Origin of the sequence: Solimonas fluminis (assembly GCF_002930645.1) — a bacterium.
GTDB lineage: Bacteria > Pseudomonadota > Gammaproteobacteria > Nevskiales > Nevskiaceae > Solimonas_A > Solimonas_A fluminis.
Genome location: NZ_PSNW01000005.1, coordinates 1 through 53,710, shown reverse-complemented (window position 1 = coordinate 53,710; position 53,710 = coordinate 1). Strand labels below are relative to the sequence as shown.

The following is a 53,710-nucleotide window of genomic DNA, read 5'->3' as shown; positions in this document are numbered from 1 at the left end:
CGCATCCGGGACGCCCTGCGTTCCTGAGGAAGCTCAGACGGCGCGCTTGGCCCTCAGCAGCTCCCGCGCCGCCGTCGCGGTATTGCGGATCCAGCTGGCGCCGCGCAGCAGCTGCAGCTTCAGGGGCGGCGATTCCGGCAGCGTCAGCCATAGCCGCAGCAGGTGGCGGCGCTGGTCCGGGTCGGGCCAGTCCTCGAAGCCGGTGCGGGCGTGCAGGATCGTGTGGTTGGAGATCAGCTGGATGTCGCCCGGCTGCAGGTCCATGTCCAGGCAGAACTCCGGGTCGGAGGCGATCTCGTCGTAGGTATCCAGCAGCTCGTGCTCGGCCGCGCTCAGCCTGGGCACGTGGGGCAGGTGCCCCACGCTGCGGTAGTAGTCGCTCTGCCAGAAGCTGCGCAGCTCGCCGCCGGCATAGCGGCAGGGCGCGATGGGGTAGGCGGGGATGCCGCCCTCGCCCTTGGTGTCGAACCACATCGGCTCGAACAGCCGCGGCACCAGCTGCGGCTTGCGGCGCAGCAGCTCGTTGTAGACCGCCACGGAGCTGGCGATGCGCGACAGGCCGCCGCTCTTCGCCGTCTTCAGGCACAGCAGGCCGACCACGTCGGCGGTGTCGCAATGCGGCGCCAGGGCCTTGTTGGTGCGGTAGTAGCGGATGTCGCCGCCGGTGCGCTGGTCGCGCACGTGGCCCAGCAGGTCGCCCTGCGGGTTCTGCGCGCCGGGGATGCCCAAGTGATGGCCGAAGCCCCAGTAGAACAGCGCGCTCTGCGCCTCGGTCCACTGCGCCACCGGCAGGCCGCGCAGCAGCACGAAGCCGCGGCCGTGGCGGATGTCGTGGCGCCAGATGTCGATGCGCGCCGCCAGGCCCGGCAGCGGGAAGTCCTCCCGGGTCATCTCGGCCATCGGCTTGCCGCCGGCCTCGGCGTGGCGGACGGCGGCGCGGCATTCCTCGACGTCGGCCGGGTCCAGGCGGTACTGCCAGTCGCTGCGCTCGCGCAGGGTGGCGCCGCGCCAGCCCGCCGGTGAATCCACCGGGCCGTCCGGCATGCCCTCGTGCGGACGGGCGAAGTAGTGGAGGGTCTGGGCTCTGAGCGACTTGTACATCCGACGTCCTTGCCTGGTTGGTGCGCGGATTATGGCCCGCCGGGGCCAGCGCCGGTCAGGGAAATCCATACCCTACCCCCGCTTTCGCCCGGTTCGGCCATGGACAAGGCCCTGTCTGCCGCGTATACCCGTCAGCGGATATTCACAAGCAGAACGGCCGCCCCCCGGGCCGAGCCGTCCCTCTGAGGAGAGGACTCATATGAAAGCGATGCGAGGAGCCCTGGTTGGGGCGGCGATCCTGTTCCTGTCGGCCTGCGGGTCCAGCGACGAGGTGGCCGGCAGCGGCGGCGGCGGCGGACTGACGACGAACCCGGTGGTCGAGAGCCGTGCCGGCGAGGTCTACCGCCAGGAGGTCCCGGTGGAGAAGACCGGCGACACCATGGTGATCCAGGTGATGGAGCCGACGCAGCTGGAGAAGGGCAGGACCTACCCCCTGGTGCTGCAGGGACATGGCTATGGCGGCAGCCGCAACATCGAGCCCAGCGGCTTCCAGCAGCGCCTGCGCGACGCCGGCTACTACGTCATCTCCATCGACGAGCGCGGCAACGGCGAGTCCAGCGGCAAGGTGCGCGTGATGTCGCCCGACTTCGAGGGGCAGGACCTGGTCGGCATCCTCGACTGGGCCGAGGACCTCGAGGGCCTGCGCCGCCATGGCGATGGCCGCATGGTGGTGGGCAGCTACGGCGGCTCCTACGGCGGCATGTACCAGTTCCTGCTGGCCGGCACCGATCCGGAGCAGCGCCTGCGCGTGATCGCCCCGGACATCACGCCGCATGACCTGGTCTACTCGCTGAATCCCAACAACGTGGTGAAGTCGGGCTGGGGCCTGCTGCTGACCTCCGCGCCGGAGCTGCCCTTGCTGGGCACGCTGCTGGGTGGCGGCGCGCCGGACCCGCTGGTCCTGCTCAACAGCCTGCTCGACATCCTGGAGCGCGGCGGCACCCGCCAGGACAATGCCATCTTCGAGATCCTGACCGGCGCGGTGGTCAGCAACAGCTTCTCCGAGAGCGGCAACAACTTCTTCAAGTACCACAGCGTGTCCTACTTCTGCGACGGCCAGCCGGCCGGCCCGCAGAGCTTCATGCTGGCCCAGCCCGATCCGCTGGAAGTGGCGCCGCGTCCCTTCGCCAAGATCGACGCGCTGATCACCCAGGGCTTCCGCGACACGCTGTTCAACTTCAACAACGGCCTGGAAAACTACGAGTGCCTGAAGGCACGCGGCGGCGACGTACGCCTGCTCACCCATGAGAGCGGCCACATCCTGCCGCTGAGCGTGTCTACCGTGCCGCTTCCCCCGGGCAGCAACCTGGAGGCGGCGCTGGATCCGTTCTATGCCGCGCTGACGCTGCCGGGCTTCCAGGATGCCGGCGGCGCCCGCAGTTGCGGCTCGCTGGCGCTGGACGACATGCAGTTCGCCTGGTTCGAGGAGAAGCTGCAGGGCAAGCGCGGCGCGGTGGACGCGGCGATGCCGATCGGCAAGGACATCTGCCTGAGCCTGGCCGCGGACGATGCCATCACCGTGCGCAAGGTGCGCCGCGGCGGCACGAGCTTCGAGATCGACGATTCCATCCCGCAGTTCAACTCGGCGCTGGGCGTGGTCGGCGCGGTGCTCGGCAATGGTGCCCGCGAGGCCCTGCTGGCGACGCAGCCGCTGTATACCGCGCCGGCAGGCGGCGCCGTGCTGGCCGGCATCCCGACGATGTCGCTGAACCTTGCAGCGCCCGGCGGCCTGGGCCTGGACGAGTGCACGCTGCCCCTGGGCATCGGCGCCTGCGACCCGATCCTGTTCCTGGGCATCGGCCACCGCAAGGCCGGCAGCACGCGCTGGGACCTGGTGGACGACCAGCTCACGCCGGTGCGCGGCTTCGGCGAGCATGCGGGCGAGATGACCGGCATCGCCGAGCGCCTGGGCGAAGGCGACGAACTGGCGCTGCTGATCTACGGCTTCCACATGCAGTTCCCGGTGACCTGGTCGCGCGACCTGCTGGTGCCGGCGCTGACGGTGGGCGGCTCGGTACAGCTGCCGCTGCTGGATCCGTCCGAAATCACGCGCCAGGGTCTCTGAATTCCCGTTGACCGTCACTGCGAAAAGGGCGGCCTGCGTGCCGCCCTTTTCGCATCCATCCCCTTCCTCCGGAGCTTCCTTCATGACCCGCACGATCGACCCCAGCGGCGCCGACATCAAGCGCATCGCCACCGGCATCCCGATGGACACGCCGGTGACGATGCTGAACCTGCTGCGCTTCCGCGAGCAGGCGGCCTACCCGCAAGGCTCTGGCCATGCACCCTGCAGCGGGCGCGAGGCCTACGGCCGCTACTCGCTGCTGGCGGAGAAGCGCGTGCGCGCCGTCGGCGGCCAACCGGTGTTCCTGGCCGAGGCCATCGGCCGCTTCATCGGGCCGGAGGACGAACGCTGGGACGAGGTACTGCTGGTGCGCTATCCGTCGATGCAGGCCTTCCTGCAGATGGTGGCCAATCCCGACTACCGGGCGGAGACGGTGCATCGCTCGGCGGCGCTGGAGGATTCGCGGCTGGTGGTGATGCGGACGCCGAAGGATGAGGTGGGAATCTGACCGGATTCACCAGCCGAACCGTTCATGCCGAGTAGCCTCGTGAGCGTAGCGAGCGTGCGTATCGAGGCACGTTCAGAACGGTGGGTCGATGTTCCTGAAGCTCTTTCTCGCGGCGACCTGCAATCCCGACAGGTCTCCACGAACCAGGGCTTCCTTCTTCGCACGGCTCCAGCGCTTGACTTGCATTTCCGCAGCCAGTGCGTCATTTCGGCTCGAAAAATCCTGGCTGTAGACTAGCTTCACAGGCTTGCGCGTCTCGGTGTAGCCCTTGAACGTTCCGTCGTCATGCTGGGCGATGCGCAGCTCAAGGTTGTCCGTGTGGCCGGTGTAGTACGAGCCGTCGGCGCAGTGAAGGATGTAGAGCCAGAAGGGCATTGCCGGATCGTATCAGGGTTCGGGCAGGCCCCTCGATACGCACGCTCGCTGCGCTCACGAGGCTACTCGGGGTGAGCGGGCCGTGGAAGGGTCGAATCCAACGAGAATGGCGGTGCGTTAGCACCGCCATTCTTCACCCCTTCACGCACATCACCTGCTTCAGCGTGTGCACCACTTCCACCAGGTCCGTCTGGTTGGCCATCACCTGGTCGATGTCCTTGTACGCCGCCGGAATCTCGTCGACCACGCCGACGTCCTTGCGGCAGACCACGCCCTCGGTCTGCTGTACGAGGTCCGAGGTGCTGTACTGCTTCTGCGCCTGCGTGCGGCTCATGCGGCGGCCGGCGCCGTGCGAGCAGGATTCGAAGCTCTCGGGGTTGCCCTTGCCGCGCACGATGTAGCTCTTGGCGCCCATGCTGCCCGGGATGATGCCCAGCTGGCCACGGCCGGCGCGGATCGCGCCCTTGCGGGTCACCCAGACATCGGCTTCGTAGTGATGCTCGCGCGAGACGTAGTTGTGGTGGCAGTTCACCGCCTCGGCCACGGCCTGGAAGGGGCGCAGGTGGCGGCGCATCGCCGCCAGCACCAGGCCCAGCATCACTTCGCGGTTCATGCGCGCGTAGTCCTGCGCCCAGCCCACGGCTTCGACGTAGTCCTCGAAGTCCGGCGAACCCTCGTCGAGCCAGGCCAGGTCCAGGTCCGGCAGCTGGCGGTCCATGCGCAGTGCCTTCTCGCGGGCCCGTTCGATGAAGTAGGTGCCGATGCGGTTGCCGACGCCGCGGCTGCCCGAGTGCAGCATCACCCACACGCGGCCGGCCTCGTCCAGGCAGATCTCGATGAAGTGGTTGCCGCCGCCGAGGCTGCCCAGCTGGCAGACCCAGCCGTTCGGGTCCTTGCGGGACTCGAGCTTCGGATGCTTCTCCAGGATCGCCCGCAGCCCGGGTCCGAAGGACGCGGCCGCCTCGGCTGGCGCGCGGTCCGCGCGGTGCTGGTCACGGCCCACCGGCACGTCGCGGCCGATCTGGCGGAAGACGTTGTCGAGGCGCTTCCCGTCCAGGTCCTCGGCGGTCAGCGTGGTGCGGACCGCGGCCATGCCGCAGCCGATGTCCACGCCGACGGCCGCCGGCACGATGGCCTGGCGCGTGGCGATCACCGAGCCCACCGTCGCCCCGATCCCCAGGTGCACGTCGGGCATCGCGGCCACGTGGTGATGCACGAAGGGCAGGCCGGCGATGTTGGCCAGCTGCTGGCGGGACGCCTCGTCGATGTCTTCGGTCCAGATCTTCACCGGCACGTGGCCGGTGGTGATTTCCTGCTTGATGCTCATGGTGTTCCTGCGACCCTGCACGGAGCGTCGCATCCTCCTCGTTCCGGAAAAGCAGGGCCACTCGCCCCTGCAGGCGGCGCCTTCCCGCCGCGTTTATCGATCACGGTCGCGATAGAAGCGCCGCAGGCCGCGCTGCAGCGCCTTGTCCGCCTGCTTCGACTCCCGCTTCTGCAATGCGTTCTGCTGCGCGTGCGCCAGCTCGCGCTCCAGCTTATGGTAGTTGTCCAGGCGTTCCTCCTCGACCTGGCCGCGCACCGCACACCCCGGCTCGCCGCCATGGCGGCAGTCCCGGTAGCGGCAGTGCTCCGCCAGCCGCACGATATCCTCGAAGGCGCCGTCGCCCAGCGTTTCGTCGCCCGACAGGCGCAGTTCGCGCAGGCCCGGCGTGTCGATGATGCAGGCGCCGTCGGGCAGGGACAGCAGGCGCCGCGCCGTCGTGGTGTGACGGCCGCGGTCGCCCTCCGCGCTGACCGCGCCGGTCGCCTGCGCGGACTCGCCCAGCAGCGTGTTGCAGAGCGTGGACTTGCCCACGCCCGAGGAACCCAGCAGCACCAGCGTCTGGCCCTCGCCGCACCAGGGCCCCAGCGCTTCGCGCAATTGCGGGTCGCGCGCATCGCCGTGCAGCACCGCGGTGACATCGCCGCACAGGCGCCGCACCTGGGCGATGCGTGCCTCGGCCTCGCCGCAGAGGTCGGCCTTGGTCAGCACCACGACAGGCGTGGTCTCGGAGGCACGCGCCAGCAGCAGGAAGCGTTCCAGGCGGTTGGGCCTGTAGTTGCCGTCCAGGCCCATGACCAGCAGGGCGGTATCGATATTGGCGACCAGCGGCTGGGACTCCCCGTCGGCACGGCCGCGGCGGATCAGGTTGAGGCGCGGCAGCAGCGAGACGATGCGGCGCTCGCCGCCGCACGCGCTCCAGAGCGCCCAGTCACCCGCCAGGGGGTCTTCCCCGGGACTGAAGAGGGCGTCGAAGACCCGGCTGCCGTCGTGCAGTTCGCAGCGGTCGCGATGGCGTGCGATCACGCGCGCGGGCAGGGTGCTGCCGTCGCCGGGCAGCAGCGGGATGTAGCGGATGGGAAAGCCGATGCGGCGCAGCGCGCCGTAGAGCATGGGAGATGACATGGAATCCTGACCTGTATGGGGCTGCACCGGGCAGCCGCAAGAAGTCCGGCATGCGTGATGCCGGGTGGAGAGCGCATTCCGCCGCGAGGGCGGAGCAGGTCAGGCAAGGTCGGTCATATTCCGGCAGGGAGTATACGCCGGCTTGCCGCCCCTTGACCCGAACCATCCGGGAGCTGCGCTACTCTCATCAGCAAGCTTGCTGAAGAAGGTCCGCATGAAGGACATCAAGACCCTCGGTGTATTGACCAGCGGCGGCGACTGCGCCGGCCTCAACGCGGTGATCCGTGCCGTGACCTATCACGCCAACCGGGTCTGCGGCTGGCGCGTGCTGGGCGTCCTCGACGGCTCCCTGGGCCTGATGGAGAAACCGCCGCGCTACCGCGAGCTGCACGCGGATTCGTTCGACGAAGGCCTGCTGCGCGAGGGCGGCACCTTCCTGGGCACCACCAACAAGGGCGATCCCTTCCGCTTCCCGCAGCCGGACGGCAGCTTCCGCGACCGCTCCGGGGACTTTGCGGCCGGGGTGCGCGAACTGGGGCTGGATGCGCTGGTGGTCATCGGCGGCGACGGTTCCATGCGCATCCTCAGCCGGCTCTGCGAGCAGGCCGGCATCGGCATGGTCGGCGTGCCCAAGACCATCGACAACGATGTGCATGGCACCGAGTACGCCGTGGGCTTCGCTTCCGCGATCAACGTCGTCACCGATGCGCTGGACCGCCTGCAGCCCACTGCAGCCAGCCACCACCGGGTGATGATCCTGGAAACCATGGGGCGGGATGCCGGCCACATCGCACTCAACGGCGGCATCGCCGGCGGGGCCGACGTGATCCTGGTGCCCGAGTTGCCCTATACCCTCGACGGCCTGGTGGCGCACCTGCGCCGCGTGCTGTCGCAGGGGCGCTCGCATGCCTTGCTGGTGGTGGCCGAGGGCGTGAAGACCGAGGAAGGCAAGCCGGTGTCGATCAGCCTGCCGGGCGAGCAGCTGCGCTATGGCGGTGTCGGCTACTACCTGGAGCGCGAGATCAGCCGCCGCCTGGGCGCGGAGACCCGCGTCACCGTGCTCGGGCACCTGCAGCGCGGCGGCACGCCTTCGCCGCGCGACCGCCTGCTGGCCTCGGCCTTCGGCGTGCATGCGGTGAGGCTGGTCGCCGAGCGGCGCTTCTCGCGCATGGTGGCCTGGCAGGATCGCGGGGTGGTGGACGTGCCGCTGTCGGCCGTCACCGTGGGTTCGCGGCTGCTGCAGCCGGACGATCCGCTGATCGCCACGGCGCGCGGCGTTGGAACCTATATCGGCGATGTTTGATTTTATATTAAATTGCATATAACTATTCATAAATAAAAATAAACCCGGCAATGCGCTAGCCTAGGCGCATCCAACGAAGGGGAGACCATGCTGACCATCACACCGCTCTACGCCGGCGCGCTGGCGATCCTGTTCCTGGCGCTCAGCTATCGGGTCGTGCAGCAGCGCGGCCATGGCGTGAGCCTGGGCGACGGCGGCGACCAGGAACTGCTGCGCCGCATCCGCGGGCACGGCAACTTCGCCGAGTACGTGCCGCTGATCCTGCTGCTGCTGGCGATGCTGGAAACCGGCGGCGCCACGCCGCCCTGGCTGCTGCACCTGCTCGGCGCCACGCTGCTGCTGGCGCGCCTGCTGCACGGCATCGCGCTGTCCTACACGCAGAAGTGGAAGTTCGGCCGCTTCTGGGGCACGGCGCTGACCTTCCTGCTGCTGCTGGTCACGGGCCTGCTGTGCCTGTGGCGCGGCATCGCCGCGCTGCTGGTGTAGGAGGACCTGCCAGTGCCGCTGCGGCCGCGGTGGGACCGGCAGGTCCCATGAACAAACCCTACTCCGCCTCCTGCGAGCGCAACCGCGAGCCGATCCTCGCGGTGCTGCGCGAGCATTTCGGCGACCGCCGCCGCGTGCTGGAGATCGGCAGCGGTACCGGGCAGCACGCCGTGCATTTCGCCGCCGCGCTGCCGCTGGTCTGGCAGAGCGCGGACCGCGAGGAGAACCTGCACGGCATCCGCCTGTGGCTGGAGGATGCGGCGCTGCCCAACACGCCGCCGCCGCTGGTGCTGGACGTCAACCAGGCCGACTGGCCAGGGCGGGAATACGACGCCGTGTTCAGTGCCAACACCCTGCACATCATGGGCTGGGAGGAGGTGCGCGAGATGTTCCGCCGCCTGCCGGAGGTGATGGTGCCGGGTGCGAAGCTGGCGATCTACGGCCCCTTCAACTACGGCGGCCGCTTCACCAGCCCGAGCAACGCCGACTTCGACACGGCCTTGAAGCACGCCGACCCGCGGCGCGGCATCCGCGATGCCGAGGCGGTGGATGAGCTGGCGGCGCAGGGCGGGCTGAGACTGCTGCAGGATCACGCCATGCCGGCCAACAACCGCTGCCGGGTCTGGCAGCTCAGTTGAGCCGGCGCTCCGCGGCGGGCGGCAGGTCCGGCTGTGCGGCGGCGGGTGCGGCGATGCCCCAGTCCGCCTGCTTCACGCCCTCGGTCAGCAACCGCGCCAGCGCGTGCATGATCCTCTCGGGCAGGCGTACCTCCAGGCCCGGGCCCTCCTGCGGCGAGAACACCAGCAGGTAGTGCTCCTCGCCGTCGCGCCGCATCTGCACCTTGTGCACCAGCAGCGGCGCCATGCCCTGCGCCAGTTCCTCGGCGTCGAAGCGCTGGCGGAAATCGGTGCCCTGCAGCGCGGTCTGGTGCTGGAACTCCAGCACGGCCTTCTGCAGCTCCGGGTCGCCCTGGCGGCGCACGGCCTCGTTGTGTCCCAGCACCTCGAACAGCGCCGGCCACCACAGCGCCGTGAAGCGCCGCGTCAGCCACAGGCGGTATTCCTGCCGGTCGCGCGTGCTGACGCGCAGCAGCAGGCGGTCCTGCGCCATGTCGTACTGGATGTTGATCTGGTGGAGCTGCATGCTCAGGTCGTGGCCTTGCAGCGGGGTGCGGTTTCCTGCACCTGCACCTGCACCTGCTCCGGTCCGTCGCGGCGGCTGTTCCGCCGCAGCCATGCGGCGTGTTCCCCCGGCGGCATCCGTCCTTCGGCCAGTGCGAGGACCGACAGGTACTTCTCTTCGGCCGAGGCGATCAGCTCCACGCCGTTGAGCGCCAGGAAAACGCGGGAGACGATATAGGCTGTCCGCCTGTTGCCATCCACGAAGGGGTGATTGCGCGCCATGGCATAGGCCAGCGTCGCCGCAAGGTCGGCGAGATCGGGGGGCGGATCGCCAGAGTGATGCAGCTGCTGCGAGCCGGCGAGGGCGCAGGCCAGAAGGTTTTCGTCGCGCACGCCGGGCACGCCCCCATGCTCGGCGAGTTGGCGGTCATGGATCGCCAAGGCCAGCGCGCGTTCGATCCAGGCGATCATCAGCTGTCCGCCAGGCGCCGCAGCAGGTCGCGGTCCTCCCGCATGATGCGTTCCGCCACATCCATCTGTGCCGCAAACGCGGGATCATAGGCCTGCAGCTTCACGCCATCCGGCAGTTCGGTGACGTAGAGCGTGTCGCCCTTGTCCAGGCGCAGCCGGGCCAGCAATTCCTTGGGCAGGACGACGCCGGCGGAATTGCCCACGGTGGTGATCTTCAGTTTCATGATGAACCTCCGGGCCTGATTATAACGAACGTATGTACGTTCTCAGGCCAGGGAACGGATCGCCGCGCCGCGGACTCCAAAAGGCAGTGTCGGTGCCAGGAAGGCGCCGGGAATCAAGGAGTTCAAGGATGGACCCGCAATGGCTCGAGGCTGCCGTCTACGGCGGCACCCCCAAGGATTGGCTGGTCGCGCTGGGCCTGTCGGCGGCCGTGGCCCTGACGGTCTATCTGGTGAAGCCGATCCTGCTTCGCCGGCTGGAAGCCCAGGCGCTGCGCTCGCGCACGCAAATCGACGACGCCATGGTCGCGGCGCTGCGCGCTACCCGGCTCTGGCTGGTGGTGATCTTCGCGCTGTCCATCGGCAGCCATTACCTGACGCTGCCGGACCGGCACGGCGGTGTGCTGAAGATGGTCACGGCGGCGGCCTTCTTCCTGCAGCTGGGGTTCTGGGCCGGGGCGGCACTCCGCTTCTGGATGGACCGCTCGCGCGCCAAGGCCCTGGCCTCCAATGCCAGCGCCGCCACCAGCCTTTCCGCGATCGGCTTCCTGGCGCAGATGGTGCTGTGGACGGTGATCCTGCTGCTGGTGCTGGACAACTTCGGCATCAACATCACGGCCCTGGTCGCGGGCCTGGGCATCGGCGGCGTAGCCGTGGCACTGGCCGTCCAGAACATCCTGGGCGATCTCTTCGCGTCGCTGTCCATCGTCGTCGACAAGCCTTTCGTGATCGGCGACTTCATCATCGTGGACAACTACATGGGCACGGTGGAAAACGTGGGCCTGAAGACCACGCGCATCCGCAGCCTGGATGGCGAGCAGATCGTCTTCTCCAACAGCGATCTGCTCAAGACCCGCCTGCGCAACTACAAGCGCATGGTGGAGCGCCGCGTGGTCTTCAGCTTCGGGGTGTCCTACGACACGTCCCCGGAGCAGATCGAGCGGATTCCGCCGACGATCCGCCGCATCATCGAGGGGCAGCCCAAGGTCCGCTTCGAGCGGGCCCATTTCCAGAAGTTCGGCGAATACTCGCTGGTATTCGAAACGGTCTACTGGGTCACGGATCCGGACTACAACCTGTACATGGACATCCAGCAGGCGGTGAACCTGGAGATCATGCGCGCGCTGAAGAGCGCGGAGGTCGTCTTCGGCCTGCCGCGCCAGTCGCTGGTCATGGAGCGGCCCCTGCGCTTCGAGGCCGAGGGAGCACCGCTGGGCGCCGGCAACGGGACCAAGGCGGGCAGCGCGCACTGAGATGCAGGGGAGGGAGCGGTGCAGCACAATCCGCAGATGACCCGACCTGTCTCCAACCAGGCCGCGGGGCCGACCTGCCCCTGCGGCTCCGGCGCGGCCTACGCCGCCTGCTGCGAGCCCTTCCACCTGGGAGCGTCCCTGCCGCCCACGGCGGAAGCCCTGATGCGCTCGCGCTACAGCGCCTATTTCTCCGGCCTGGAGGGCTACCTGCTCGATACCTGGCACCCCTCCACCCGGCCGCAGGCCCTGGACCTGGGCCCGGAGCAGCCGCGTACCGCCTGGCTGGGGCTCAAGGTGCTGCGTCACCTGCCGCAGGATGCCGACCATGCCGAGGTGGAGTTCGTGGCCCGCTACCGCATCGGCGGCGGCAGCGCACAGCGCCTGCGGGAGCTGAGCCGCTTCGAGCGCGTGGGCGGCCGCTGGCTATACCTGGATGGCAGCTTCCCCGAGCCGGAAGCCACGGCGGCCCCGGGCGGAAAGGGGCGGAAAGGCTGATTTCCTTAGAGCTTTTCTGCCCATAAGAGGCCTGGGATAGACAAAAGCCTTAGAATTGGCGCCCCGTTTCGGGGTTTCCCAGCCGTCCGCAAGGAAAGTTTCGTGTCGATCGCAGAAGCCGTACCCACCCCCGCCAACAGCGCCGGCCTCAGCGCCGAGCGGATCGCCGCGCTGAACGAGAAGTACGCGCCGCTGGATTTCGAGCACCGCCTGCGCGAGCTGTACCGCGACTTCCCGGAGGACAAGGTGCTGGTCACCTCCTCCTTCGCCGCCACCTCGGCGCACTTCCTGCACATCATCTCGCGCATCCGTCCGAGCCAGAAGGTGGCCTTCATCGACACCGGGTTCCACTTCCCGGAGACCCTGGCCTACAAGGACTTCCTGATCGCCGAGTTCGGCCTGGAGGTCTTCGACCTGAAGGCCGAGGACTGGAAGCACCAGTTCACCGTGAGCGAGAAGACCTGGTCGCGAGACCCGGACTTCTGCTGCTCGGTCAACAAGGTGGAGCCGCTGGAAAGCGCAAAGCCCGCGTACCATATCTGGGTGTCCAGCCTGATGCGCTGGCAGACCGACCACCGCGCGACGCTGCCGGTGTTCGAGGAGCGCCGCGGCATCGTCAAGTTCAACCCGATGATCGACGTCACCCGCGAGCAGCGCGACGAATACATCCGCGAGCATGCCCTGCAGCTGCACCCGCTGGTGGACAAGGGCTATTCCTCCATCGGCTGCTCGCACTGCACCGTGCCGGGCGAAGGCCGCGCCGGCCGCTGGCAGGGCAAGCCCAAGACCGAGTGCGGCCTGCACCTCTGAGCCCGCCCGCATGAGCCTGCGCGTCGAGATCATCCCGGTCACCGCCTTCGAGCAGAACTGCTCGCTGATCTGGGACACCGAAACCATGAAGGGTGCCCTGGTGGATGCCGGCGGCGACATCGAGCATCTGCTGGCCCGTGCTGCCCATCACGGCGTCACGCTGGAAAAGCTGCTGGTCACCCACGGCCACCTGGACCATGCCAGCGGCGTGCAGGACCTGGCCGACCGCCTGGGCCTGCCGATCGAAGGCCCGCAGCGCGAGGACGATTTCTGGATCCAGCGCCTGCCCCAGGACGCCGCCGCCTACGGGTTCCCGCCGGCCCGGGCCTTCACGCCGACCCGCTGGCTGGAGCAGGGCGATACCGTCACCCTGGGCAGCCTGAGCCTGGACGTGCTGCACTGCCCGGGTCATACCCCCGGGCACGTGGTGTTCCACCATGCTCCCTCGAAGCTGGCCTTCGTCGGCGACGTGCTGTTCCAGGGCTCCATCGGCCGCACCGACTTCCCCCGCGGCAACCATGCCGACCTGATCCGCGCGATCCGCGAGCGGCTGTTCCCGCTGGGCGACGACACCCGCTTCGTGCCGGGCCACGGACCCATGTCGAGCTTCGGTGCCGAGCGGCGCTCCAACCCCTACGTGTCGGACCGCACAGTCGGCTGAACTCCACCGGGGGCGGCTGGTCTGCTTCTTGCGAAGTGAATATTGCCTCGGGAGCCATTGGTGACTCCTGCAGGCTCGCAGGAGTCGACATGAGCAGGAAGAAGCCTTCGGTGCGCAGGCACCGCACGCTGTGGATTTCCGACGTCCATCTGGGCTCGGAGGGTTGCAAGGCGCACGCCCTGGTCGAATTCCTCCGGCAGAATGAATGCGAGAACCTCTACCTGGTCGGCGACATCTTCGACGGCTGGAAGCTGCGCAGCCGCTTCTATTGGCCGCCCGACCACAGCCGCGTGCTGCACGCGGTGATCGCCAAGGCGCGGCGCGGCACCAAGGTCCACTACATCGCCGGCAACCATGACGACTTCCTGCGCCAGTTCGTGCGCAAGCAGCTGCGCCTGGGCCGCATCCGGCTGGCCAACGAAGCGGTGCATACCACCGCCGACGGCCGCCGCCTGCTGGTGATCCACGGCGATGTCTTCGACGAGGTGGTCAGCGGCATGCCGCTGCTGGCGCATGCCTCCGACCTGGCCTATACCCTGCTGATGCGTGCGGACGTGGCCTGGCAGCGCTGGAACGACGTGGCGGAGCCCATGCCCAAGTGGTCGGCCCTGGTGAAGAACCAGGCCAAGTCGCTGACCCAGTGGCTGTCCGGCGTGGACGAGAAGATGCTGACCCGCGCCCGCCGCGAGGGCCTGAACGGCGTCGTCACCGGCCATACCCATCACGCCGAGGTGCGCTACATCCGCAACGGCGTCATCAGCTACAACTGCGGCGACTGGGTGGAAAGTTGCACGGCCCTGGCCGAAGACTTCCAGGGCGAGATCCGCATCCTCAAGTGGGAGCCGCAGCGGAAGCCGGCCCCGCGCCGCAAGGCGGCCAGCCAGGCGCGCAAGCCGGCGGTGCGCAGCCCGCGGCGGCGCGTGGCGGAGCCCCTGAAGCGGGTGGTCGCGAGGGTGCGGGCGCGGCGGGGCAAGGCGGAAGCCGGCGCGACCCCGTAGGAGCGGCCGCTGGCCGCGATGGACGTCTCGGACGTCCACGATCTTCGCGGCCAACGGCCGCTCCTACAGGGATGAAGGCGCCGCGTGCCTCAATATTGCTGCAGCTTCTCCAGCTCTTCCGACGCCGCCAGCCACTGCTCCTCGCAGCTCTCCAGTTCGGCGCGCTTCTCGGTCTGTTCCTGCGTCAGCTTCTGCAGCTTGCCGCGCTGGCCGGCCTCGTAGAGGCCCGGGTCGGCCAGCTCGCCCTCCAGCGCCTTGAGGCGCTGCTGCAGCTTGGCCATCTTCGCGTCCAGCGTGCGGATCGCCTCGCGGAAGGGCTTCTCCGCCGCGCGCTGTTCCTCGGGCCGGCGCTTGGGCGCCATCGGGATCGCCGCTTCCGCCGTGGCCTTGGCCACCTTGGCCGGCTTGCCGGTGCCCTGGCCGCTGCGGCGCTGCGCCAGCCAGCGCGCGTAGTCGTCCAGGTCGCCGTCGAAGACCGCCACCTCGCCGTCGGAGACCCGCCACAACTCGTCGCAGGTCGCCGCGATCAGGTGGCGGTCGTGCGAGACCAGCACCACGCTGCCGGCGAAGTCCTGCAGCGCCATCTCCAGGGCCTGGCGCATGTCCAGGTCCAGGTGGTTGGTCGGCTCGTCGAGCAGCAGCAGGTTGGGCTTGCCGTAGACCACCAGGGCCAGGGCCAGGCGCGCCTTCTCGCCGCCGGAGAACGGCTCGATCGCCTCGAAGGCGCGGTCGCCGCGGAAATTGAAGCTGCCCAGGAAGTCGCGCAGGTCCTGTTCCCTGGCCCGCGGCGCCATGCGCTGCAGGTGCAGGATCGGCGAGGCCTTGAGGTCCAGGTGTTCCACCTGGTGCTGGGCGAAGTAGCCCACGCGCAGGTAGGGCGAGCGGGTGAGGGCGCCGGCGCGGGCTTCCAGCTCGCCGGCCAGCAGGCGCACGAAGGTGGACTTGCCGGCGCCGTTGGGGCCCAGCAGGCCGATGCGGTCGCCCGGCTCCAGGCCGACGCGGATGCCGCTCAGCACCGTGCGCTCGCCGTAGCCCACCGCCACCTTGTCGCAGTGGATCAGCGGCGAGGGCAGGCGCTCCGGCTTGGGGAAGCTGAACTGGAACTCCGGGTCCGCCACCACCGCGGAGGTGACCTGGATGCGCTCGATCATCTTCACGCGCGCCTGGGCCTGGCGCGCCTTGGTGCCGGCCTTGAATCGGTCCACGAAGGACTGCAGGTGCGCGATCTGGCGCTTCTGCTGCTCGTGCACGCTCTGCTGCTGCGCCAGGCGCTCGGCGCGGATGCGTTCGAACTGCGAGTAGTTGCCGCTGTACAGCGTCGCCGTGCCGCCCTGCAGGTGCAGGGTGTGGGTGGTGGCCGCATCGAGGAATTCGCGGTCATGCGAGACCGACAGCAGCGTGCCGGGGTAGGTGGAGAGCCAGTCCTGCAGCCACAGCACCGCGTCGAGGTCGAGGTGGTTGGTGGGCTCGTCGAGCATCATCAGGTCGGAGCGGCACATCAGCGCGCGCCCCAGGTTCAGGCGCATGCGCCATCCGCCCGAGAAATCCGCCACCGCGCGCGACTGCTCGGCGGTGGAGAAGCCCAGGCCGTCGAGCAGCTTGGCCGCGCGCGCCGGTGCGGCGTAGCCGCCGATGGCGGCCATGCGGTCGTGCAGGCTGGCCAGCTTGTCGAGGTCTTCGGCTTCCTCGGCCTGGGTCAGCGCCGCCTCGGTGGCGCGCAGCTCGCGGTCGCCGTCGAGCACGAAGTCCAGGGCCGACTGCTGCAGCGCCGGGGTTTCCTGCGCCACGGTGGCGATGGTGATGTTGCGCGGGATCGAGACATCGCCCAGGTCCGGCTGCAGCTGGCCCAGCACCATCGAGAACAGGCTCGACTTGCCGGTGCCGTTGCGCCCGACCACCCCGACGCGCTGGCCGGGGTAGATGGTGAAGGACAGGTTCTCGAGCAGCGTGCGCGAACCGCGGCGCAGCGTGGCATTGGCGAAGGTCAGCATGGGGGGCGGATTCTAGAGGATCGGACCGTCCGACGCCCGGCCAGTCTCCCTGCGGGAGCGGCTTCAGCCGCGATCTTTTGGCTTTTTTGCCGCGGATCGCGGCTGAAGCCGCTCCCCACACCTGGAAACTAGTAGATCTTCCGCTCCGCCACCGGCGGCGGCGTGTACTGGTAGATCCAGGTCTCGGTCAGGGTCTGGTTGCCCAGCTTCAGGTACAGGCGCAGGTTGATCGGCTCGGTGCTGTCGTCCGGCACCAGGTCGAACATCGCGCGGTAGCCCTTGATGGCCGCCAGCGGGCGCGCCGAGGTGATCTCCACCTTGCCGCGCGAGGCGCTGATCACGGCTTCCACCTTGGCGCCGTTCTCCAGCATGCCCAGGGCGCCGCCGGAGAAGTCCACGGCGAAGCGCCAGGAGAAGTACTTGCGCTTCTGGCCCACCACGCCGCCCAGGCCGGTGCGGGTGGCCTGCACCGTGGCCAGCGGTGGGGTCACCGGCGGGATGCCGCCCCAGTGCAGGCGGTAGGACAGCAGGTATTCCTTGCCCGGCTGCACCTTCTCCTCCGGGTTCCAGAACGCCACGATGTTGTCGAAGGTCTCGTCCACGGTGGGGATTTCCACCAGCTGCACCGCGCCCTTGCCCCACTGGCTGCGGGGCTCCACCCAGAGGCTCGGGCGGCGGTCGTAGAACACGCCGTCGTCCTGGTAGTGGTCGAAGTTGCGGTCGCGCTGCAGCAGGCCGAAGCCGCGCGGGTTGTTGTCGAAGTAGGAGTTCACGCGCACGCCGGTGGGGTTCACCAGCGGGCGCCACAGCCACTCGCCGGAGCCGGTCCACAGCGCCAGGCCGTCGGTGTCGTGGATCTCCGGGCGCCAGTCCCAGGCCATGCGGCGGTCGTTCTCGCCGTACTGGTACATGCTGGTCAGCGGCGCGATGCCCAGGCGCTCGATCGGCTTGCGAGGGTACAGCGCCACGTCCACGTCCATCACCAGGTTGCGGCCCGGGGTGATGTCGAAGACATAGGCGCCGGTGGTGCTGGGCGAATCCAGCAGCGCGTAGACCGTGACCTTGTTCGACTCCTTGCGCGGCCGCTCCAGCCAGAAGGCCGTGAACATCGGGAACTCCTCCGGGCGCGGCAGGCCGGTGTCGATCGCCAGGCCGCGCGCCGACAGGCCGTACTGCTTCTCCTCGCCCACGGCGCGGAAGTAGCTGGCGCCGAGGAAGGCCGAGATGTCCAGCTCGAAGTTGGTCTGGAACAGCAGGCGGAAGCCGGCATAGCCCAGGTCCGAAGGCAGGCGGCCCAGGCGCTGCTTGCCGGTGTACTTGAACAGGCTGCCGTCGTACTTGATCTCGCGGGCCTTGCCGTCCACCACCTCGTGCATGTGCACGGGCGTCTGGAAGAACAGGCCCAGGTGGAACAGGCGCGCCTGGAAGGGCAGGTTCTCCTTGCGCCACAGCGACTTCTCGGCCCTGAACTGGATCGCCTGGTAGTCGTCCCAGTTGATGTCCTTCAGCGACTTGGGGACTTCGCCCTTATGGGAGACATAGGGCTGGCCCGCCAGGGCGCGGGCCTGGCCCTTGAGCCAGGCCAGGTCGAAGGGCTGGGCCTCGTCGGCCAGGGAGGCCCCGGGCTGCAGCAGCAGCGCGGGCGGGATGCCCCAGGCGGCGAGGGCGGTGGCGGATTTGAGCAGGTCGCGGCGTTTCATGTCGTTCTGGTTGGCGTCCGTGAGGCGCATAGCATGCTTGAGGCGGGGGCCGGCTCCAAGTCGGGTCCTTCCGCCGGGGCCGCCGGGCAGGCACCATGCACGACCCCAACGGAACGCCCGATGAACGACATCCCGCCGACGCTGCTGAGCTTCTCGGTCTCGCACTTCAGCGAAAAGATCCGCTGGACGCTGGACCAGGCCGGCCTGCCCTACCGGGAACAGCGCCTGGTGCCCTTCCTGCACATTCCCCGCGTGCTGGCCCTGACCCGGCGGGCCAGTTCGGTGCCGGTGCTGCTGGCCGGCGGCGAAGTGATCCAGGACAGCACCCGCATCCTGGAATGGCTGGAGCGGCGCCACGCGCCGTTCGCGCTGATTCCCGCGGACCCCGCCCTGCGCTCCGAGGTGATGGAGCTGGAAGCGCGCTTCGACCGCGTCGGCGTGCACGTCATCCGCCAGCTGTTCGCCGAAACCCTGGACGACAAGGCCGCCACGCTGCCGCTGTGGACCCAGGACGCCACGCCGCTGCAGCGCCGTGCGCTGTCGCTGGCCTACCCCCTGGTGCGACGCGGCTTCTCGCGCCTGCTGCAACTGTCGCCGGCCACGCTGCGCAAGGCGGCGGCGAAGATCGACGAGGCGGCGGCCCTGATCGCCGAGCGCACCCGCGACGGCAGGCCCTACCTGGCGGGCGAGCGCCTGAGCGTGGCCGACATCACCGCCTGCGCCCTGCTCTCGCCGCTGGCCTGCCCGGAGGAGCACCCGGTGTTCGGCGCGCCGGCCTACCGCCGCACCGTGCGCATGCGCGCCGTGCGCTGGGACGACCATCCGGGGTTCGATTGGGTGCGCAAGACGTATCGGGAGCACCGCAGGCCGCGTCGGGTGTGAGCCTGCAGGAGCCAGCTTGCTGGCGACATGCGGGTTGTCGCCAGCAAGCTGGCTCCTGCAGGAAACCTATCGCGCCGCCGCCCGCCGCTGCGCCCGTACTTCCGCTGGCGCCCGCCCGTGCCAGCGCTTGAAGGCGCGGGTGAAGGCGCTCTGCTCCGAGTAGCCCAGCAGGAAGGCCAGGTCGGTCAGGTCCAGCGCCGGGTCCTCCAGGTAGCGGCCCGCGAGTTCGCGGCGCACCTCGTCCAGCAACTGGCTGAAGCTGCTGGACTGGTCCTGCAGTCGCCGCTGCAGGCTGCGCGGCGACACATTCATGGCGGCGGCGATGCGGTCCAGGCTGGCCTCTCCTTCCGACAGCTTCTGCGCCAGCAGGCGCCGCGCCTGCGCCACCAGGTCGTCGTCCTGGCGCTGCAGCGTCAGCAGCTGCTTCTCCGCCAGCCGGTCCATCAGCTGGCGCATCGCCGGATCGGGCTGGATCAGGGGCAGCTCGTTCCAGGCCAGCGGCACCGCCAGGCGGTAGCAGTCCGTGTCGAAGCGCAGCGGGCAGCTGAACACCCTCTGCTGCTCGTCCAGGCGCGCCGGCGCGGGGTAGGGGAACTCGATGCGCAGCGGCGCCAGCGGCTGGCCGGTGATCCAGCGGATGAAGGTCACCAGGGCGGCGAGGTTGAACTCCGCCATGTGCCGGTAATAGTGGCTCTGGTCGTCCGGGCGCCAGCTCAGCAGTACCTCCTGGCCGCGCAGTTCGATGGGCCGGGCGCCTGCGTCCACCACCATCGCCTGGTAGCGCTGCAGGCACAGCATGGCTTCGCCCAGCGTGGAGCAGGCCATGCCGACGTAGCCCACCACGCCGTAATGTCCCGGGCGGATCTGCTCGCCCACGTGGATGCCGATGTCCTCGTCCCCCAGCCGCGCCGCGGCACGGTTGAAGCAACCGGCTGCCAGGGATTCGGCCACCCGGGCGTCGCGGTCGGCCAGGTCGATCTGCGCGTCTTCCAGCACCTCGGCCGCCGCCACCCCGCGCAGGCGCAGATGGTCGAACAGCGCCTGCAGGTAGCTGACGGCGGCGGTGGAGTGGCTGGAGGTCATGGGGGCGCATGTTAGCCCAGGGCCTTGCCGCTGCCCCGGTTCTGCCCAACACTAGGGTCAATCGGGCCCCACGAGACCCGGCAGAACCACAACAGGCCGCGGACCCACGCGGCGACGAGGAGAGAGCATGCGCCGATACGCCCCCGCGCTGCTGGCGGCCGCCTTCCTGGCAGGCTGTCACGGCAGCAGTTCCGTCCCCGCCGCGGGTGGTGTCACTCCCGGCAGCCGGTCCTGCGAGCGCAGCTCCTGGGTCGCCGGCACCACCGAGCTGTGCCGCGGCCAGCTGATCTACCGCGACTACGTCTACGACGACTACGGAGCGGACGCCGGCATCGTCTCCCTGTCGCCGGCCGTGCTCAATGCGCTGACCCGCGCCGGAGCCCTGGGCTCGCCGCTGGCCACCACGCCCGGACTGCTGTCTCCCACCGCAGGCGACGTACGCTACCCGGCAGGCCTGGACAACACGGCCGACCTGGTCTCGCTGAGCCTGTCGATCCAGGGCAACGAGCTGGTGGCGGACTTCGAGCTCAACACGCTCTACCACGCCGACGACGCCATCGCGGCGCTGGCCATCGATACCGACAACGATGCGTCCACCGGCGGCGGCGCCTGGGAGGGGCTGGGCATCGAGAGCCGCGGCTGGGAGATGATGGCCAGGTTCGCCGAGGGCAACCCCGACACCAACCGCATCGTCGGCCGGCTGCCGCTGCCGCCGGGCAGCACTTGGCGCGTGCAGGCCGTGGTGGCGCAGAAGGACGGCAAGGTCATGAACGTCGCCTTCCGCGGGCCGCATGAGGAAGCCAAGGCCGACGGCCTGGTCAACCAGGTCTTGCCGGCCAGCGGCAACTGGTGGGAGGACCGCCAGTCGGTAGCGCTGCGCGAGGGCGATATCTCGGACTTCGGCGAGGTGGTGAGCGTGGCGGACCTGCGCGGCGGCGCCACCCGCGCGGCAGCGAAGGTCACCGGCTTCCAGCAGCGCGTCTACACCTCGCAGTACACGCTGCCGCCGGGCGAGGGCGTGGACATCGTCGGCGTGCCGGGCGTGCATGGCGCCACGCAGCTGCCCTGCGAGCAGCGCTTCAACTACCTGGGCAAGTACCAGCCCTACGGCGTCTACATTCCCGCCAAGCCCGGCCCGCACGCGGCGCAGCTGCTGATGCATGGTTGCGAGGCGAACCACGGCAGCCAGGTCAACCAGGCCAGCTTCCAGCAGCGCTTCGGCGAGGAGCCCAACCGCATCATCATCGCGCCGCTGGGCCGCGGCCCGCACGGCTTCTTCAGCGGCATCTCCGAGCGCGACGTGCTCGACACGCTGGCCGACATCCGCGCGAACTACCCGGTGGACGACGAGCAGATCCTGGTCAGCGGCTACTCCATGGGCGGCTTCGGCACGCTGCGCTTCGCCGCGCTGTACCCGGACCTGTTCGCCGGTGCAGTGAACTGGGTGGGTTTCACCGGCGACCTCTTCAACCTGCCGATCCCCGGAAACCCCTTGCCGCCCGCGATCACGGCGCTGAGCCAGACCCTGGGGGCTTCGATCCCGCCCCTGTCGGCCGGCGGAGCGGTGGGCGGCGACGTCAACATCATCGACTACGTCGGCAACCTGCGGCACCTCCCCATCGCCAGCCTCTACTCCGGCGCCGACGAGCTGGTGCACGTCACGTCCTCGCTGGCCATGGGCGTGCGCATGGGCGAGGAGGAGATTCCCTACCAGTTCTTCCTGCATCCGGTGGCGGAGCACCTGAGCTACCTGATCTTCAACGACTGGCGCAAGGAAGCCGCCTATGTCGCGGGCCTCAAGCGCGTGAGGAACCCGGCGCGCGTCACCTACAAGACCGACGCGAAGCTCGACGCGCCGGAATACGCCATCCGCCATGACAGCGCCTACTGGGTGTCGCAGATCGTCGCGGAAGCCGAGGGCCCGAGCCTGGTGGATCTCACCAGCCTGGGCTGCGGCATCGCCCAGCCCCTGTACCAGACCGGGCTGGATGCCGGCATCGATCCCGTGCCCTGGACCGCCACCCTGCGCCGCAGGCTCGACAACCCCACGGTGCCGGCCGCCGAGGGCAAGCTCAGCGGCACGCTGGCCAACGTGCGCTCGCTGCGCATCGACGCCGCCGGGAGTTGCCTGCGCGGCAAGGCCGTGCAGTACCAGATCACCACCGATGTACCGGTCACGCTGACGCTCAGCGACGGCCGTGCCAAGGCCCTGGCGGCCGGCACCCACAGCGGCAGTTTCTAAGCAGAGGGAGAGAATAGCGTCATGAAGCCCCTGAGCCCCCAAGACCAGATGTTCCTGCTGCTGGAGCGGCGCAACCAGCCGATGCACGTCGGCGGCCTGCAGCTCGCCCGGCCGCCGAAGGACGCCGGCCCCGACTACACGCAGAAGCTGGCCGAGTTCATCCGCGGCCACGCCACCGCCCATCCGCCGTTCAACCTGCGCCTGGAGCGCAAGCTCGGCGCACCCTTCTGGGTGGAGGACGAGGAGTTCGACATCGAGGCGCATTTCCGCCACCTGTCGCTGCCGCCGCCGGGCCGCATCCGCGAACTGCTGGCGCTGGTCTCGCAGCTGCATAGCGCGCACCTGGACCGTGCCAAGCCGCTCTGGGAGTTCTACCTGATCGACGGACTGGAAGACGGCCGCATCGCCATCTACTCCAAGATCCACCACGCGCTGGTCGACGGCATCGCCGCCATGCGCATGATGATCCGCGGCACCAGCGATTCGCCGGAGGGCAGCACCGTGCCGATCTGGGCCATGCCGCCGCGCAAGCGCGAGCCGGAGGAGGACCGCAGCGGCGGCGGCTTCTGGTCCGGCGTCGGCGAGGCCGGCAAGATCCTGGCCGAGCAGGCCAAGACCCTGCCCACGGTCACGCGCGAGCTGTACCGCTCGATCCGCGCCGCGCGCAGCAACCCGGACTACGTCTCGGTGTTCCAGGCGCCCAAGTCCATCCTCAACCAGCGCATCACCGGCTCGCGCCGCTTCGCCGCGCAGAGCTGGTCGCTGGAACGCATCCGCGCCGCCGGCCGCCGCCATGACGCCACCCTCAACGACATGGTGCTGGCCATGTGCGGCTCCGCGCTGCGCCGCTACCTGCTGGAGCTGGGCGAACTGCCGGAAAAGCCGCTGACCTCCATGGTGCCCATGTCCCTGCGCCGCGACGACAGCGACTCCGGCAACCAGGTGGCGATGATCCTGGCCAACCTCTACACCACCATCGAGAACCCCATCGAGCGCCTGCACGCGATCCAGCGCTCGGTGCAGACCTCCAAGGACCGCTTCGGCAAGATGTCGCAGGCCGAGATCGTCAACTACATGGCCGCCACCATGGCGCCGTTCTCGCTCAACTACGCCACTGGCGCCGCTCCGCGCTGGCAGGCCTTCAACGTCACCATCTCCAACGTGCCGGGGCCCAAGGAGAAGCGCTACTGGAACGGCGCCGAGCTGGAGGGCATGTACCCCGTGTCCATCGTGATCGACGGCCAGGCGCTCAACATCACGCTCAACAGCTACGCCGACAAGCTGGAGTTCGGCCTGATCGCCTGCCGCCGGCGGCTGCCGCACATGCAGCGGCTGCTGGACTACCTGGAACAGGGACTGGCGGAGCTGGAGGCCTAGACCGTCCCGCGCGGGGGCATCCCGTTTCGTGGCATGTTTCCTGCTGCTTTTACCCTGCGGCCCTCGGGCCGTGCGCAACGCCGCGCGGGAGCCGATCCTGCGCGAGCGTCCGGCCTCCCTGCGGTTTTCGTCAACAAACACAGGGAGTTCGCGACATGAACCGGTTGGCCTTCTCTGCCGCTGCGGCGGCATTCCTCCTTTCCACCGCAGCTTCCGCCGGTGTCGGCACGCTGCCCGGTGCCACGCTGGATGCACCAGGATCGTCCACGGTCGGCGCCCCGGCGGTGGGCGCGCCGCTCAAGGACATCTGGACCGACAGCAACGGCGACGGCCTGGTGCAGAAGTCCGAGGTCAAGCCGGACTCGCAGCTGGCCAAGCGTTTCGCCACGCGCGACAAGAACGGCGACGGCGTGCTGAGCAGCGACGAGTACTACCTGCCGAAGTAGCGTCGACGGGGCGGCGGTTACCTGCCGCCCCAGGGCCGCACCGCCACCGTCGACACGCTGTTGTTCGGCGCGCCGTCGATCAGCTTGCGGCTGATCGCCAGGTACACCAGTGTCTGGTGCCTGGCATCCCAGAGCCGCGTCACGCGCGTCTCCTTGAACAGGATCGAGGTGTCCTCGGCGAACACGGTCTCCTGCTCCGGCAGCTTGGGCGGAATCGTGATCGGCCCGGTCTGTTCGCAGGACAGCGAGAACTGCGCCGGATCCTGCGCCAGCCCCAGCGATCCCGAGACGCCGCCGGTCCGGGCCTGGCTGACGTGGCAGGTCACGCCCGGCAGCTTCGGATCGGCGAAGGCCTCCACGCAGACCCTGTGGTTGGCGCCGATCAGTTTCCAGGCCGTGGTGACGCAGCCCACGGTCTCGCCCTGCGCGGGCAGGGCGAGGGCGGCGAGCAGGGCCACCAGTCCCGCGGCATGTGGCTTCAAGTCCTTTCTCCTTCCGTGCACGAATCCTAGCGGCCGCTCCCGCCGCCCGCCGGCAGTGGCGGCGGATTCCGTCATTTAATATTGATTTATAAAGGATATTTTCCTGGCGCCCGCTGTCATGCGCGACGGCGCCCAGGGTCAAGCGCGCGAGCCGCCGTCCCGGCCACAATGCTCCCATCAGAACAGCGGTTTCGAGGAGAGCGGGCGATGATGGAGTGGATGAGGGGCGTCGAGGCCGTGATCGGCGCCGACCAGGACTGGAAGCAGCTGCTGCTGGGCGTGATGACGCCGGTCTTCCTGATCGTCTTCGCCATCGAATGGCAGATCATGCGGGGCCGCGGCCAGCGCGAGCAGTTCCAGTTCAAGGACATCCTCGCCAACCTGGGCCTGGGCGGCAGCTATTCGCTGTTCGAGCTGGTGGCCCATGCCCTGATCACCGGCGCCGCCTCCATGTGGTTCTGGGAGCACCGCTTCTTCACGCTGCCGGTCAATGCCTGGACGCTGCCGCTGATGCTGGCGGGCGTGGACTTCTGCTACTACTGGTTCCACCGCAGCAGCCACCGCGTGCGCTGGTTCTGGAGCGCCCACGTGGTGCATCACAGCGGCCAGCACATGAACCTGACCACCGCCATGCGCCAGAGCCTGCTGTACTCCATCACCGGCTGGTGGCTGTTCTTCATGCCGCTGGTGCTGCTGGGCGTGCACCCGGCCGTGGTCTTCCTGCTCTACGGCGTCTGCCTGGCCTACCAGTACTTCGTGCACACCGAGAGCGTCGGCAAGCTGCATCCTTGGCTGGAATACGCCCTGGTGACGCCCTCGAGCCATCGCGTGCACCACGGCCGCAATCCGCAGTACATCGACAAGAACTTCGGCGGCATCCTCTGCCTGTTCGACCGCTGGTTCGGAACCTACGAGCCGGAAGTGGAGAAGGTGGAGTACGGCATCCCCAAGCAGATCCATTCCTACAACATCATCACGCTGAACTTCCACGAGTTCCGCGACATGTGGAGGGACGTGTTCCGCTCCGGTCCGCTGGGGCAGCGGCTCAAGCACCTCTGGGCGCCGCCGGAGTGGGTGCGCGAGAATGAAACCGAACCCAGCAAGGTGATCGCGTGAGCTTCGATACGTTTCCCGCCGGCAGCCTGCCTCCTGCACCGAAGGCCCTCCACGCCGGCAACGGCCGCGTCGCCGACTACGGCCGCTACCAGGGCCGCATCGCCGATCTCTCCACCGCGGCCTGGGACGGTACCGGCGGCCTGTTCTCGCGCCGCCGCCTGCAGCGCAAGGGCTGGATGTATTTCGGCGCCTTCACGCCGCGCTACATGGTCGGCTACGCCGTGGCGGATGCCGGCCTGATGGCCTCCGCCTTCGTCTACGTCTACGACCGCCAGACGAAGCAGCTGGCCGAGCACAAGGCCACCGTGCCCTTCGGCTTCGCGCGCGAGTTCGCGCCCTCGCCGGATTCCGCCTGGGAGCTGAAGAACGGCTCCCGCCACTGGCAGGCGCAGCCCACGGACGGCGGCTGGGATGTGAGCTTCCAGACGCCGGGGCTGAAACTGGAGATGCGCTTCCGCGACGCCGGTCCGGGCATGACGGCCATCGCTTCCTCGCCGGGACGTCCCTTCCATCACACCTGGAAGCTCTGCGCCCTGCCGGTGAGCCTGGTGCTGGAGGTCGACGGCCAGCGCAGCGAGCAGCAGGCCAGCGGCACGCTGGACTTCACGCTGGGCTATCCGCCGCGCCACACCGACTGGAACTGGGCCAGCCTCGACGGCCTCACCGACGACGGCCAGCGCATCGGCGTGAACCTCGTGGCGCATTTCATGAACGGCCACGAGAATGCCCTGTGGCTGGGCGAGCGCCTGCTGCCGCTGGCGCAGGCCGTGTTCCAGTACGACCCGGCGCAGCTGCTGCAGCCCTGGCGCGTGCACACCGCCGACGGCCTGCTCGACGTGACGTTCATGCCCGAGGGCGAGCGCCGCGAGGACATCTCGGTGGGCCTGCTGGCCAGCCGCTTCACGCAGCCCTTCGGGCGCTTCAGCGGTACGCTGAGGACCGCGCAGGGGGTGAAGAGGATCGAGGGTTTCGGCGTGGTGGAGCAGCATCACGCGGTTTGGTGACAGCCTTCCATCCCTCTCCCTCCGGGAGAGGCAAGAATCTAAGGCGCATATCTCCGCGCTGAAATCCCCCGCCCATCCCCGTCCTGCTGCCAGTCCTGCCAGACCAGCGTCAGGCCGCCGTGGCTGTCCAGCACCGGGATGCCGAACAGCTGCGTGAACGGCGCCCCTGAGGTATCCGGGCGGAAGTCGCTGCCGATGCGGTTGCCCTGCAGGTCGTAGCGCTGGGCCCAGACGCCGTCGTTGTGCCCTGCCACCACGAAGCCGCTGCTGTTCATGCTCACGCAGGGATGCCGGCGGATCTCGCCGTTGGTGCCGGCGCGGAAGCCACTGCGCAGCGCGCGGCCGCTGCTGTCGTAGACCCGCAGGTAGGCGCCGCTGCTGCCGGCATCGTTGGCCAGCGGCTCCCAGACGATCACGAAGGCGCCGGCGTCGTTGCCGGCGATGCGCGCGCGGTCCACGTCGGACACCTGGTCGCTGTTCTCGGTCACGCGGAAGGCGGCGGCGCGCGGCAGGCCCGAGGCCGCCATGCGCCGCGCGAAGACCTGGCTCTTCGACACGCCGGAGGGGCCCTGCACCCAGGCCGCCACGAAGTTGCCTGCCGCGTCCATCGTCGCCGTGGGATTGCGCACGGTGGGGAACACGGAGGACTCCACCGTCACCGGTCCGCCCTTGGCCAGGCCCTCCGGGCCGTAGCGCTGCGCCTGGATGGTGCGGGTGTCCAGCGAGGAGAAGCCGCCGGGGATGCGGCGATCCGCCCATAGGACGATGAAGTTGCCCTGCGGGTCCATCGCCAGGCCGACGCCCGGCTGGATCGAGTATTCGCCGCTCACGGCCACCTCGATCTCGCCGCCCTGCGGCGTGCCGTCGGCGGCGTAGCGCTGCGCGAAGATGCCCAGGCCCACGCCGTTGACGCCGTTGCTGTTCCAGGCCACCACGAAGCGCCCGTCCGTGCTCATGGCCACCGCCGGGTTGGTCTGGCGGTTGTCGCTGCGCGTGTTGACGCGGAACTCCGCCCCCAGCGGGTTGCCGGCGGCGTCGAGCCGGCGCGCGTAGATGCCGGAGAGGCTGCCGTCCTGGCCGAAGCTGTCCCAGGCCACCACGCTGTTGCCGGCGGCATCGCCCGCCGCGGCCGGCAGTTGCTGGTCGCTGGCCGCGTACTGGTTCACGCGGGTCGCCGAGCCCAGGGCGCGAGCCTCGAAGCCCGCCGCCTGCGCGGCATCGCTGCGGCCGCTGCCGCAGGCCACCAGCACGGTCGCCAGCAGCATGCCGGCCGTGATCCTGCCCGTCTGCATGATCGTGCTCCTCACGGCCGGCTGTACTGCATGAAGAAGTTCCAGATCACGTCCGTGGCCTGGAAGTCCTGCGAGGCCTTGCCCAGCGAGGGCGTGAAGTCGATGGTGCCCGGCCAGGTGTGCCCGCCGCCCTGGACCGTGTAGTGGTCCACGCCGACGCCCTCGGCGCAGCCGCGCCAGGCGTCGCGCCGCGTCGTGGTCCCGTCGGGCGTGGTGTCGGGCAGGGTACTGGTCTGCGGCGTGGGATTGCAGCCGTTGGCCTGGACCCAGAAGGCCAGGGCTTCGGCCGCGGAGATGCCGGTGGTGCTGCCGTTGTACGGCGCCACCTGGTCCGCGGTGCCGTTGATGTAGAGCATCGGCACCGGGCGGTTCGGCGCGCACTTCGGCAACTGCGTGTTGCGCATCGTGGCGCCCACCACGGCGCCGCCGGCGATCTTCTCCGGCCGCTCGCAGGCGAAGCGTACCGTCATCAGCGCGCCGTTGGAGTAGCCGCCCATGTAGACGCGGTGCGCATCCAGCCCGTGGCGCTGGGTCAGCGTGTCGATCATCCTGGCCAGGAAGCCGACGTCGTCCACCGCGCTGAAGCCCACCAGGCCTGCATGCAGGTCGATGGCTCCGAGGCCGCCAAGGCCATCGGCGAGGTTCGGGGTATGGTTCCAGTTGCCCTCGACGGCCTGCGGCAGCAGCACCCAGGCGCCGCGATCGCGCACCAGCTTGGAGATCTCCACCAGGTTGGCCATCTCCGAGGAGCTGCCGTCGAGGAAGTGCAGCAGCACGAACACCGGCGGCGGCGCGCTGTCGGAGGCGACCTGCGGACGCAGCACCAGCACCGTGCGGGCGGCGTCCTGGTGGATGATGGTTTCCTGGAAGGCGCGGACGTTCTCCACCGCCACCACCGAGGTGGCGAGGGCCGGGCCGCTGAGGCCCAGGCACAGGATCGCGGGGGCCATCAAGCGCAACATCCCTGTTCTCATTGCAGCCTCTCCATTGGCCGGGTACGGCGGCGTACCACCGGGGCTGGGGCCCCGTGTCTGGCCGGATTGTGCTCCGCACCCGGCTCTCCCACAATCGGAGAATGACTACAGCCAAGACCGTGATCTACCACAACCCGCGCTGCAGCAAGAGCCGGGAAACCCTGCAGCTGCTGCGCGACGCCGGGGTGGAGCCGCAGATCGTCGAGTACCTCAAGGATTCACCGGACGCGGCGACCCTGGATGCCCTCTGCCGCAAGCTCGGCATCGAGCCGCAGGCACTGGTCCGCTTCAAGGAAGACCAGGCCAAGTCCCTGAAACTGACGCCGAAAGATGTGCGTCCGCGGGCCGAGTGGCTGCGCCTGCTGGCGCAGAACCCGGTGCTGATCGAGCGCCCCATCGTGGTCCGCGGCGCCAGGGCCCGGCTCGGCCGTCCGCCGGAAGCGGTCCGCGAAATCCTCTAGACCACAGGCCGGGAGAGCGCCGATGAACCTGCCGAAGATCGTTCTGGCCCTGGGCTACAGCGGCCTGATCCCCTTCTTCATCGGGCCGGTCTGGCTGGGCTTTTCGCCGGAGACGGCGCCGGCCTGGCTCGACCGGGCCTGGCTGAGCTGGGCCGCGCTGATCGGCGCCTTCATGGCCGGTACCTTCTGGGGCTTCGCGCTGCCGGCGGTGCAGGGACCGGCCGGCCTGCTCGGCATCTTCATCTCGGTGGCGCTGGTGGCACTCACCGGCATCGCGGTGACGCTGGAATTCGCCCATGCCCTGGCGGGCCTGGCGCTGGTGTTCATGTTGCTGCTGCTGGCCGACTTCTGGCGCGAGCGCACGCTCGACACCATCGGCGGCTACTTCCGCCTGCGCTCCACGCTGACCGCGGGCGTGCTGATCGCCATCACCTGGCGTTACCTGATGCTGCCCGCCGGCGGCGCCTGAGGACTACAGCAACTCGCCGCGAAGCGCGCGGCGGCCGGTCAGCGCATCGCGGATCAGCCCGTAGATCACCGGGTGGTTGAGCAGCCGCAGGTGGCTGGTGCGGAACAGCACCGCCGTGTCCGCGTCCGCCAGGTGGGCCGCCGTGGAGCTGGGCAGCAACACCAGGCCGTCGCCGATCACGCGCCCCACCGGGTCCTGCTCGTCGACGCCCAGCGTGCAGCCGAAGAAGTGGTAGCGCGCCTGCGGCGCCTTGGGGATGCGCAGCGCACCGCCGCCGTCGTGATGCGTCTGGCGGCCGCGCCAGTCGCTGTCGTCCACATAGCCGTGGAACAGGTCCTTCACGCCCACCGAGCGCGAGTGCAGCAGGTCCGCCAGCGGGCGTGACAGCGGCACGCGGCGCATCAGGCGCACGCCGGCGTCCACCCAGCGCTCCAGCGGCGCGCCCAGGTGCGGCGAGCCCAGGCAGATCACGTTGCTGAGGCGGCCGACCCACGCGGCATCGTCGCGCAGGCCCGCGGCCACCGCCGAGCGTGCCACCAGGCCGCCCATGCTGTGCCCCACCAGCACGATCTCCTGCACGCTGCGCGGCCAGCGTTCCGCCAGCCGCTGCAGCTGCCGCGCCAGGCGCGCGCCATTGCGCGAGATGTGCAGGCCGCTGTTGTAGCGCAGGTACAGCGGCGTATAGCCCAGGTCCTGCTCCAGCCGCGGTCCGTAGGGATGGGTGTCCGGCTGCTCGACGTCGGTATAGAAGTCCCAGACCGATTCGTTGCAGGCCAGCCCGTGGATGAAGACCACCAGCCGTCCCTGCGCGTCCGGATAGGCCTGCGCCAGCGCCTGGCGTTCCAGCGGCAGGCGTTCGCCCTGCAGGTAGAAGCCCATGCGCGGCGCCAGGGGATTGCGCTTCACCGCCATGTCGTCGCCGACGAAGCCGGCCATCGCGCTCAGCGCCAGGTCGCGCCGGGCGTTGGGCGGCACGGGAGTGGGCGGCGCCAGCTTCTCCGCCTCGCGCAGCAGCTGGTCGGCGGCACCGAAGACCAGGCGCATCGAGCCGCGCACCGCGCCATAGACGCCGTCGGTGATGCCGTCGTGGATCAGGCGGGTCGGCTCGCTGCCGGCCTGGATGCCCGGCAGCGGCGCCATCGTCTTGAAGGGGATATCGGAGATCGCGCGGTGGAAGCCGTGGACGTGACCGGTGATCCGGTCCAGGCCGGTGCCGGCCAGGGACAGCGCGCCCCGCACCTGGGCCAGCAGGCCATCGCGGGAAGAAACATCGGTCATCGGAAACCCCCGGCGGCAGCCCCGCCCAGACTGGACATTTACAGTTTACATATGTTCACTGAAATGTCCAGCCGGGCAATGCCCCGCGGCCCCTGCGGGAGCGGCTTCGGCCGAGACGGGCCGTTCACCGTAGCGACCCGCCCATCGCGGCTGAAGCCGTCCCGCGGGTCGCTCCTCAAGCCGTCGTGGCGGCGCCGGCCGGGGCGGCCTTGGCTCCGGCCTTCATCGCCCAGCGGTTGGCCCGGGCAAAGGTCCCCGTATCGTTGAACCGCACCCCCATCTCGCGCATCACCGCGTGGGCGGTCCTGGCGGTCGCCTGGCGCACGTAGAACGGTTCCTTCACCGCGAAGTGGTGGATCGCGTGGGTGCTGCCGAAGTTGAAGCAGAACAGCTGCAGCGGCCACAGCCACCAGGGATTCAGCACCTGGGTCTGCTGCATCACGTTGCCCGGCTCCACATCGCCGAAATAGTGCATGTTGGAGCTGATGAAGTGCAGGCAGAACACGCGCAGCACGTTCGGCGCCAGCCATACCACCACCACCGTGGTCCACAGCGCCAGCAGGTTCTGCGCCCAGACCGGCAGCGGCAGGGGATGGCCGGCCAGCGAGGCCGCCAGCATCACCGCCTGCACCGCCAGGAAGCCGTGCCACAGCGCGTAGTGCAGCAGGCCCAGCGGCATGTAGCTCAGCAGGTTTTCCCGCACCAGGGCGCGGAACTCTTCCTGGTTCCTCGGCTGCTGCGCGCGGATGTAGTTGCGCGAGACGCGGTGCATGGCCGCCGGGCGCAGGTAGATCGCCAGCATGTGGTCGCCCACCATCAGCAGGCGCTTGAGACCCCAGCGCTCGCCGTTGGTGATGCCGAATTCCTCCAGGTCCGTGTCGGTGCCCGAGAACTTGTGGTGGTGCAGGTGCAGGCGCTTGCGCGTCCAGGGGCTCACGGTGCTCGGGCGCGTGATCCAGCACAGTGCCATCATCAGGTTCCAGGCACGCGGGCTGTGGCGGAAATACATGGTATGGATCAGGTCGTGTTCCAGCTCGTGGATGAACGAGGCGAACAGCGCACTGGCCGGAATGCAGACCCACCAGGGAATCTGGCCAATGGCATAGAGCCAGCCGCTGGCGATCATGCCGGCGACCGACAGCGCCATCACCGATGCGCCGATCGCATCCTGGTGGCGCAGCCAGGGATGGCGCCGGCGCAGGGCCTGCCCCGCCTCCAGCACGACCTGGCGGATGTGGGCGGATTTCTGCGCGTCGGTCATCGCGGCACTTGCTGTCGGGGTGGACATCGAAACATGCTCCGGAAAAGGGGAGGAGAGATGGGATCGATTCTGGAGATGCGGCGGCGCGGCGGCCTGTCCGGGCACGCCAATCGCTTGGCCGTCGGCGACGCCCATGGCGTCAACCGGCCCTGATGCAGAGAACGACCGTACTCAGCAGTTGGGGGCGGGCGATCCGCCGCGCCCTGGACCGGGCCGGCGTGGACAGCGCCGCGCTGTTCGCCGAGGCCGGCCTGGACGTCGCCGCGCTGGACGACCCCAACGCGCGCTACCCGCTGGAGCAGACCACCCGGCTCTGGGAACTGTCGGTGCGTGCCACCGGCGACGAGGCCTTCGGCCTGTCGGTGGCCAGCCAGGTCAACGCCACCACCTTCCATGCCCTGGGCTATGCGCTGCAGGCCAGCAGCACGCTGCGCGAGGCCTTCGAGCGCATGGTGCGCTACTTCCGCCTGGTCACCGACGCGGCGGACCTGCAGTTCGCCGCCGAGGGCGAGGACTACTGCTTCCGCATCCGCCCGGCCGGTGCGGTGGCGCCCGCGCCGGAATCCATCGACGCCTTCATCAGCATCTTCCTGCGCTTCTGCCGCAGCCACCTGGGCTCGGGGTTCTCGCCGCGGCGCATCACGCTGCGGCGGCCGGCACCGGCCAGCGCCGCAGGCTACGAGCGCCTGCTGCGCTGTCCGCTGGAGTTCGGCGCCGCCGAGAACGCCATCTGGTTCCCGCGCGAGCCCTTCGACCGGCGCCTGGAGGGGGCCAATCCCGAGTTGGCGCGGCACAACGACGAGATCGTGCTGCGCTATCTCGCCCGCCACGACAAGGGAAACCTGCTGGCGCGGGTGCGCGCCGTGCTGACCGAGCTGCTGCCGACCGGCGTGCCCGCCGCCAGCCAGGTGGCCGATGCGCTGCACCTGTCGCTGCGCAGCCTGCAGCGCCGGCTGGCGGAGGAGGGCAGCAGCTACGAGGCGCTGCTCAACGAGACGCGCCAGGAGCTGGCGCAGTCCTACCTGCAGGACCGCCGCTACAGCATCGGCGAGATCACCTTCCTGCTCGGGTTTTCCGACACCAGCAACTTCACGCGGGCCTTCCGGCGCTGGGCAGGCTGCTCGCCCAGCCAGTATCGCGAGCGCGGGCGCTAGTCGAATTGCCCCTGGCCGTCCATGACCTGGCCTTCGCGCAACGGGATGTTCGTCAGCACGCGCTGCTGGCCGTCGATGGCGGTCAGGCGGAAGCTGAAGGGGCCGGAACCGGGATCGCCCTCGTCGAGATGGTAGTTGTAGTGCTGCTGCGCCAGGGTCAACCAGCCGCCGCCGCTTTGCATCTCGATGCGCCGCACCGGGATGCGGCTGTTGCGCGCCTGCACCGCCAGCCAGTACCGGGAGCTGCCTTCCTTGAAGCGGATCGCCAGGGGACCCGCAGTGTCGCAGGCCACCGGCACCCAGCTGATGGGTACGCGCCCCGCGGAGTGGTCCGCGATCCTGTCGAAGGCGTGCACTGACAGGTCCAGGTCGCCGCGGGCGCATTCCGGGCAGACGTCGACGATGCGGACCACGATCGTTCCCTTGGGTCCGGTGACCTCCACGCACATGCCGCAGGCGCTGCTGTTGTCGAACTGCGGCGCATTCATCGCCGCCACCATCCGGTCGGGAGCCGGCTCGTAGAGGCAGCTCCCGGTACCGTCGGCGTCGTAGTAGGTCCCCTCTCCGCCGGAGCGGGCGCCGATGATGGGCTGGTCCCCGGGCTGCTGCGCCAGGGCTTCCTCCCCGCTGCCGCCGCCGCAGGCGGCGAGCAGGAGGCACAGGGGAGCAATCCAGCGGTGGCGCGGAGCCGGCATGAGGCGTTGTTCCATGACAGGGGACAGCACGGAGGCTAGCAGTGCCGGCGGGGGCCGCGGCCGTGGGCCGACGGAACGGCCAGCGCGGGGGATGGGCGGCGCGGCACCGGAGGCGGCCCCAGGAACGCGAAAGGGAGCCCGAGGGCTCCCTTCCGGGCACACGGCATCGTGCCCTAAGCCGCCAGCCTGCCGCGCCGGTAGTCGTCCAGCGCCTGCTCGATCTCCTCGCGGGTGTTCATCACGAAGGGACCGTACTGCACCACCGGTTCGCGCAGCGGCTTGCCGGCGAGCAGGATGAAGCGCGCCCCCTCGGGACCGGCCTCCGCCTCGAAGCGGCTGCCGGCCGACAGCACGCCGGCGGCGTGGCGGGGCACTTCCCGCTCGCCGATGCGCAGGCTGCCTTCATAGGCGTAGACGAAGGCGTTGTGCGCCTCCGGCAGCGCCTGCTCGAAGCGCGCGCCGGCCGGCAGCGCCACGTCCAGGTACACCGGCTCGGTGCTGACGCCGCGGATGGCGCCCTCGGTCCGCAGGCCGTCGGCTTCGACCTGGCCGGCGATCACCTTCACCTGCGCGCCGCCCGGCAGCGCCACCACCGGGATCTCCCCGGCGGGGATGTCGCGGTAGCTCGCCGGCTTCATCTTCTCGCGCGCCGGCAGGTTGATCCACAGCTGGAAGCCGCGCATGCGGCCCTCCTTCTGCTGCGGCATCTCGGAGTGGATGATGCCGCGCGCGGCGCTCATCCACTGCACGTCGCCGGGGCCGAGGTCGCCACGGTTGCCCATGTGATCCTCGTGGCGCATGCGGCCGTCGAGCATGTAGGTGACGGTCTCGAAACCGCGGTGCGGGTGCGAAGGGAAGCCGGCGATGTAGTCGCTGGCCTCCTCGGACGAGAACTCGTCCAGCATCAGGAAGGGGTCGAGGCGCAGGCCCGGCAGCGACCCGATGGAACGGCGCAGCTTCACGCCGGCGCCATCGGAAGTCGGCTGCGCATCGATGACCTGCTGCAGCTTGCGGGTGCTCATGACAATCTCCGTCGGGTGAGAGGGATTACGTCTTTCCGAACAGCTTGGCGTCCAGGCTCAGGCGGCCGGCGCCGTTGGCGACCAGGAAGAGGAAGCCGCCGGCCATCGCCAGGTTCTTCATGAACATGATCTGCTGGATCTGGTCGGCGCTGCCGCCGTGGAAGATCACGCCCGAGGCGATGCTGAATACCGCCAGGCCCAGTGCCGCCAGCCGCGTCAGCAGGCCCAGCACGATGGCCAGGCCGCCGCCGAGTTCGGCGAAGATCACCAGCGGCAGCAGCGCGCCGGGTACGCCCATGGATTCCATGTAGCCCTGGGTGGCGGCGTATCCGCCGATCTTGCTGTAGCCGGCGCCGACGAAGATCGTGGCGATCAGCAGGCGGCCCAGCAGGACCAGCGGATCCTTGAAGCGGTCGAAGAAGGCGTTCATGACGGGACTCCCTTGTGCTTGTGGTTGAAGGCGACTGGCAGCTTACGCTGCCAGCCGGTCGATCTGCTCGCGGGCCTTGCCCAGGGCGCCCTCGCGGCTCTCTTCCGAGATCGCCAGGCCCTCGGCGTAGACGAATTCCACGTCCTCGATGCCGATGAAGCGCAGGAAGTCGCGGATGTAGCCGGTCTGGGTGTCCAGCGCCGTGCCGGCGTAGATGCCGCCGCGGGTGGCGAAGACATAGGCCTTCTTGCCCTTCACCAGGCCCTCCGGGCCGTTGGCGGTGTAGCGGAAGGTCTGGCCGGCGCGGGCCACGTGGTCGATCCAGCTCTTCAGCTGCGAGGGCACGCCGAAGTTGTACAGCGGCAGGCCCAGCACGATCACGTCGGCGCGCTTCAGTTCGGCGATCAGGGCGTCGGAGTAGGCGACCACCGCCTGCTGCTCGGCGGTACGCTCCTCCGGCTTGGCGATGAAGGCACCGAAGCGGGCGCCGTCCAGGTGGGGCACCGGCTCGGCGGCCAGGTCGCGCACCGTGACGCGGGCGCCGTTCTGGGCGGCGACGAAGCGGGCAGCCAGACGGCTCGACTGGCTGTTCTCACCGTTCAGGCTGGTGTTGATCTGCAGGATGTGGGTCTGGTTGCTCATGGCTTTACTCCGTTGTTGCTTTGGGGTGAGGCCATTAAACGATTGCGTGATTCGATAAAAAAGCAGATATTTTCGGCTGTATTAATCGATTGGATCGATGTATGCACCCGAAAATCAGCCTCGAACAATGGCGTGCGCTCGCCACGGTGGTGGAAGCCGGGGGGTATGCCCAGGCCTCCGAGCAGCTCCACAAGACCCAGTCCTCGATCAGCTACGCGGTGCAGAAGATCGAGCGCCTGCTGGGCCTGAAGGCCTTCACCATCGAGGGGCGCAAGGCCGTGCTGACGCCGGCGGGGCAGGTGCTCTACCGCCGCGCCCGTGCCCTGCTGGACGAGGCCCTGGCGCTGGAGCAGGGCGCGGCCAGCCTGGCCGCCGGCTGGGAGCCGGAGGTGCGCCTGGCCGCCGAGATTGTCTATCCCACCTGGGCGCTGCTGCGGGGCTTCGCCCGCTTCGCCGAGGAGCAGCCGCAGACGCGCATCCAGCTCTACGAGAGCGTGCTCGGCGGTACCGACGAACTGCTGATCGAGCGGCGCGTGGATTTCGCCATCGTCGCGCACGTGCCGCCGGGCTTCGTGGGCGATGCCCTGATGCGCATGCGCTTCATCGCCGCCGCGCACCCGGACCACCCGCTGCACCGCCTGGGCCGCGAGCTGGACTACCGCGACCTGCGCCAGTACCGCCAGCTGGTGATCCGCGACACCGCGCAGCAGCGCGTGCGCGAGGCCGGCAGCTGGCAGGGGGCGGAGCAGCGCTACACCTTCAGCAACAAGGCCACCTCGATCGCCGCGGCCCGGATGGGCCTGGGCTTCTCCTGGTACCCGGAGGAAACCATCCGCACCGAGATGGCCGAGGGCAGCCTCAAGCCCCTGCCGCTGCGCGAGGGACGCGAGCGCTTCGCCCAGCTCTACCTGGTGTTTGCCGACCGCGACTATCCCGGCCGCGCCGCCTGGCGCCTGGGCGAGATCATCCGCGACACGACTGCGACTTTGTGCTCACAGGAGGCTGCTGCGCGGCCGGCATCGCCGCTAAGCTAGCCGCAGGAACGGCGCCTGCGCCGGCCGCGGCGCAAGGCCCGGATGCCAGATGGGGAACAGGGTGGATAGGATCAGGTCAGGGATGATGGCCGTGCTGCTGTGCGCGTTCGGCCTGCCGGGCGCCGCCATGGCGGGGATCACCCAGTGCGCCGATGCCCAGGGCAACCGGCACTACACCGACCAGGGCTGCTACGACGGCCGGCCCATCGAGCGTCCCAGGCCGACCGCAGGGCCGGCGGCGGAACTGCCGCCCGGCAGCCTGGATCCGGTGAAGCGCCTGCCGCCGATGGGCTCGGTGCCGGCGCCCGGACCCGAGACCATCGAGCCCGCCGCCGCTGCCGCGCCGGCGGAGCCTGCCGCGGAAGAGAAGGCGGCGCCCGAGCTGCCGTCGGAAAAGCTGCGGCCGCGCAAGGCGGAATCCGGACACTGGCTGCTGTTCGGCTTCGGCTTCCTGATGTCGCTGGTCGCCTACTTCTGGATGGCGATCACCGCCTTCCGCAACGGCTCCATCCTGTGGGGCCTGCTGCTGCTGTTCCTCTCCCCGGTCACCAACCTGATCTACCTGCTGCGCAATCCGCGCGAGGCCGCTCCCAGCGCCGCCCTGATGGCCGGCGGCGTGGCCCTGATGGCGCTGGTCTATACGCCCGCGGCCGACCTGATGGACGTCCATGAAAGCTACCTGACGGCGCGCGAGCAGACGACCATCGACCAGCGCCACCCGCGCGTCAGCTTCACCTCCGCCGAAACGGTCTACCTGAAGACCGTGCTGGGCTGGGACGACTGGTCGGTCATGGCGCAGCCGCATATCGTCACCTGGGCCTGGTATACCGGTGACGAGATGGTCGACAGCTACGTCACGGTGCTGGAGTTCGACGAGCCGCCCTACGTCCTGGAGGGCTATTACCCGGCCGCCCAGCTCGGCCGGGGCCAGCACCGGGTCGAGCTGTATGTCGGCGAGGAACTGTTCGACACGCGCGAATTCGAGGTGCTCTGAGTCGTCCGGCGCCGACAGAACGGCGAATCGGAACAGGCTGCCAAGGCCCGGTAAGCTTGGGCATCTTCCGGCGATGGCGGTTGTCACAGGAGGCCACGCCGGTCCCGGATTGGCGCATTCCATGCTGCGGTGAAGCGAAACCGGCACCGCGCGGGGTTCAGTTTCTTGAAGAGGATCATGGTGAAGAGCTGGGTGACGGCCGGCGTGCTGGCGACGCTCGCGGCCTGCATCGGCGGCTACGCAGAGCCGGCCGAGGCTGCGTTCTACAAATGCCGCGACGCCAAGGGCGAGATCTATTTCACGGACAAGGGTTGCGCGCCGCGCAATCCCGGGGCGGAGCGCCCTTCCGCCGGCGATGCCCCAGTCGTCGCGCCGCCACCCGCCGCGGAGCCGGCTGCCCCCCCGCCAGCCCCGGCTGCCGAGCCGCCCCTGCCGCCGTCGGCACCACCGGCGCCGCAGCCCCCGGTGGCAGTGCCGGTGAGCCCCCAGTTCCAGCCCGCCCGCCCGTCCAGCTACATCGAGCCGCTCGCTCCGCCCGGCAGCGGCGCGCGCGGCGAAGCCGGCGCCCTGACCGGCACCGAGCGTGCCGCCGGCGCGCCGGCCGAGCCGCTGCGGCCGCGCAAGGTGGAATCGGTGCGCTGGTGGGCGGTGGGCCTGGGCCTGTTCCTGCTGATGGTGACGCACGCCTGGATGATCGTGATCGCCTTCCGCGCCGGCTCCACCGCCTGGGGCGTGGCCCTGATCGTGGGCTCGCCGGTCAGCAACCTCGCCTACCTGCTGACGCATTTCCGCAAGGCCGGCTGGCCGTCGCTGGTGGGTATCGCCGCCCTGGCCTCGCTGGCCTATGTCTACGTGCCGCCGGTGGACCTGATCGAGATGTCGGACAGCTACCTGACCACGCGCGGCAGCACCGACCTCGGCGACCGCAAGCCGCGCATCATCTTCACGCGCAAGGAAACGATCTGCCTGAAGAGCATCATCCGCTGGGACGGCATGCTGGAAGACTGGTGGGTCGGCCGCAACCAGCAGGTGAGCTGGGCCTGGTACACCGATGGCCAGCTCCAGTCCGATCACCAGGTGAAGATCGACTTCGACCGCACGCCCTTCGTGCTGCTGGGCTACATGCCGGGCAGCGAACTGGGCCGCGGCAAGCACCGCGTGGAACTGCGCATCAACGGCGAGCTATTCGACAGCCGGGATTTCGAGGTGAAGTAGTGCGGCCCGGGCGCGCCCGGGCCTATCGCCGGCCGAACTCGCCGCGCACCACGTGTTCGTGCGGGCGGTAGTGCTCCGCGGCCTGCAGCCGGGCACAGTCGCGGCCGGCGTGCTTGGCCTCGTAGAGGCGTTGGTCGGCATCCTGCAGCAGGGGTTCCGCCTCCTGCCCCGGCGGGGGCACCAGCCAGATGCCGCCGATGCTGGCGCTGAGCGGAATCTCCTGGCGCAGCCGCGGATTCTCCAGCGTGGTCTCGCGGATCATGTACAGCAGGTTGCTCACCTGGTGTTCGAACTCCAGCGGCGTGATGTCGTACCAGACCAGCACGAACTCCTCGCCGCCGTAGCGCGCCCGCAGATCCAGCGGACGCCGCGCGATCTGCTGCAGCACGCCGCCGATGCGCCTCAGCACCTGGTCGCCGAACAGGTGTCCCTGCGTGTCGTTGATGCGCTTGAAATGGTCCACGTCGAGCAGCGCCACCGCCACCAGGCGCTGCTCGCGCGCCGCCTGGGCCAGCACGCGCGGCAGCAAGCGGTTGAACTCGGCGCGCGTCGGCAGCCCGGTGAGCGGATCGCTGCGGGCGGAGGCGTAGGCGTAGCGCGCCGTGGCCCAGGCGATGCGGCTCAGCAATTCGTGCGTGTAGGAGCCGGCTACCGCGATCAGGCCCATGTACGACAGGCTCAGGATGGTCGATCCGCCCTGTGCGAAGGACGTGGCGTAGCGCACTTCCAGGAAAATGCCCAGCGCGGAGAAGGCGAGGGCGGCGGGGATCACGCGGCGGCTGTCGAAGCCGCCGAATACCGAAACCGCCACGACCACCACGCCGAGCATCTCCGGCGGGAAATTCATCTCGCCGCGCAGCGCGAAGTAGCGCAGCAGCAGCACGCCGCCCCAGAACGCCACGATGCCGGCGCTCTGCGCCGATTCCACCAGCAGGCGCGGCGCCCGCCGGGTGGCCGTCAGCAGGCCGGCGAGCGTCACGGCCGGCAGCACCACGCCCATCGCCAGGGGCAGCAGCAGGGGGCGGATGGTTTCCCTGGGCAGCCACAACAGTTCCAGGAACAGCGGTGCCAGGCCGAAGCCCAGCGCGCCGATGGCGAACAGGGCCAGGCGCGGGTAGCGGTAGCGTGCACGGTGGGAGCGCCGGAACTCCTCTTCCAGTTCAGCCGCGAATCGCAGGCGGTACGCATCGACCTTCCGCGCCCGCTCGAGTTGTTCCAGTTCCGACATCCGCTCTCCCCGAATCGCCATTCTACGGATGCATCGGCAGGGGAGACCCACCCCTGAAGGTTATTTACTACCCAGGGAAAGTGATTATATATTAAATAAATACATTAAATTTAATACTTATGAAATGATCAGGGCAGCTTCCACCCCGCAGCCGCCCGCCAGGCGGGCCGTGGCGGTCCCTGGGCCGTTCCACGAAAAAAGGCGCCGGGCAGAAGCCCGGCGCCTCCTGTTTCCGGGGAGCGCCCCGGCGGCCGCGACTCAGGCCGGCAGCATCTTGGCGACCACGCCCTCGCAGGTGGGCTTGTCCATGTAGCGCGGCACGGCGTAGGTCCAGTGGGCTTCCTTCAGCGCCGCCGTGGCGATCGCCGGGATGTCCGAGGCCTTGAGCTTCTCGACCGTGGTGGGAATGCCGAACTCGGCATTCATCGCGCGGATCTTGGCGATGAAGGCATCGGCCAGCTGCGCCTCGGTCTCGCCGCCCTGCTTCAGGCCGCTGACCTCGGCCAGCTTGGCCAGGCGCGCGGTGCACTCGGGCTTGGAGTAGTCCAGCACGTAGGGCATGACGATGGCGTTGGCCAGGCCATGCGGCACGTGGTAGTACGCGCCGAAGTTGTGGGCGATGGCATGCACGTAGCCGACCCCGGCGCTGGTGAAGGCGACGCCGGCCTTGAACGAGGCCAGGGCCATGTTGGCGCGGCCTTCCAGGTCCTGGCCGTTCTTCACCACCTTCTGCAGGTTCTGCATGATCAGGCGCGTGGCTTCCAGCGCCTCGGCGTCGGTGGCCGGGAAGTGGTTGTGCGAGATGTAGGCCTCCACCGCATGCGTCAGCGCGTCCATGCCGGTGGCGGCGGTGATATGCGGCGGCAGGCCCACCATCAGCTGTGCATCCAGGGCGGCGGCAGTCGGGATCAGGCGCGGATCCATGATCGCGAACTTGCGCGTGTTCTCCGGATCGGACACCACCGCGGCGATGGTCACTTCCGAGCCGGTGCCGGCGGTGGTGGGCACTGCGTACAGCGTCAGCGGGCGGAAGATCAGGCGGAACAGGCCGCCCATCCAGCGGATCGGATGCGGGTTGGTGGCGCGCGCGCCGATCACCTTGGCGGCGTCGATCGAGGAGCCGCCGCCGACCGCCAGGATGGCGCTGCAATGCTCCTTCCGCAGCAGCGCCAGGCCGGTCTCGATCTGCGCGATGGTCGGGTTGGGCTCCACGCCGTCGTAGATCACGGTGGTCACGCCCTTCTGCTTCAGGCGCTCCAGCATCGGGTTGAGCAGGCCGAGCTTCATCAGCATGGCGTCGGTCACCACCAGCAGCTTGGTCACGCCGGTGCCGGCGATGTGGTCGCAGAGTTGCAGGGAGGAGCCGGGGCCGGTGAACAGCTGCGGCTTGCGGAAATTGAGGATCCGGGTGCCGATCAGCAGGAACACCATGAGGATCTTGAAAAACAGGACCTGGAGTTTGAACAGCATGCGGGCTCTCGTCTGGTTCTAGGATGGCGGCGGGCCGTGGGCGGCCTCTGGTGGGCCTGCGGGAGGCCCTAGGGTGCGCACTATGCCGCATCTGCGGCCAGGTTTTGCATGCCATCGTCGGCTGGCAAGGTCACCTGAACGTATCGTCAGGTTTTTGAAGGGAATTCCCGTTGGTATAGTCGCCCCGCCTGCCGGGGAGCAGGCCTTGTTTGCCGACTTCCTTGGGGGAAATCCGATGCGGAACATCCTGAAGACCGCGGGCCTGGCGCTGGCCTGCGGACTGGTCGCCGGCCCGGCGCTGGCCCAGCGGCCTCCCTCTCCGCCGCCAGCGCCGGCGGCCCCGCAGCCCGGCGGCTTCGGCTTCGTGCTCGGCGGCTCGCTGGAGTTCGGCGGCGACGACGTGGCCACGGTGCTGTTCACCAACGGCGAGGAGCAGGACGTGAAGGCGGGGCAGGGCCTGGGCGTCGATGCCGGCGTCTACTGCCGCTTCGCCGGGGCGCCGTTCTCGCTGCGCGGCACGGTGGGCTTCAAGTACGTCACCACGCAGGCCGAGAACGCCGACATCAACATGCGCCGCGTGCCGCTGCAGCTGGTCGGCAGCTACCACCTGGACGGCGGCGCCCGCATGGGCTTGGGCCTGGTGCGGCACAACGGAGTGAAGTTCGATGCCGACGGCATCGGCGAAGACATCGAGTTCGACGATGCCACCGGCTATACGGTCGAGATCGGCTGGAAATGGATCCTGCTGAGCTACACCGGCATCGAGTACACCGACGAATTCGGCAATGACTACAGCGGCGACAGCTTCGGCCTGAAGCTGATCGCGGAGTTCTGAGCGCAGGGGCCGGTGCGCGCCGCCCCGGGGCCTTCTTCAGCGCACGATCTCGCGCGACCGCAGCACCATCATCTTGCGCACCTGCATGTCGTGGATCGTATGCGGGATGCCGCCCACGCCATGGCCGGAGACGCGCAGTCCGGCGAAGGGCATCCAGTCCACCCGGAAGGCGGTATGGTCGTTGACCATCACCGCCGACGCATCCAGGCGGTGGTAGCAGCGCAGTGCGGTATCCAGCGAGCGCGTGAACACGGCGGCCTGGAATGACACCGGCAGGCTGTTGGCGCGCTCGATCGCCTGGTCGATGGAGTCGACGCTGTAGACGCAGACCACCGGCCCGAACACTTCCTGCGTCGACACCCGCGCCGTCTTCGGCGGGTCCAGCAGCACGGTGGGGGCGTACATGGTCTCGGACATCGGCTGGCCGCCGCAGAGCAGCTGCGCGCCGCCGGCCACGGCTTCCTCCACCCAGTCATGGATGCGGCGCGTCTCGGCGGGGTCGATCAGCGGGCCGATCTCGGTCTCGGGCATGGTGGGATCGCCCACGATCATCTTCTGCGCCAGCTTGGCCAGCTCGTCGGCGAAATGCCCGGCGATGCCGCGGTCCACGAATACGCGCTGCACCGAGACGCAGACCTGGCCCGCATGGTAGAAGCCGCCCTTGGCGATCAGCGGCAGCGCGGAGGCGATGTCGGCGTCGCCGGCCAGCACCACTGGCGCCACGCCGCCATGCTCCAGCGCGCAGCGCGCGCCGGGCGCGAGCTTGCTGCGCAGCTCCCAGCCGACGCGGGCGCTGCCGATGAAGCTCAGGAAGGCGACGCGCGGGTCGCTGACCATCTTCGTGGTGAGCTCGTTGTTCTCCGGGATCAGCGGCAGGCACCACTCCTCGGGCAGGCCGGCCTCGCGCAGGATCTCGACGAAGCGCAGGCAGGTCAGCGGCGTGGCCTTGGCGGGCTTCACGATCACCGGGCAGCCGGCCGCGATCGCCGGGCCCACCTGGTGCGCGATCAGGTTCAGCGGATGGTTGAAGGCCGAGACCGCCACCACCACGCCGATCGGCTCGGTCTGGGTGAAGGCCATGCGGTTGACGCTGGAGGCCGTGGTGCCCATGGGGATCACCTCGCCCGCCTGGGTGCGCAGCGTCTCCACGCAGATCCTCAGGGAGTCGGCGGCGCGGCCCACCTCCACGCGAGAGTCGATCAGCGGCTTGCCGCCCTCGCGCGCCGCCTCCACCGCCAGCCGCTCGCCGCGCGCCAGCAGGATCGAGGAGGCCTCCTCCAGAATCGCGATGCGCCGAGCCAGGGGCAGCCAGCCGTCGCGGTTGCGGTACAGCGCATGGGCGGTCTTCAGCGCGTGTTCCACCACCCTGGCGTCGGCGGTGGCGACCTCGCCGATGGCGGTGCGGTCGAAGGGCGCGCGCACGAGCAGGGGTTCCGACTTGGTCGAAACACCGGGGACGAGCAGTCCGTAACGATGGGGCATGGCCAAATTCTCCAGCTATCGCCGGAGCTTAGCCGATGGCAGCCACGGGCGTCAGGCGGCCGCGCAGGGCCGCTACTGGTCCTCGTAGCGCAGGATCGAGGGCCAGTAGTCGATCGCCGCCTGGTTCAGCAGGCGGCGCTGTTCGCCCTCGGGCCGCCAGCGCTGGTGCGAGACCGCGGCGCGCAGCAGGAATTCGAACAGCGTCAGGTGGCGGCGCAGGGTGCGCTGCAGGCGGTGAGGCATGATCGGATTGAAGATGCCCAGCGGCCGGAAGATCTGCCGGGGATTCTTCTTCAGCCACAGCCAGGAGCCCATCTCCAGGGTCAGCGGCAGGAACAGGCGCTGCGGCTGCTCGCGCGAGCGGTCGTAGAGGTAGTCCCAGAGGTCGCCATGGGTGGTGTAGTGGCGCGCCTGCGGCTCGATCACATAGATGTTGTGATGCGGGTGCGTGGCCCGGAACAGGCTGCGCAGCGCATAGAGCTCGCCCAGGCAGTCGATCGGCCGCGCGGTGCGGGCGTAGGGGAACCAGATCTGGTCGCGCACGCCGAAACCGGAATGGCAGTCCAGCGCCAGGCTGAAGGACTGCGTCAGCAGGCGCTCTTCCACCACGCGGCACATCGCTGCCGCTTCCGCCTGCATCGGCTCGCCGGGCCTGCCCCGGAACCAGGGCAGCCGCGGCGACAGGCGGTGTCCGCCCAGTACCGGGTGCGGATCCTCGGCGTCTACCGGGGCATTGCGCATCAGGTCCACGCCGGCCGGGTTGGCACGGGTTTCGGCCAGCATGCCGCCCGGGTTGATCAGCGGCATGAACAGCAGGCGCACGCGCCGGAGGCTATGGTCCAGCTCCTCGTCCCAGCGCAGGCGTTCCACCAGGGTGTGGAGGTAGGCCAGCAGCACCTGGGTGCCGATGCGCTCCACGCCGTGGATGCCGCCGAAGAAGCCGACCACCGGCACCTCGGGGTCGCGCGAGCCCAGTTCCAGGCAGTGCACCGGCCAGCGCCGGCCGCCGTAGTCCACCTGGCAGACCACCTCGCTGCGCAGGGCGCTGCCGGCGCGGCCGATCAGGGTTTCCAGTTCATCCAGTTCGCGCAATGCGAGGGGGGGCTTGCTCATGGGCGACAGATTGCTACAGATTCGTGAAGGGGTTGTTACGCCGCCGGTCGGGTCCGCGGTGCCGGCGAAGTGCCATGGCCCGGTCCTTGCAACAGCGGTTATCGAGGCTGAACCGCGTCAAGGAGGTCTTCGATGACGATGCAGATGCCCGATTTCGCCCGGCTGGGTCCGCCGGCTTTCGAGGAAAGGGACCTGCGGTTCCTGTTCGCGCACTTCCCGGTGCCGGGCGTGGACCTGGAGGAGGCCGTGCGCCTGGCCCTGGAGCGCCCGACGACGCTGGAGTCGCTGCTGGAGAGCGACTACGTGCACGCCGCCATCCGCGACCGCCAGCTGCGCTGGCTGGAGGTCTCGCCGAAACTCTATTTCAACGTGCTGCTGCGGCGCTCGCTGCCGGATTCGCGCAACACCGCCACGCGGCGCTCGGTGCACTACCTCGCCAACCTGCTGGGGCTGTTCGTGCGCAGCGAGCGTGTCTGCCGCGTGCAGGCCGACGAGGAGCAGAGCTACCACTACTTGGTGGACCTGGTGCAGGAGGCGGCGCAGGCCGGCCCGGAGCGCGGCTTCTACGTGCAGTCGCACATCGGCAACTATGCCCTGTGGCTGGCGGGCGTCTGCCGCCCCTGGATCGACTACCGCCACCGCTACAAACGCCGGCCGGTGGACGTGAACTACTACTGCCGCATGGGCCGCAGCTACTACGCCACGGCCTCGCGCCACCGCATGGCCGAGCAGCTCGGCCTGCGGCCGGTGTTCCAGGACCTGGCCCAGCGCTTCGACTACTACCGCGGCGGCCTGGAGAAGATGGCGGCGGGTTGGGCGTGACGTCGCGTTTTGACGATGCCTGAATGGCATCGCCTGCGACGGCACGCGGGTGAGGAGGCGCGTTTTGGCGATGCGTTGAATCGCATCGCCTGCGTCACCGAACGCCCGGCCATGGATGGCCGGGCAGGGGCTCAATGGGCGAAATGCGGTCTCGCCATGGATGGCAATCCCGCTTTCTTGACGCTTGCAGAGCTACTTCGGCAAGCCCTCGCGGAACTTCACATACCGCTCCGCCACCACCTGCGGCGCTTCCATCATCGGCAGGTGGCCGATGCCCTTCATGATCTCCAGCTGCGAGTTCGGCAGCAGCTGCTTCCAGATCAGGCCGTCGCCCGGGTCCACCGCGCGGTCGCCGTCGCCGAAGACGATCAGGGCCGGCACCGGCAGGTCCTTGACCTTGTCGTTCACGGCGTACTCGCTCCAGTGCTCGATCAGGTTTCGGAAGATTCGGGTGTGCAGCGTGTAGTTGGCCACCGCCTGCTCTGCCAGCACGTGGCGCACGCTGCCCGGGATGAAGGGGCGCTGCACCATGACGAAGTCGAGGACCTTCTCGAAGTCCTCCGGCTTCTGCGAGAACAGCAGGTATTCGCCCCGGTCATAGGCCAGACGCACCTCGGTGCGCTTGCCCCCGTCGGTGCCGGCGGCGCCGAGCAGCCAGAGGCTGGCCGCCTTGTCCGGGTACTTGGCGGCGTAGCTGGCGATGATCCAGCCGCCCATGGAACTGCCGCCGAAGTGCGCGCGCGGAAGCTTCAGCGCCTGCATGATCTCGTCCAGGCGCTCCACCTGGGCCGGGATGCCGTAGTCGGCCTGCTCGGGCTTGCTGCTCTGGCCGAAGCCCGGCAGGTCGATCGCGATCACGCGGTAGTGCGGCGTCAGCCAGCGCGCGGCGCGGGTGAAGTTGTCCTTGTCGGCGCCGATGCCGTGCACCAGCACCAGCGGCTCGCCGCTGCCGCCCTCGAGATAGGCGATCTCGAAGCCGGGGATCTTCAGTATCCTTTCCTCCAGCTTGGACTGCGAGCGTTCCAGCGCGATGCCCCAGCGCGTCGCCTGCTCCGGGAAGTAGCGATCCAGCGCGAACAGGCCGCCGGCACAAAGGGCCAGCGCAATGACGAGGCCGATCAGAAAACGCATGCGATTCTCCGTTCCAAATCCGTTTGAATCAGGGTGCCTCGACCACGCGCATCAGGCTTTCCTGGGTGGTGCTGGCCACCAGCCGTCCGCGGCGGTCGAAGATCAGGCCGCGCGAGAAGCCGCGCGCTGCCTGCGCCGAGGGCGAGTCCATCGAGTACAGCAGCCAGTCGTCGACGCGCACGTCGCGGTGGAACCATAGCGCGTGGTCGATGCTGGCCACCACCATGTCCTTGCGCAGCCAGCCCATGCCGTGCGGCAGCAGCGCGGTGGACAGGAAGTTGAAGTCCGAGGCGTAGGCCAGGACGCAGCGGTGCAGCAGCGGGTCGTCCGGCAACTGGCCGGCGGCGCGGAACCAGATGTGCTGCGCCGGCTCGCGCTTCTCGCCGAGCAGCGGATTCCAGGGCTGCACCGGCTTGAACTCGATGGGGACCTCGCGCAGCAGCGCGTTGCGGGCCCGCTCGCCGACGCCGGGGGCCTGCGCCACCCACTCGCGCGCGCATTCCAGCAGGGTCGGCAGTTCCTCCGGCGGGGTCACCTGGGGCATCCGCGCCTGGTGGTCCAGGCCGCCCTCCTCCTTCTGGAAGGACGCGATCATCGCCAGGATCGGCTGGCCGTGCTGGATCGCATGGATGCGGCGCGTGCTGAAGCTGCGGCCGTCGCGCACCCGCTCCACCTCGTAGACGATCGGCAGGGCCATGTCGCCGGGGCGCAGGAAATAGGCGTGCAGCGAATGCGGGACCTGGTTCTCCACCGTGCGGTTCGCCGCCACCAGGGCCTGGCCGATGACCTGGCCGCCGAACACGCTCTTGCCGCCCAGGTCGCGTGACTGGCCGCGGTAGATGTTCTGCTCGATGGTTTCCAGGTCGAGCAGGCCGACCAGGTCGGAGAGGATGCGGTTCATGCGGGGGCTGCGGCCGGGGGTGATAAAATTCCAGCCCGCAAGGCTAAGCCAAATGGGCCATTCCACCAAGTGTCGTCAATGACTTGCCGTTCGGGTTGCGGGGCCTGCTGCACCGCGCCGTCGATCTCCTCGCCGATCCCCGGCATGCCCGGCGGCAAGCCGGCCGGGGTACGTTGCGTGCAGTTGCTGGACGACCAGCGCTGCGCGATCTTCGGCGATCCGCGCCGCCCGGCGGTCTGCTCGGGGCTGAAGCCGAGCCCGGAGATGTGCGGCGGCTCGCGGCATGAAGCAATGGAGTACCTGACGCGGCTGGAAGCGCTGACGTCCTGAACGCGGGAGCCGGCAGGCTGGCCCCTGCGTCCCTACATCTCCACCCTTCCCCTGAAGCTGTCTTGGGCCTGCTCGCCAACGGTCTTGCCGGCGCGCAGCTGCCGCGTCTTCCAGCCCAGCCTTACGCCGACATCCGGCCGCGTGTCGCAAGCCAGCATCAACTCCAGCACGTCGTCCGCGGCCAGCTCCAGCGGCGCCAGCAAGGGCAGGTAGATCTGGTCCCAGTGCGTGGGAGGCGCGAACGGCGAGGTGGAGAGGCCGACCCCCGGCAGCAGTTCGCAGACCCACCACAGCGCGAATCCTTCGATGCGCGCAGCGGGCAGGTCGGCTGCCTTCCAGCGCAGCGTCGCGCTGCGGCGGCTGTCCGGGGCCCTGGCCTGCGGGCGCAGGTCCAGGTCGTCCCAGATCTGGCCGGTATCGCGGCCGCCCAGGTCGTCCGGGGCAACCTGCTTGACGTACATGTTGTTGAGCGAGACCGTGCGCGCCGCCGACAGGTCCAGCCCGTAGCCCACCTGCGGCCAGATGTCGATCTCGCGCTGCAGCCGCGGTGCCGTCACCGGGGCGGCGAACTGGCGCAGGCGCTCGGGCAGCACGCGGCCGCCGGGCTTGAGATAGCGGCGCGCGTCGATCAGCGTCTCCAGCAGGCCCTCCTCCAGCGCGAAGTTGCCGAGGGTCTCGGACACCACCAAATCCACCTTGGGCGGCTTGCGGATCTCGGCCGAGTGGCCGCGGACGAAGCTGAGCTGGTCGATGCCGTTCTGCCGCGCCAGCTTCTGCGCCAACTCCAGCATGCCGCTGTATTCGATCAGGGTGCAGTGGGCCGCGCCGAGGCGGCGGGCCAGGAAGCTGAGGAAGCCGGTGCCGGCGCCGATGTCGGCCACCGTGGTCTTGCCGGGTACGACCAGCTGCTTCAGCGCCGCCTGGAAGGCGGCGTTGCGCGGGGCGTCGCCCAGCAGCTTGCGGTGGAGTTCGATCTCGCTCACGGCGGCGGCTTCAGGGACGGGTTCATACGCCAATTTTCGCCGAATCCGCGAAAATACGCAGATGCAACTGCTCGTCCCCCAGGTTTTCGCAGGCTCGGTGCGCCCCATGCCGGGCGATGGCCGGCCCACCGGCATCTTCAAGGACCCGGTCGCCGGGCCGGTGGAGATCGGCCCCGAAGGATTGCGGATCGACGCCCAGGCGGACCGCCGCGTGCATGGCGGGCCGGAGAAGGCGGTGCACCACTTCCCGCTGGAAAACCACCGCCGGCTCGCGGCGCGGTTCCCGGAGCAGGCCGCGGGTTTCGTCGCCGGCGGACTGGGCGAGAATCTCTCGACCGAGGGCGCCGACGAGTCCGGCGTCTGCATCGGCGACGTCTTCGCCTTCGGCTCGGCGATCCTGCAGCTGTCGCAGCCGCGCAGTCCCTGCTGGAAGATCGACGCGCGCCACGGCCTGGAGGGCATTGCGCTGTGGATCGCGCAGCAGGGCATCTCCGGCTGGTACTACCGCGTGCTGCAGGCGGGCGTGGCGCAGGCCGGCGATTCGCTGTGCCTGCTGCAGCGCAATCCCGATCCGGTATCGCTGAGGGAGTTCTGGGATGTGCTGGCCCTGCACCGGCCGGCGCCCGCGAGCCTGCAGCGCTTCGCAGAGACGCCGGGGCTGACCCCCTCCTGGCGCGAGCGCCTGCTCAAGCGCAGGGCCTGGCTGGAAGGCAACTCATGAAGCGCGCGCTGCCCGAGCTGCCGGTCCGCGAGGCCTTGCCGGCGCTGCGCCAGGCCCTGGCCGGCGATGGCCGCGCCGTGCTGGCGGCGCCGCCGGGATCCGGCAAGACCACCCTGGTGCCGCTGGAGCTGCTGGACGAACCCTGGCTGCGCGGGCAGCGCATCGTCATGCTGGAGCCGCGCCGCGTGGCGGCGCGTGCCGCGGCGGCGCGCATGGCGCAGCTGCTGGGCGAGCCGGTGGGCCAGACCGTGGGCTACCAGATCCGCTTCGAGCGCAAGGTTTCCGCGGCCACGCGCATCGAGGTGGTCACCGAGGGCCTGCTGGCGCGGCGCCTGCAGGCCGACCCGGAACTGCCCGGCGTGGGCCTGCTGATCTTCGACGAGTTCCACGAGCGCAGCCTCGACGCCGACCTGGCGCTGGCGCTGAGCCTGGACGTGCGGGCCAACCTGAACCCGGACCTGCGCCTGCTGGTGATGTCCGCCACGCTGGACACCCAGCGCGTCGCGCGCCTGCTCGACGAGGCGCCGGTGGTTCAGAGCGGCGGCCAGCTCTACCCGGTGGACCTCCGCTACCTGCCGCAGCGCAGCGATGCCGACCATGGCGAGGCGGTGGCCCACGGCGTGCTGGCCGCGCTGGCCGAGACCCCGGGCGACGTGCTGGCCTTCCTGCCCGGCGCGCGCGAGATCCGCGGCGCGCAGCGGCGGCTGGAATCGCGGACGCAGGCCGCCATCCATCCGCTGTACGGCGAACTGTCCTCGGCCGAGCAGGATGCCGCGTTGCAGCCCGACCGGCAGGGCCGCCGCAAGGTGATCCTGGCCACCAACATCGCCCAGACCAGCCTGACCGTGGAGGGGGTGACCACCGTGGTGGACGGCGGCCTGGTGCGGGTGGCGCGCTTCGACCTCGGCGCCGGCGCCAACCGCCTGGAGACGCAGCGCGTCTCGCGCGCCTCGGCCGACCAGCGCGCCGGCCGTGCCGGCCGCCTCGGCCCCGGGACCTGCTACCGCCTGTGGAACCGCGACCAGCAGGCCTCGCTGACCGCCCACGACACGCCGGAAATCCTGGCCGCGGACCTGTCGCGCTTCGCGCTGGAGCTGGCGTCCTGGGGCGCGGCCGACCCTTCGCAGCTGGCCTTCCTCGATCCGCCGGCACCGGCGAGCTGGACCTACGCCCGGGACCTGCTGCGCGAGCTGGGGGCGGTGGACGCCCAGGGCCGCATCACCCGGCATGGCCGGGAGCTGGCGCGCCTGCCGGCCGCGCCGCGCCGGGCACAGCTGCTGCTGCTGGCCAAGGCCCGCGGTCTGGGGGCGCTGGCGGCCTGGACCGCGGCGGCACTGGAGGAGCGCGACGGCGGGGCAGGGGACTTGGCGGGCGGCGTGCAGGCCTACCTGCAGGGCCGCGCGGCCGACCCCAACGCCCTGCGCCGCGTGCGCGACTCGGCGCGGCAGATGGCCCGGCTGATCGACGCCCCCGAGCAGGCGGCGGCCGACGACCGCGACATCGCCCGCCTGGTCAGCTGGGCCTACCCGGAGCGCATCGCCCGCCGCCGCGGCAGCCAGCACGGCGTCTACCTCTGCGAGGACGGCGGCGAGGCCCGCATCGGCGAGCGCGACCCCCTGGCGGCCTCGGAATGGCTGGCGATCGCGCACTGGGACCCGGGCCCACCCCGGAAAATCCGCCTGGCGGCCGCCCTGAGGGAAGAAGACCTGCTGAGCGACCATGCAGAACGCATCGCCGAGGCCCCGCACTGCCGCTGGGATGCCCAGACCGCCGCCGTGGTCTCCGAGACCCAGAAGCGCCTGGGCGCCATCGTGCTGGAGCGCCGCATGCTGCGCGGTGCCGCCGCCGCCGAGCCGATCCGCGCCGCCATGATCGAGGGCATCCGGGCCCTCGGCCTGCAGGCCCTGCCCTGGAGCGAAGCCGCCCGGCAGTGGCAGGCGCGCGTGCTGTCCCTGCGGCAGTGGCGCCCGGAGGAGGACTGGCCGGATGTCTCGGACGCGGGTCTGACGGCCAGCCTGGAAACCTGGCTGGGCCCCTTCCTGGACGGCGTCACACGCCGCGATCACCTGGCGCGCCTGGACCTGATGGAAATCCTCAACGCCAGCCTCGACTACGCCCAGCAGCAGAAGCTGGCGCGGCTGGCGCCCACCCATATGGACGTACCCACCGGCTCGAGCATCCGCCTGGAATACCGGCCGCCGGAGAAACCCCTGCTGTCGGTGCGCCTGCAGGAGATGTTCGGCTGTGCCCGCACCCCGACGATCAACGATGGCCGCACCGGCGTGGTGCTGGAGCTGCTGTCGCCGGGGCAGCGCCCGGTGGCGATCACCCCGGACCTGGCCGGCTTCTGGGCCGGCAGCTATGCCGACGTGAAAAAGGACATGAAAGGGCGTTATCCGCGCCATCCCTGGCCCGACGACCCCCTGGAAGCGGCCCCGACCCGGCGGGCGAAACCGCGCGGCACGTGAAATTTCTCTGACAAAGCGCCGTTTTCTATTGACGCGCCGCAGCACCCCGAAGAGAATACGCGGCTCCTCGGGCTGGCATGCCTCCCGGGCTCGGCGGAGGGATACTCAAGCGGCCAACGAGGGCAGACTGTAAATCTGCTGGCTTACGCCTACGGTGGTTCGAATCCACCTCCCTCCACCAGTTTGCTGTGCGAGTAGACGGTTGAACGAAGCGCGGGAGTAGTTCAATGGTAGAACTTCGGCCTTCCAAGCCGATAGCGCGGGTTCGATTCCCGTCTCCCGCTCCAGCAAGGATGTTGCGGTAAAGGTTTCAGATTCGCCCACGTAGCTCAGTCGGTAGAGCACACCCTTGGTAAGGGTGAGGTCGATGGTTCGATTCCATTCGTGGGCACCAGTTTTGAGAGGTACGCCGAAGGCGGGCCTCTGACCATTTTCCCCGCCGGCCGAGAGGCTGTGGCGGGTTTTGGCGTAGATGGAAACCCGTCAGACGGGACCACGATCAAGCTGCTTTCACTTAAAACACGGTAATCCCGGAGACTTCGATGGCAAAGGAAAAATTCGAGCGCAAGAAGCCGCACGTGAACGTGGGCACGATCGGTCACGTTGACCATGGCAAGACCACGACGACGGCCGCGCTGACGAAGGTGTCTGCGGACAAGTTCGGC

The 53,710-nt window shown here is 69.3% G+C and carries 55 protein-coding genes and 3 tRNA genes (1 of these 58 cut by a window edge); 32 read left to right on the top strand and 26 right to left on the bottom strand.

Annotated features, from left to right (window positions below):
- A protein-coding gene (locus tag C3942_RS10395; protein ID WP_104230324.1) for a hypothetical protein crosses the window boundary here: on the top strand, window positions 1–27 show its end. 243 nt of this gene lie to the left of the window's left edge; only the last 27 of its 270 coding nucleotides appear in the window; its start codon lies off the left edge, out of view; its stop codon occupies window positions 25–27.
- A 6-nt stretch (window positions 28–33) separates the two neighbouring features.
- Here C3942_RS10395 and C3942_RS10390 read toward each other — a convergent pair whose 3' ends face one another.
- Window positions 34–1,101, bottom strand: a complete 1,068-nt coding sequence (locus C3942_RS10390) for a TauD/TfdA family dioxygenase (protein ID WP_165797411.1) — start codon at window positions 1,099–1,101, stop codon at window positions 34–36.
- Between the two features lie 199 nt (window positions 1,102–1,300).
- Here C3942_RS10390 and C3942_RS10385 point away from each other — a divergent pair, with 199 nt between their 5' ends.
- Both C3942_RS10385 and C3942_RS10380 read left to right on the top strand, forming a co-directional pair.
- Window positions 1,301–3,166: an alpha/beta hydrolase family protein gene (locus C3942_RS10385; RefSeq protein WP_243393571.1), complete on the top strand. Its 1,866-nt coding sequence runs from the start codon at window positions 1,301–1,303 to the stop codon at window positions 3,164–3,166.
- 82 nt (window positions 3,167–3,248) lie between these two features.
- Window positions 3,249–3,674: a DUF1330 domain-containing protein gene (locus tag C3942_RS10380; protein WP_104230322.1), complete on the top strand. Its 426-nt coding sequence runs from the start codon at window positions 3,249–3,251 to the stop codon at window positions 3,672–3,674.
- A gap of 72 nt (window positions 3,675–3,746) precedes the next feature.
- Here the strand turns inward: C3942_RS10380 and C3942_RS10375 are convergent, their stop codons facing one another.
- The 3 genes from C3942_RS10375 to rsgA form a co-directional block, all read right to left on the bottom strand.
- Window positions 3,747–4,049: a GIY-YIG nuclease family protein gene (locus C3942_RS10375; protein WP_104230321.1), complete on the bottom strand. Its 303-nt coding sequence runs from the start codon at window positions 4,047–4,049 to the stop codon at window positions 3,747–3,749.
- A gap of 133 nt (window positions 4,050–4,182) precedes the next feature.
- Window positions 4,183–5,376, bottom strand: a complete 1,194-nt coding sequence (locus C3942_RS10370; protein WP_104230320.1) for an RtcB family protein — start codon at window positions 5,374–5,376, stop codon at window positions 4,183–4,185.
- Window positions 5,377–5,469: 93 nt separating this feature from the next.
- On the bottom strand, window positions 5,470–6,498 hold the full coding sequence (gene rsgA, locus C3942_RS10365) for a ribosome small subunit-dependent GTPase A (protein ID WP_104230319.1): 1,029 nt from the start codon (window positions 6,496–6,498) through the stop codon (window positions 5,470–5,472).
- A gap of 214 nt (window positions 6,499–6,712) precedes the next feature.
- Here rsgA and C3942_RS10360 point away from each other — a divergent pair, with 214 nt between their 5' ends.
- The 3 genes from C3942_RS10360 (at window position 6,713) to C3942_RS10350 (ending at window position 8,925) form a co-directional block, all read left to right on the top strand.
- On the top strand, window positions 6,713–7,801 hold the full coding sequence (locus C3942_RS10360) for an ATP-dependent 6-phosphofructokinase (RefSeq protein WP_104230509.1): 1,089 nt from the start codon (window positions 6,713–6,715) through the stop codon (window positions 7,799–7,801).
- An 87-nt stretch (window positions 7,802–7,888) separates the two neighbouring features.
- Complete coding sequence (locus C3942_RS10355; protein WP_207766049.1) at window positions 7,889–8,287, top strand: MAPEG family protein; 399 nt, start codon at window positions 7,889–7,891, stop codon at window positions 8,285–8,287.
- A gap of 47 nt (window positions 8,288–8,334) precedes the next feature.
- A complete protein-coding gene (locus C3942_RS10350; RefSeq protein WP_104230318.1) occupies window positions 8,335–8,925 on the top strand; it encodes a DUF938 domain-containing protein in 591 nt (196 codons plus the stop codon).
- Here the strand turns inward: C3942_RS10350 and C3942_RS10345 are convergent.
- From C3942_RS10345 to C3942_RS10335, 3 genes are read right to left on the bottom strand one after another with little or no spacing between them, the layout of a single operon-like run.
- Window positions 8,918–9,430, bottom strand: a complete 513-nt coding sequence (locus C3942_RS10345; RefSeq protein ID WP_104230317.1) for a hypothetical protein — start codon at window positions 9,428–9,430, stop codon at window positions 8,918–8,920. The genes C3942_RS10350 and C3942_RS10345 overlap by 8 nt on opposite strands.
- 2 nt (window positions 9,431–9,432) lie before the next feature.
- Complete coding sequence (locus tag C3942_RS10340; RefSeq protein ID WP_104230316.1) at window positions 9,433–9,879, bottom strand: type II toxin-antitoxin system death-on-curing family toxin; 447 nt, start codon at window positions 9,877–9,879, stop codon at window positions 9,433–9,435.
- Window positions 9,879–10,103: an AbrB/MazE/SpoVT family DNA-binding domain-containing protein gene (locus C3942_RS10335; RefSeq protein ID WP_104230315.1), complete on the bottom strand. Its 225-nt coding sequence runs from the start codon at window positions 10,101–10,103 to the stop codon at window positions 9,879–9,881. The genes C3942_RS10340 and C3942_RS10335 overlap by 1 nt, the downstream gene beginning before the upstream one ends.
- Before the next feature lie 128 nt (window positions 10,104–10,231).
- Here C3942_RS10335 and C3942_RS10330 point away from each other — a divergent pair, with 128 nt between their 5' ends.
- The 5 genes from C3942_RS10330 to C3942_RS10310 all read left to right on the top strand — a co-directional run bounded on the left by C3942_RS10330 (window position 10,232) and on the right by C3942_RS10310 (window position 14,317).
- The gene (locus tag C3942_RS10330; protein ID WP_165797410.1) at window positions 10,232–11,353 is read left to right on the top strand and encodes a mechanosensitive ion channel family protein; all 1,122 of its coding nucleotides are present in this window, start codon (window positions 10,232–10,234) and stop codon (window positions 11,351–11,353) included.
- Window positions 11,354–11,389: 36 nt separating this feature from the next.
- Window positions 11,390–11,848 carry a YchJ family protein gene (locus tag C3942_RS10325; RefSeq protein ID WP_104230507.1) on the top strand — a complete coding sequence of 153 codons (459 nt, stop codon included), beginning with the start codon at window positions 11,390–11,392 and terminating at the stop codon, window positions 11,846–11,848.
- A gap of 102 nt (window positions 11,849–11,950) precedes the next feature.
- Window positions 11,951–12,658 (top strand): phosphoadenylyl-sulfate reductase, encoded by a 708-nt coding sequence (locus C3942_RS10320; RefSeq protein ID WP_104230313.1) that lies wholly within the window; start codon window positions 11,951–11,953, stop codon window positions 12,656–12,658.
- A gap of 10 nt (window positions 12,659–12,668) precedes the next feature.
- A complete protein-coding gene (locus C3942_RS10315; RefSeq protein WP_104230312.1) occupies window positions 12,669–13,319 on the top strand; it encodes an MBL fold metallo-hydrolase in 651 nt (216 codons plus the stop codon).
- 89 nt (window positions 13,320–13,408) lie between these two features.
- Window positions 13,409–14,317, top strand: coding sequence for a UDP-2,3-diacylglucosamine diphosphatase (locus C3942_RS10310; protein ID WP_104230311.1), 909 nt, complete (start codon window positions 13,409–13,411; stop codon window positions 14,315–14,317).
- An 89-nt stretch (window positions 14,318–14,406) separates the two neighbouring features.
- Here C3942_RS10310 and C3942_RS10305 read toward each other — a convergent pair whose 3' ends face one another.
- Window positions 14,407–16,308: an ATP-binding cassette domain-containing protein gene (locus C3942_RS10305; protein WP_104230310.1), complete on the bottom strand. Its 1,902-nt coding sequence runs from the start codon at window positions 16,306–16,308 to the stop codon at window positions 14,407–14,409.
- A 128-nt stretch (window positions 16,309–16,436) separates the two neighbouring features.
- Window positions 16,437–18,008 carry an OpgD/OpgG family glucan biosynthesis protein gene (locus C3942_RS10300; protein WP_104230506.1) on the bottom strand — a complete coding sequence of 524 codons (1,572 nt, stop codon included), beginning with the start codon at window positions 18,006–18,008 and terminating at the stop codon, window positions 16,437–16,439.
- A 120-nt stretch (window positions 18,009–18,128) separates the two neighbouring features.
- Between C3942_RS10300 and C3942_RS10295 the strand changes: the two genes are divergently transcribed.
- Window positions 18,129–18,890, top strand: a complete 762-nt coding sequence (locus C3942_RS10295; protein ID WP_165797409.1) for a glutathione S-transferase family protein — start codon at window positions 18,129–18,131, stop codon at window positions 18,888–18,890.
- Between the two features lie 66 nt (window positions 18,891–18,956).
- On the opposite strand, the gene C3942_RS10290 is transcribed toward C3942_RS10295, so the two are convergent.
- Window positions 18,957–19,973, bottom strand: coding sequence for an AraC family transcriptional regulator (locus C3942_RS10290; protein ID WP_104230308.1), 1,017 nt, complete (start codon window positions 19,971–19,973; stop codon window positions 18,957–18,959).
- A 127-nt stretch (window positions 19,974–20,100) separates the two neighbouring features.
- On the opposite strand from C3942_RS10290, the gene C3942_RS10285 reads away from it, so the two are divergent.
- From C3942_RS10285 to C3942_RS22050, 3 genes are all read left to right on the top strand, one after another.
- A complete protein-coding gene (locus C3942_RS10285) occupies window positions 20,101–22,215 on the top strand; it encodes an alpha/beta hydrolase family protein (protein WP_104230307.1) in 2,115 nt (704 codons plus the stop codon).
- A 21-nt stretch (window positions 22,216–22,236) separates the two neighbouring features.
- Entirely contained in the window at window positions 22,237–23,592 is a 1,356-nt protein-coding gene (locus tag C3942_RS10280) for a WS/DGAT/MGAT family O-acyltransferase (RefSeq protein WP_104230306.1), read from the top strand.
- A 155-nt stretch (window positions 23,593–23,747) separates the two neighbouring features.
- Window positions 23,748–24,038: an EF-hand domain-containing protein gene (locus C3942_RS22050; protein WP_133164286.1), complete on the top strand. Its 291-nt coding sequence runs from the start codon at window positions 23,748–23,750 to the stop codon at window positions 24,036–24,038.
- A 17-nt stretch (window positions 24,039–24,055) separates the two neighbouring features.
- On the opposite strand, the gene C3942_RS10275 is transcribed toward C3942_RS22050, so the two are convergent.
- Complete coding sequence (locus C3942_RS10275; protein ID WP_207766048.1) at window positions 24,056–24,520, bottom strand: CreA family protein; 465 nt, start codon at window positions 24,518–24,520, stop codon at window positions 24,056–24,058.
- A 207-nt stretch (window positions 24,521–24,727) separates the two neighbouring features.
- On the opposite strand from C3942_RS10275, the gene C3942_RS10270 reads away from it, so the two are divergent.
- Together C3942_RS10270 and C3942_RS10265 are read left to right on the top strand one after the other, a co-directional pair.
- Entirely contained in the window at window positions 24,728–25,636 is a 909-nt protein-coding gene (locus tag C3942_RS10270; protein WP_207766047.1) for a sterol desaturase family protein, read from the top strand.
- Window positions 25,633–26,640, top strand: a complete 1,008-nt coding sequence (locus tag C3942_RS10265; RefSeq protein WP_104230304.1) for a DUF2804 domain-containing protein — start codon at window positions 25,633–25,635, stop codon at window positions 26,638–26,640. Before C3942_RS10270 ends, C3942_RS10265 begins: the two co-directional genes overlap by 4 nt.
- A gap of 38 nt (window positions 26,641–26,678) precedes the next feature.
- Here C3942_RS10265 and C3942_RS10260 read toward each other — a convergent pair whose 3' ends face one another.
- Complete coding sequence (locus tag C3942_RS10260) at window positions 26,679–27,932, bottom strand: hypothetical protein (RefSeq protein ID WP_104230303.1); 1,254 nt, start codon at window positions 27,930–27,932, stop codon at window positions 26,679–26,681.
- A gap of 11 nt (window positions 27,933–27,943) precedes the next feature.
- Window positions 27,944–28,894 carry a CE1 family esterase gene (locus C3942_RS10255; RefSeq protein ID WP_104230302.1) on the bottom strand — a complete coding sequence of 317 codons (951 nt, stop codon included), beginning with the start codon at window positions 28,892–28,894 and terminating at the stop codon, window positions 27,944–27,946.
- A gap of 113 nt (window positions 28,895–29,007) precedes the next feature.
- On the opposite strand from C3942_RS10255, the gene arsC reads away from it, so the two are divergent.
- Entirely contained in the window at window positions 29,008–29,367 is a 360-nt protein-coding gene (gene arsC, locus C3942_RS10250; RefSeq protein WP_104230301.1) for an arsenate reductase (glutaredoxin), read from the top strand.
- Between the two features lie 22 nt (window positions 29,368–29,389).
- Window positions 29,390–29,836 carry a DUF3429 domain-containing protein gene (locus C3942_RS10245; RefSeq protein WP_104230300.1) on the top strand — a complete coding sequence of 149 codons (447 nt, stop codon included), beginning with the start codon at window positions 29,390–29,392 and terminating at the stop codon, window positions 29,834–29,836.
- 3 nt (window positions 29,837–29,839) lie between these two features.
- Here C3942_RS10245 and C3942_RS10240 read toward each other — a convergent pair whose 3' ends face one another.
- Together C3942_RS10240 and C3942_RS10235 are read right to left on the bottom strand one after the other, a co-directional pair.
- Complete coding sequence (locus tag C3942_RS10240) at window positions 29,840–31,114, bottom strand: esterase/lipase family protein (RefSeq protein ID WP_104230299.1); 1,275 nt, start codon at window positions 31,112–31,114, stop codon at window positions 29,840–29,842.
- A gap of 175 nt (window positions 31,115–31,289) precedes the next feature.
- Window positions 31,290–32,402, bottom strand: a complete 1,113-nt coding sequence (locus tag C3942_RS10235; protein ID WP_104230298.1) for a fatty acid desaturase — start codon at window positions 32,400–32,402, stop codon at window positions 31,290–31,292.
- 125 nt (window positions 32,403–32,527) lie between these two features.
- Here C3942_RS10235 and C3942_RS10230 point away from each other — a divergent pair, with 125 nt between their 5' ends.
- Complete coding sequence (locus C3942_RS10230) at window positions 32,528–33,529, top strand: AraC family transcriptional regulator (RefSeq protein ID WP_104230297.1); 1,002 nt, start codon at window positions 32,528–32,530, stop codon at window positions 33,527–33,529.
- On the opposite strand, the gene C3942_RS10225 is transcribed toward C3942_RS10230, so the two are convergent.
- The 4 genes from C3942_RS10225 to C3942_RS10210 all read right to left on the bottom strand — a co-directional run bounded on the left by C3942_RS10225 (window position 33,526) and on the right by C3942_RS10210 (window position 36,318).
- Window positions 33,526–34,239 (bottom strand): expansin EXLX1 family cellulose-binding protein, encoded by a 714-nt coding sequence (locus C3942_RS10225; protein ID WP_104230296.1) that lies wholly within the window; start codon window positions 34,237–34,239, stop codon window positions 33,526–33,528. The two genes, C3942_RS10230 and C3942_RS10225, sit on opposite strands and share 4 nt — an antisense overlap.
- A 158-nt stretch (window positions 34,240–34,397) precedes the next feature.
- Window positions 34,398–35,246, bottom strand: a complete 849-nt coding sequence (locus C3942_RS10220; RefSeq protein WP_104230295.1) for a pirin family protein — start codon at window positions 35,244–35,246, stop codon at window positions 34,398–34,400.
- Window positions 35,247–35,271: 25 nt separating this feature from the next.
- Entirely contained in the window at window positions 35,272–35,676 is a 405-nt protein-coding gene (locus C3942_RS10215; protein WP_104230294.1) for a DoxX family protein, read from the bottom strand.
- 42 nt (window positions 35,677–35,718) lie between these two features.
- On the bottom strand, window positions 35,719–36,318 hold the full coding sequence (locus C3942_RS10210) for an FMN-dependent NADH-azoreductase (RefSeq protein ID WP_104230293.1): 600 nt from the start codon (window positions 36,316–36,318) through the stop codon (window positions 35,719–35,721).
- A 101-nt stretch (window positions 36,319–36,419) separates the two neighbouring features.
- Here C3942_RS10210 and C3942_RS10205 point away from each other — a divergent pair, with 101 nt between their 5' ends.
- The 3 genes from C3942_RS10205 (at window position 36,420) to C3942_RS10195 (ending at window position 39,561) form a co-directional block, all read left to right on the top strand.
- Window positions 36,420–37,352 (top strand): LysR family transcriptional regulator, encoded by a 933-nt coding sequence (locus C3942_RS10205; RefSeq protein ID WP_104230292.1) that lies wholly within the window; start codon window positions 36,420–36,422, stop codon window positions 37,350–37,352.
- A gap of 82 nt (window positions 37,353–37,434) precedes the next feature.
- The gene (locus C3942_RS10200) at window positions 37,435–38,346 is read left to right on the top strand and encodes a DUF4124 domain-containing protein (protein WP_104230291.1); all 912 of its coding nucleotides are present in this window, start codon (window positions 37,435–37,437) and stop codon (window positions 38,344–38,346) included.
- 177 nt (window positions 38,347–38,523) lie between these two features.
- The gene (locus tag C3942_RS10195) at window positions 38,524–39,561 is read left to right on the top strand and encodes a hypothetical protein (RefSeq protein ID WP_104230290.1); all 1,038 of its coding nucleotides are present in this window, start codon (window positions 38,524–38,526) and stop codon (window positions 39,559–39,561) included.
- A 22-nt stretch (window positions 39,562–39,583) separates the two neighbouring features.
- Here C3942_RS10195 and C3942_RS10190 read toward each other — a convergent pair whose 3' ends face one another.
- Together C3942_RS10190 and C3942_RS10185 are read right to left on the bottom strand one after the other, a co-directional pair.
- Complete coding sequence (locus C3942_RS10190) at window positions 39,584–40,789, bottom strand: GGDEF domain-containing protein (protein ID WP_165797408.1); 1,206 nt, start codon at window positions 40,787–40,789, stop codon at window positions 39,584–39,586.
- Window positions 40,790–41,047: 258 nt separating this feature from the next.
- Window positions 41,048–42,259 (bottom strand): iron-containing alcohol dehydrogenase, encoded by a 1,212-nt coding sequence (locus C3942_RS10185; RefSeq protein ID WP_104230288.1) that lies wholly within the window; start codon window positions 42,257–42,259, stop codon window positions 41,048–41,050.
- 235 nt (window positions 42,260–42,494) lie between these two features.
- Here C3942_RS10185 and C3942_RS10180 point away from each other — a divergent pair, with 235 nt between their 5' ends.
- The gene (locus C3942_RS10180) at window positions 42,495–43,094 is read left to right on the top strand and encodes a hypothetical protein (protein WP_104230287.1); all 600 of its coding nucleotides are present in this window, start codon (window positions 42,495–42,497) and stop codon (window positions 43,092–43,094) included.
- A gap of 36 nt (window positions 43,095–43,130) precedes the next feature.
- On the opposite strand, the gene C3942_RS10175 is transcribed toward C3942_RS10180, so the two are convergent.
- Complete coding sequence (locus C3942_RS10175; RefSeq protein ID WP_104230286.1) at window positions 43,131–44,576, bottom strand: aldehyde dehydrogenase family protein; 1,446 nt, start codon at window positions 44,574–44,576, stop codon at window positions 43,131–43,133.
- 72 nt (window positions 44,577–44,648) lie between these two features.
- The gene (locus tag C3942_RS10170; RefSeq protein WP_104230285.1) at window positions 44,649–45,689 is read right to left on the bottom strand and encodes a M14 family zinc carboxypeptidase; all 1,041 of its coding nucleotides are present in this window, start codon (window positions 45,687–45,689) and stop codon (window positions 44,649–44,651) included.
- 132 nt (window positions 45,690–45,821) lie between these two features.
- Here C3942_RS10170 and C3942_RS10165 point away from each other — a divergent pair, with 132 nt between their 5' ends.
- Window positions 45,822–46,511, top strand: a complete 690-nt coding sequence (locus C3942_RS10165; protein WP_104230284.1) for a hypothetical protein — start codon at window positions 45,822–45,824, stop codon at window positions 46,509–46,511.
- Window positions 46,512–46,703: 192 nt separating this feature from the next.
- On the opposite strand, the gene C3942_RS10160 is transcribed toward C3942_RS10165, so the two are convergent.
- On the bottom strand, window positions 46,704–47,642 hold the full coding sequence (locus C3942_RS10160; RefSeq protein ID WP_104230283.1) for an alpha/beta fold hydrolase: 939 nt from the start codon (window positions 47,640–47,642) through the stop codon (window positions 46,704–46,706).
- A 28-nt stretch (window positions 47,643–47,670) separates the two neighbouring features.
- The gene (gene tesB, locus C3942_RS10155; RefSeq protein ID WP_104230282.1) at window positions 47,671–48,543 is read right to left on the bottom strand and encodes an acyl-CoA thioesterase II; all 873 of its coding nucleotides are present in this window, start codon (window positions 48,541–48,543) and stop codon (window positions 47,671–47,673) included.
- Window positions 48,544–48,621: 78 nt separating this feature from the next.
- Here tesB and C3942_RS10150 point away from each other — a divergent pair, with 78 nt between their 5' ends.
- On the top strand, window positions 48,622–48,873 hold the full coding sequence (locus C3942_RS10150; RefSeq protein ID WP_104230281.1) for a YkgJ family cysteine cluster protein: 252 nt from the start codon (window positions 48,622–48,624) through the stop codon (window positions 48,871–48,873).
- A 32-nt stretch (window positions 48,874–48,905) separates the two neighbouring features.
- Here the strand turns inward: C3942_RS10150 and C3942_RS10145 are convergent, their stop codons facing one another.
- Window positions 48,906–49,856: a methyltransferase domain-containing protein gene (locus tag C3942_RS10145; protein WP_165797407.1), complete on the bottom strand. Its 951-nt coding sequence runs from the start codon at window positions 49,854–49,856 to the stop codon at window positions 48,906–48,908.
- Window positions 49,857–49,917: 61 nt separating this feature from the next.
- Here C3942_RS10145 and C3942_RS10140 point away from each other — a divergent pair, with 61 nt between their 5' ends.
- The 6 genes from C3942_RS10140 to C3942_RS10115 form a co-directional block, all read left to right on the top strand.
- The gene (locus C3942_RS10140; RefSeq protein ID WP_104230504.1) at window positions 49,918–50,577 is read left to right on the top strand and encodes an MOSC domain-containing protein; all 660 of its coding nucleotides are present in this window, start codon (window positions 49,918–49,920) and stop codon (window positions 50,575–50,577) included.
- Window positions 50,574–53,045 (top strand): ATP-dependent helicase HrpB, encoded by a 2,472-nt coding sequence (gene hrpB / locus C3942_RS10135; RefSeq protein WP_104230279.1) that lies wholly within the window; start codon window positions 50,574–50,576, stop codon window positions 53,043–53,045. Before C3942_RS10140 ends, hrpB begins: the two co-directional genes overlap by 4 nt.
- Before the next feature lie 95 nt (window positions 53,046–53,140).
- Window positions 53,141–53,226 (top strand) — tRNA-Tyr (locus C3942_RS10130).
- 32 nt (window positions 53,227–53,258) lie between these two features.
- Window positions 53,259–53,332, top strand: a tRNA-Gly gene (locus C3942_RS10125).
- Window positions 53,333–53,363: 31 nt separating this feature from the next.
- Window positions 53,364–53,439: transfer RNA gene (locus C3942_RS10120), tRNA-Thr, on the top strand.
- 148 nt (window positions 53,440–53,587) lie between these two features.
- Window positions 53,588–53,710: GTP-binding protein (locus C3942_RS10115; RefSeq protein ID WP_243393582.1), on the top strand; the 123-nt coding region annotated here is incomplete at its 3' end.

Bases quoted from the DNA above. Each gene is read 5' to 3' on its own strand.
- C3942_RS10390 (WP_165797411.1), bottom strand. From the start codon at position 1,101: ATGTACAAGTCGCTCAGAGCCCAGACCCTCCACTACTTCGCCCGTCCG.
- C3942_RS10385 (WP_243393571.1), top strand. From the start codon at position 1,301: ATGAAAGCGATGCGAGGAGCCCTGGTTGGGGCGGCGATCCTGTTCCTG.
- C3942_RS10380 (WP_104230322.1), top strand. From the start codon at position 3,249: ATGACCCGCACGATCGACCCCAGCGGCGCCGACATCAAGCGCATCGCC.
- C3942_RS10375 (WP_104230321.1), bottom strand. From the start codon at position 4,049: ATGCCCTTCTGGCTCTACATCCTTCACTGCGCCGACGGCTCGTACTAC.
- C3942_RS10370 (WP_104230320.1), bottom strand. From the start codon at position 5,376: ATGAGCATCAAGCAGGAAATCACCACCGGCCACGTGCCGGTGAAGATC.
- rsgA (WP_104230319.1), bottom strand. From the start codon at position 6,498: ATGTCATCTCCCATGCTCTACGGCGCGCTGCGCCGCATCGGCTTTCCC.
- C3942_RS10360 (WP_104230509.1), top strand. From the start codon at position 6,713: ATGAAGGACATCAAGACCCTCGGTGTATTGACCAGCGGCGGCGACTGC.
- C3942_RS10355 (WP_207766049.1), top strand. From the start codon at position 7,889: ATGCTGACCATCACACCGCTCTACGCCGGCGCGCTGGCGATCCTGTTC.
- C3942_RS10350 (WP_104230318.1), top strand. From the start codon at position 8,335: ATGAACAAACCCTACTCCGCCTCCTGCGAGCGCAACCGCGAGCCGATC.
- C3942_RS10345 (WP_104230317.1), bottom strand. From the start codon at position 9,430: ATGCAGCTCCACCAGATCAACATCCAGTACGACATGGCGCAGGACCGC.
- C3942_RS10340 (WP_104230316.1), bottom strand. From the start codon at position 9,879: ATGATCGCCTGGATCGAACGCGCGCTGGCCTTGGCGATCCATGACCGC.
- C3942_RS10335 (WP_104230315.1), bottom strand. From the start codon at position 10,103: ATGAAACTGAAGATCACCACCGTGGGCAATTCCGCCGGCGTCGTCCTG.
- C3942_RS10330 (WP_165797410.1), top strand. From the start codon at position 10,232: ATGGACCCGCAATGGCTCGAGGCTGCCGTCTACGGCGGCACCCCCAAG.
- C3942_RS10325 (WP_104230507.1), top strand. From the start codon at position 11,390: ATGACCCGACCTGTCTCCAACCAGGCCGCGGGGCCGACCTGCCCCTGC.
- C3942_RS10315 (WP_104230312.1), top strand. From the start codon at position 12,669: ATGAGCCTGCGCGTCGAGATCATCCCGGTCACCGCCTTCGAGCAGAAC.
- C3942_RS10310 (WP_104230311.1), top strand. From the start codon at position 13,409: ATGAGCAGGAAGAAGCCTTCGGTGCGCAGGCACCGCACGCTGTGGATT.
- C3942_RS10305 (WP_104230310.1), bottom strand. From the start codon at position 16,308: ATGCTGACCTTCGCCAATGCCACGCTGCGCCGCGGTTCGCGCACGCTG.
- C3942_RS10300 (WP_104230506.1), bottom strand. From the start codon at position 18,008: ATGAAACGCCGCGACCTGCTCAAATCCGCCACCGCCCTCGCCGCCTGG.
- C3942_RS10295 (WP_165797409.1), top strand. From the start codon at position 18,129: ATGAACGACATCCCGCCGACGCTGCTGAGCTTCTCGGTCTCGCACTTC.
- C3942_RS10290 (WP_104230308.1), bottom strand. From the start codon at position 19,973: ATGACCTCCAGCCACTCCACCGCCGCCGTCAGCTACCTGCAGGCGCTG.
- C3942_RS10285 (WP_104230307.1), top strand. From the start codon at position 20,101: ATGCGCCGATACGCCCCCGCGCTGCTGGCGGCCGCCTTCCTGGCAGGC.
- C3942_RS10280 (WP_104230306.1), top strand. From the start codon at position 22,237: ATGAAGCCCCTGAGCCCCCAAGACCAGATGTTCCTGCTGCTGGAGCGG.
- C3942_RS22050 (WP_133164286.1), top strand. From the start codon at position 23,748: ATGAACCGGTTGGCCTTCTCTGCCGCTGCGGCGGCATTCCTCCTTTCC.
- C3942_RS10270 (WP_207766047.1), top strand. From the start codon at position 24,728: ATGATGGAGTGGATGAGGGGCGTCGAGGCCGTGATCGGCGCCGACCAG.
- C3942_RS10260 (WP_104230303.1), bottom strand. From the start codon at position 27,932: ATGCAGACGGGCAGGATCACGGCCGGCATGCTGCTGGCGACCGTGCTG.
- C3942_RS10255 (WP_104230302.1), bottom strand. From the start codon at position 28,894: ATGTTGCGCTTGATGGCCCCCGCGATCCTGTGCCTGGGCCTCAGCGGC.
- arsC (WP_104230301.1), top strand. From the start codon at position 29,008: ATGACTACAGCCAAGACCGTGATCTACCACAACCCGCGCTGCAGCAAG.
- C3942_RS10245 (WP_104230300.1), top strand. From the start codon at position 29,390: ATGAACCTGCCGAAGATCGTTCTGGCCCTGGGCTACAGCGGCCTGATC.
- C3942_RS10240 (WP_104230299.1), bottom strand. From the start codon at position 31,114: ATGACCGATGTTTCTTCCCGCGATGGCCTGCTGGCCCAGGTGCGGGGC.
- C3942_RS10235 (WP_104230298.1), bottom strand. From the start codon at position 32,402: ATGTCCACCCCGACAGCAAGTGCCGCGATGACCGACGCGCAGAAATCC.
- C3942_RS10230 (WP_104230297.1), top strand. From the start codon at position 32,528: ATGCAGAGAACGACCGTACTCAGCAGTTGGGGGCGGGCGATCCGCCGC.
- C3942_RS10225 (WP_104230296.1), bottom strand. From the start codon at position 34,239: ATGGAACAACGCCTCATGCCGGCTCCGCGCCACCGCTGGATTGCTCCC.
- C3942_RS10220 (WP_104230295.1), bottom strand. From the start codon at position 35,246: ATGAGCACCCGCAAGCTGCAGCAGGTCATCGATGCGCAGCCGACTTCC.
- C3942_RS10215 (WP_104230294.1), bottom strand. From the start codon at position 35,676: ATGAACGCCTTCTTCGACCGCTTCAAGGATCCGCTGGTCCTGCTGGGC.
- C3942_RS10210 (WP_104230293.1), bottom strand. From the start codon at position 36,318: ATGAGCAACCAGACCCACATCCTGCAGATCAACACCAGCCTGAACGGT.
- C3942_RS10205 (WP_104230292.1), top strand. From the start codon at position 36,420: ATGCACCCGAAAATCAGCCTCGAACAATGGCGTGCGCTCGCCACGGTG.
- C3942_RS10200 (WP_104230291.1), top strand. From the start codon at position 37,435: ATGATGGCCGTGCTGCTGTGCGCGTTCGGCCTGCCGGGCGCCGCCATG.
- C3942_RS10195 (WP_104230290.1), top strand. From the start codon at position 38,524: ATGGTGAAGAGCTGGGTGACGGCCGGCGTGCTGGCGACGCTCGCGGCC.
- C3942_RS10190 (WP_165797408.1), bottom strand. From the start codon at position 40,789: ATGTCGGAACTGGAACAACTCGAGCGGGCGCGGAAGGTCGATGCGTAC.
- C3942_RS10185 (WP_104230288.1), bottom strand. From the start codon at position 42,259: ATGCTGTTCAAACTCCAGGTCCTGTTTTTCAAGATCCTCATGGTGTTC.
- C3942_RS10180 (WP_104230287.1), top strand. From the start codon at position 42,495: ATGCGGAACATCCTGAAGACCGCGGGCCTGGCGCTGGCCTGCGGACTG.
- C3942_RS10175 (WP_104230286.1), bottom strand. From the start codon at position 44,576: ATGCCCCATCGTTACGGACTGCTCGTCCCCGGTGTTTCGACCAAGTCG.
- C3942_RS10170 (WP_104230285.1), bottom strand. From the start codon at position 45,689: ATGAGCAAGCCCCCCCTCGCATTGCGCGAACTGGATGAACTGGAAACC.
- C3942_RS10165 (WP_104230284.1), top strand. From the start codon at position 45,822: ATGACGATGCAGATGCCCGATTTCGCCCGGCTGGGTCCGCCGGCTTTC.
- C3942_RS10160 (WP_104230283.1), bottom strand. From the start codon at position 47,642: ATGCGTTTTCTGATCGGCCTCGTCATTGCGCTGGCCCTTTGTGCCGGC.
- tesB (WP_104230282.1), bottom strand. From the start codon at position 48,543: ATGAACCGCATCCTCTCCGACCTGGTCGGCCTGCTCGACCTGGAAACC.
- C3942_RS10150 (WP_104230281.1), top strand. From the start codon at position 48,622: ATGACTTGCCGTTCGGGTTGCGGGGCCTGCTGCACCGCGCCGTCGATC.
- C3942_RS10140 (WP_104230504.1), top strand. From the start codon at position 49,918: ATGCAACTGCTCGTCCCCCAGGTTTTCGCAGGCTCGGTGCGCCCCATG.
- hrpB (WP_104230279.1), top strand. From the start codon at position 50,574: ATGAAGCGCGCGCTGCCCGAGCTGCCGGTCCGCGAGGCCTTGCCGGCG.